At 45.2% G+C, this 57671-nt stretch carries 46 protein-coding genes; 39 read left to right on the plus strand and 7 right to left on the minus strand.

From position 1 onward, the window contains the following. Window positions 1–2 precede the first annotated feature (2 nt). Both MKY01_RS13360 and MKY01_RS13365 read right to left on the minus strand, forming a co-directional pair. The gene (locus tag MKY01_RS13360) at window positions 3–2039 is read right to left on the minus strand and encodes a serine hydrolase (protein ID WP_339286580.1); all 2037 of its coding nucleotides are present in this window, start codon (window positions 2037–2039) and stop codon (window positions 3–5) included. Window positions 2040–2349: 310 nt separating this feature from the next. Continuing rightward, entirely contained in the window at window positions 2350–2934 is a 585-nt protein-coding gene (locus tag MKY01_RS13365; RefSeq protein WP_339286582.1) for an AAA family ATPase, read from the minus strand. Between the two features lie 277 nt (window positions 2935–3211). On the opposite strand from MKY01_RS13365, the gene MKY01_RS13370 reads away from it, so the two are divergent. Continuing rightward, the gene (locus tag MKY01_RS13370; RefSeq protein WP_253507921.1) at window positions 3212–3547 is read left to right on the plus strand and encodes a helix-turn-helix transcriptional regulator; all 336 of its coding nucleotides are present in this window, start codon (window positions 3212–3214) and stop codon (window positions 3545–3547) included. Next, window positions 3544–4884, plus strand: a complete 1341-nt coding sequence (locus tag MKY01_RS13375) for an FtsW/RodA/SpoVE family cell cycle protein (protein WP_339286584.1) — start codon at window positions 3544–3546, stop codon at window positions 4882–4884. The genes MKY01_RS13370 and MKY01_RS13375 overlap by 4 nt, the downstream gene beginning before the upstream one ends. A 56-nt stretch (window positions 4885–4940) precedes the next feature. Here MKY01_RS13375 and MKY01_RS13380 read toward each other — a convergent pair whose 3' ends face one another. Beyond that, window positions 4941–6752, minus strand: a complete 1812-nt coding sequence (locus tag MKY01_RS13380; protein WP_339286586.1) for an ABC transporter substrate-binding protein — start codon at window positions 6750–6752, stop codon at window positions 4941–4943. Window positions 6753–6886: 134 nt separating this feature from the next. Between MKY01_RS13380 and MKY01_RS13385 the strand changes: the two genes are divergently transcribed. The 6 genes from MKY01_RS13385 to MKY01_RS13410 all read left to right on the plus strand — a co-directional run bounded on the left by MKY01_RS13385 (window position 6887) and on the right by MKY01_RS13410 (window position 14182). Beyond that, window positions 6887–8506, plus strand: a complete 1620-nt coding sequence (locus MKY01_RS13385) for a DUF4173 domain-containing protein (RefSeq protein ID WP_282321652.1) — start codon at window positions 6887–6889, stop codon at window positions 8504–8506. A 92-nt stretch (window positions 8507–8598) separates the two neighbouring features. Beyond that, on the plus strand, window positions 8599–8949 hold the full coding sequence (locus MKY01_RS13390) for a hypothetical protein (RefSeq protein WP_282321651.1): 351 nt from the start codon (window positions 8599–8601) through the stop codon (window positions 8947–8949). Beyond that, the gene (yidC, locus tag MKY01_RS13395; RefSeq protein WP_282321650.1) at window positions 8886–9773 is read left to right on the plus strand and encodes a membrane protein insertase YidC; all 888 of its coding nucleotides are present in this window, start codon (window positions 8886–8888) and stop codon (window positions 9771–9773) included. Before MKY01_RS13390 ends, yidC begins: the two co-directional genes overlap by 64 nt. 288 nt (window positions 9774–10061) lie before the next feature. Continuing rightward, the gene (locus tag MKY01_RS13400) at window positions 10062–12029 is read left to right on the plus strand and encodes an AraC family transcriptional regulator (protein ID WP_282321649.1); all 1968 of its coding nucleotides are present in this window, start codon (window positions 10062–10064) and stop codon (window positions 12027–12029) included. A gap of 117 nt (window positions 12030–12146) precedes the next feature. Continuing rightward, entirely contained in the window at window positions 12147–13172 is a 1026-nt protein-coding gene (locus MKY01_RS13405; protein ID WP_051447083.1) for an iron ABC transporter permease, read from the plus strand. Continuing rightward, window positions 13169–14182 (plus strand): iron ABC transporter permease, encoded by a 1014-nt coding sequence (locus MKY01_RS13410; protein WP_017688818.1) that lies wholly within the window; start codon window positions 13169–13171, stop codon window positions 14180–14182. Before MKY01_RS13405 ends, MKY01_RS13410 begins: the two co-directional genes overlap by 4 nt. A 238-nt stretch (window positions 14183–14420) precedes the next feature. Here the strand turns inward: MKY01_RS13410 and MKY01_RS13415 are convergent, their stop codons facing one another. Further along, the gene (locus MKY01_RS13415) at window positions 14421–15527 is read right to left on the minus strand and encodes a LuxR family transcriptional regulator (RefSeq protein WP_282321648.1); all 1107 of its coding nucleotides are present in this window, start codon (window positions 15525–15527) and stop codon (window positions 14421–14423) included. Between the two features lie 129 nt (window positions 15528–15656). On the opposite strand from MKY01_RS13415, the gene MKY01_RS13420 reads away from it, so the two are divergent. From MKY01_RS13420 to MKY01_RS13480, 13 genes are all read left to right on the plus strand, one after another. Next, window positions 15657–16364 (plus strand): class I SAM-dependent methyltransferase, encoded by a 708-nt coding sequence (locus tag MKY01_RS13420; RefSeq protein ID WP_036608640.1) that lies wholly within the window; start codon window positions 15657–15659, stop codon window positions 16362–16364. Next, complete coding sequence (locus tag MKY01_RS13425) at window positions 16348–17445, plus strand: saccharopine dehydrogenase NADP-binding domain-containing protein (protein ID WP_282321647.1); 1098 nt, start codon at window positions 16348–16350, stop codon at window positions 17443–17445. Before MKY01_RS13420 ends, MKY01_RS13425 begins: the two co-directional genes overlap by 17 nt. 74 nt (window positions 17446–17519) lie before the next feature. Then, a complete protein-coding gene (locus tag MKY01_RS13430; RefSeq protein WP_036608638.1) occupies window positions 17520–17813 on the plus strand; it encodes a hypothetical protein in 294 nt (97 codons plus the stop codon). Between the two features lie 132 nt (window positions 17814–17945). After that, window positions 17946–19238 (plus strand): amidohydrolase, encoded by a 1293-nt coding sequence (locus MKY01_RS13435; protein ID WP_282321645.1) that lies wholly within the window; start codon window positions 17946–17948, stop codon window positions 19236–19238. A 193-nt stretch (window positions 19239–19431) separates the two neighbouring features. Then, on the plus strand, window positions 19432–20823 hold the full coding sequence (locus tag MKY01_RS13440) for a dockerin type I domain-containing protein (protein ID WP_282321643.1): 1392 nt from the start codon (window positions 19432–19434) through the stop codon (window positions 20821–20823). Window positions 20824–20901: 78 nt separating this feature from the next. After that, on the plus strand, window positions 20902–22836 hold the full coding sequence (locus MKY01_RS13445; RefSeq protein WP_339286592.1) for an S-layer homology domain-containing protein: 1935 nt from the start codon (window positions 20902–20904) through the stop codon (window positions 22834–22836). A 196-nt stretch (window positions 22837–23032) separates the two neighbouring features. Further along, window positions 23033–24997 carry an ATP-binding cassette domain-containing protein gene (locus MKY01_RS13450; RefSeq protein WP_339286594.1) on the plus strand — a complete coding sequence of 655 codons (1965 nt, stop codon included), beginning with the start codon at window positions 23033–23035 and terminating at the stop codon, window positions 24995–24997. Window positions 24998–25026: 29 nt separating this feature from the next. Beyond that, window positions 25027–25695, plus strand: coding sequence for a response regulator transcription factor (locus MKY01_RS13455; protein WP_339286597.1), 669 nt, complete (start codon window positions 25027–25029; stop codon window positions 25693–25695). 2 nt (window positions 25696–25697) lie between these two features. Further along, window positions 25698–27035 carry a HAMP domain-containing sensor histidine kinase gene (locus MKY01_RS13460; RefSeq protein ID WP_339286599.1) on the plus strand — a complete coding sequence of 446 codons (1338 nt, stop codon included), beginning with the start codon at window positions 25698–25700 and terminating at the stop codon, window positions 27033–27035. A 212-nt stretch (window positions 27036–27247) separates the two neighbouring features. Continuing rightward, window positions 27248–29083 (plus strand): UbiD family decarboxylase, encoded by a 1836-nt coding sequence (locus tag MKY01_RS13465; protein ID WP_339286601.1) that lies wholly within the window; start codon window positions 27248–27250, stop codon window positions 29081–29083. Window positions 29084–29366: 283 nt separating this feature from the next. Then, complete coding sequence (locus MKY01_RS13470) at window positions 29367–30452, plus strand: HD domain-containing protein (RefSeq protein ID WP_339286603.1); 1086 nt, start codon at window positions 29367–29369, stop codon at window positions 30450–30452. Window positions 30453–30613: 161 nt separating this feature from the next. Next, window positions 30614–31069, plus strand: coding sequence for an SRPBCC family protein (locus tag MKY01_RS13475; RefSeq protein WP_047842714.1), 456 nt, complete (start codon window positions 30614–30616; stop codon window positions 31067–31069). Between the two features lie 32 nt (window positions 31070–31101). After that, window positions 31102–31263 carry a hypothetical protein gene (locus MKY01_RS13480; protein ID WP_155985038.1) on the plus strand — a complete coding sequence of 54 codons (162 nt, stop codon included), beginning with the start codon at window positions 31102–31104 and terminating at the stop codon, window positions 31261–31263. Window position 31264: 1 nt separating this feature from the next. Here the strand turns inward: MKY01_RS13480 and MKY01_RS13485 are convergent, their stop codons facing one another. Continuing rightward, a complete protein-coding gene (locus MKY01_RS13485) occupies window positions 31265–32485 on the minus strand; it encodes an MFS transporter (RefSeq protein ID WP_339286606.1) in 1221 nt (406 codons plus the stop codon). 284 nt (window positions 32486–32769) lie between these two features. Between MKY01_RS13485 and MKY01_RS13490 the strand changes: the two genes are divergently transcribed. Further along, window positions 32770–33351: a TetR/AcrR family transcriptional regulator gene (locus MKY01_RS13490; RefSeq protein WP_339286608.1), complete on the plus strand. Its 582-nt coding sequence runs from the start codon at window positions 32770–32772 to the stop codon at window positions 33349–33351. A gap of 80 nt (window positions 33352–33431) precedes the next feature. After that, complete coding sequence (locus MKY01_RS13495; RefSeq protein WP_339286610.1) at window positions 33432–34400, plus strand: D-2-hydroxyacid dehydrogenase family protein; 969 nt, start codon at window positions 33432–33434, stop codon at window positions 34398–34400. A gap of 177 nt (window positions 34401–34577) precedes the next feature. Here MKY01_RS13495 and MKY01_RS13500 read toward each other — a convergent pair whose 3' ends face one another. Beyond that, window positions 34578–35615 carry a LacI family DNA-binding transcriptional regulator gene (locus tag MKY01_RS13500; RefSeq protein WP_339286612.1) on the minus strand — a complete coding sequence of 346 codons (1038 nt, stop codon included), beginning with the start codon at window positions 35613–35615 and terminating at the stop codon, window positions 34578–34580. Window positions 35616–36001: 386 nt separating this feature from the next. On the opposite strand from MKY01_RS13500, the gene MKY01_RS13505 reads away from it, so the two are divergent. The 13 genes from MKY01_RS13505 (at window position 36002) to MKY01_RS13565 (ending at window position 52002) form a co-directional block, all read left to right on the plus strand. After that, window positions 36002–37051 (plus strand): 2,3-butanediol dehydrogenase, encoded by a 1050-nt coding sequence (locus MKY01_RS13505; RefSeq protein ID WP_017688800.1) that lies wholly within the window; start codon window positions 36002–36004, stop codon window positions 37049–37051. Window positions 37052–37232: 181 nt separating this feature from the next. Continuing rightward, window positions 37233–38546, plus strand: a complete 1314-nt coding sequence (locus MKY01_RS13510) for a hypothetical protein (protein ID WP_339286614.1) — start codon at window positions 37233–37235, stop codon at window positions 38544–38546. Between the two features lie 332 nt (window positions 38547–38878). Then, window positions 38879–39982, plus strand: coding sequence for an NADH:flavin oxidoreductase (locus tag MKY01_RS13515; protein ID WP_339286616.1), 1104 nt, complete (start codon window positions 38879–38881; stop codon window positions 39980–39982). Between the two features lie 398 nt (window positions 39983–40380). Beyond that, window positions 40381–41721 carry a beta-N-acetylhexosaminidase gene (nagZ, locus tag MKY01_RS13520; RefSeq protein WP_339286617.1) on the plus strand — a complete coding sequence of 447 codons (1341 nt, stop codon included), beginning with the start codon at window positions 40381–40383 and terminating at the stop codon, window positions 41719–41721. A gap of 41 nt (window positions 41722–41762) precedes the next feature. Further along, window positions 41763–42467, plus strand: coding sequence for a response regulator transcription factor (locus tag MKY01_RS13525; RefSeq protein ID WP_047842720.1), 705 nt, complete (start codon window positions 41763–41765; stop codon window positions 42465–42467). Continuing rightward, window positions 42464–43447, plus strand: coding sequence for a sensor histidine kinase (locus MKY01_RS13530; RefSeq protein WP_339286618.1), 984 nt, complete (start codon window positions 42464–42466; stop codon window positions 43445–43447). The genes MKY01_RS13525 and MKY01_RS13530 overlap by 4 nt, the downstream gene beginning before the upstream one ends. Before the next feature lie 313 nt (window positions 43448–43760). After that, on the plus strand, window positions 43761–44531 hold the full coding sequence (locus MKY01_RS13535) for an ABC transporter ATP-binding protein (protein WP_076318070.1): 771 nt from the start codon (window positions 43761–43763) through the stop codon (window positions 44529–44531). Further along, window positions 44506–46464 carry an ABC transporter permease gene (locus tag MKY01_RS13540; protein WP_339286619.1) on the plus strand — a complete coding sequence of 653 codons (1959 nt, stop codon included), beginning with the start codon at window positions 44506–44508 and terminating at the stop codon, window positions 46462–46464. The genes MKY01_RS13535 and MKY01_RS13540 overlap by 26 nt, the downstream gene beginning before the upstream one ends. Window positions 46465–46637: 173 nt before the next feature. Continuing rightward, window positions 46638–48083 (plus strand): 4-hydroxyphenylacetate 3-hydroxylase N-terminal domain-containing protein, encoded by a 1446-nt coding sequence (locus MKY01_RS13545; RefSeq protein WP_339187818.1) that lies wholly within the window; start codon window positions 46638–46640, stop codon window positions 48081–48083. Window positions 48084–48317: 234 nt separating this feature from the next. Further along, a complete protein-coding gene (locus tag MKY01_RS13550; protein WP_047842723.1) occupies window positions 48318–49025 on the plus strand; it encodes a response regulator transcription factor in 708 nt (235 codons plus the stop codon). Further along, window positions 48991–50460: a HAMP domain-containing sensor histidine kinase gene (locus MKY01_RS13555; RefSeq protein ID WP_339286621.1), complete on the plus strand. Its 1470-nt coding sequence runs from the start codon at window positions 48991–48993 to the stop codon at window positions 50458–50460. Before MKY01_RS13550 ends, MKY01_RS13555 begins: the two co-directional genes overlap by 35 nt. 35 nt (window positions 50461–50495) lie before the next feature. After that, complete coding sequence (locus tag MKY01_RS13560) at window positions 50496–51575, plus strand: AI-2E family transporter (RefSeq protein WP_047842724.1); 1080 nt, start codon at window positions 50496–50498, stop codon at window positions 51573–51575. Window positions 51576–51603: 28 nt separating this feature from the next. Beyond that, window positions 51604–52002 carry an Asp23/Gls24 family envelope stress response protein gene (locus tag MKY01_RS13565; RefSeq protein WP_047842725.1) on the plus strand — a complete coding sequence of 133 codons (399 nt, stop codon included), beginning with the start codon at window positions 51604–51606 and terminating at the stop codon, window positions 52000–52002. 69 nt (window positions 52003–52071) lie between these two features. On the opposite strand, the gene MKY01_RS13570 is transcribed toward MKY01_RS13565, so the two are convergent. Continuing rightward, the gene (locus MKY01_RS13570) at window positions 52072–52917 is read right to left on the minus strand and encodes an AraC family transcriptional regulator (protein WP_076318066.1); all 846 of its coding nucleotides are present in this window, start codon (window positions 52915–52917) and stop codon (window positions 52072–52074) included. A 201-nt stretch (window positions 52918–53118) separates the two neighbouring features. Between MKY01_RS13570 and MKY01_RS13575 the strand changes: the two genes are divergently transcribed. From MKY01_RS13575 to MKY01_RS13585, 3 genes are all read left to right on the plus strand, one after another. After that, window positions 53119–54123 (plus strand): aldo/keto reductase, encoded by a 1005-nt coding sequence (locus tag MKY01_RS13575; RefSeq protein WP_091016774.1) that lies wholly within the window; start codon window positions 53119–53121, stop codon window positions 54121–54123. A 318-nt stretch (window positions 54124–54441) separates the two neighbouring features. Next, entirely contained in the window at window positions 54442–55983 is a 1542-nt protein-coding gene (locus MKY01_RS13580) for an acyl--CoA ligase (RefSeq protein ID WP_339287158.1), read from the plus strand. A 241-nt stretch (window positions 55984–56224) separates the two neighbouring features. Next, a complete protein-coding gene (locus tag MKY01_RS13585) occupies window positions 56225–57469 on the plus strand; it encodes an aminopeptidase (RefSeq protein ID WP_036608587.1) in 1245 nt (414 codons plus the stop codon). Window positions 57470–57671: the final 202 nt, after the last annotated feature.

A 57671-nucleotide genomic window follows, 5' to 3' on the forward strand; every position in this document is an offset into this window, starting at 1 on the left:
TGTTAATGTAGCAGAGTGCCTAACATTTTGTACATCAAAACTGATGATTCCTGCCTGAGCATAGGCTGCTTCGATCTATAATCCACAGCACCGGTGCTGGATACAGATACTTCAGGACCGTAGAGACCTAGAGCAACTACAAACTGGACACCTTCTTCAGCCCAGCGATCCTGTGAACCGATGAGATCGGCAGTTACGGCAGGTGCGCCAAGGAGTTGTTGTGCCGTTCTCGATATGATCACCGCGGCCTCTTGCCTTGTTATGGCTTGGTCAGGATGGAACAATCCACGGGTATTACCTTGCACAATGCCCAGTTCAAGAGCGGTTTGAATGTAGGCGGCATAGGGACTTGATTGGGTATCTTTAAATGTTGGTGATTGAGCTGAAATAGACATTCCACTTATCCCCACAACCTGTGTTACAAACTCCCCACGACTTACTGGCTTCTCTGGTTCAAATAGGGATTGATCCTGTGGATACAGGCCAATTTGTGTTAAACGATAGATGTACGGAGCATAGGGATGGTTTTCTGGCACATCTTCATAAGGTCTGGCTTCTGGCAATTTCTCGGACCAGCTATCTGACTTGTTGTAATAGAAATATGTGATTTCACCGGACTGATTTTTTTTGAAACCAGCAAGCTTGCCGTCCTCATCCATGAACAACATGTCCTTAACGGGTGTTAAAGTGTGAGTGCCATAAGCATCTATAACCTGAAGCCCTGTCTCTGTTGCTGAAATATCATATAACCATGCGGGCAAACGGATATCCCGATATAGTCCCTCATAGGTACGGAGTGAAGACTTGGGTACGCTATAATCACTATAATGCGTCTCGTTGTTTGGATAAAAATGATCCATAAATGCTTGAAAAAGCGCTTCTCGCACATCTGGTCCATCACTGTTGGAGACGATAAATAGTCCAGTCTTCTCGTTAGGCAACAGCCACAGATTGGAATGGAATCCGTCCAGATCGCCTGCTTTACTCACGACTTTCCGTCCATGATTATACTGCGAATAGGTGGATTCGAATCCGTAACCTGTGCCAGGTATATCCGGGTGTATGGACACATCCAACGTTTGCATCGCTTGGACGGATGACGGTTCGAGTATACGTGCACCCTGGTACGAACCTTGATTGAGCTGCGCAAGCATAAAGTGAGCCATATCCCGTCCAGTCGTAATTAATCCGCCCTCAGGGGAGCTGTTCGGTACATTGGGATATTGCGGAAGTTCCTGTCCTTCAGCGCCATAAGGAGTTGCGAGTTTACTCAGTGTGTCTTTGCTTAGTGTAAAATGGCTATCCGACATATGAAGAGAGTTGAATATATGCTGTTGTACATAAGTCTCAAACGGAAGTTTGGACTGTTTCTGAACGATGTAGCCCAAGAGTGCATAACCGTAGTTGTCGTAACGGAAAACTTCTCCTGGATTGCGAACAACGGACGGTTTGTTGTCCTGGATGAATTGCTCAAGCGGATAAGAATGATTCAACTCCCTGGGTATAGCTGCTGCATCTGTAAAATCAAACCCGCTGGTGTGGGTCATCAGATGTTCCAATGTTAACGCTGTTCCGGTGTGGTTGGTCAGATGCAAAGCGTCTGTGTATGCGCTGATATCCTGATTAAGTTTTACTTTACCTTGCTCTGCCAATTGCATAATAGCGGTTGCTGTCAGCGTTTTGGAGATGGAGGCTACACGGAATAGAGTAGAGTCGGCGTCGACTGGGATTTGTTTTTCCACATTGGCATAACCATATCCTTTATTCAAAACGATCTGTTGATCGTGAACAACGGTAACTACGGCACCTTTCAGAGCAGACTTCACTTCAGGTTGGGCGAAGAATTGATTGATGAACGATTCAGTTTCCTGAGGGCTTACCTGAGGAAGAGGGAGGCTGCTCTCTGCCGATACACTGGTTATTGTGGTGAAACTCAGAGATGCAACCAGGAGGATGTTGGCTACGGCACGTTTCCAATTAGGATTTGATTTGTAGCTCTGTTGTTGTTGAGTTGGACATGTTGCTACGTGAGATTTCATGAAATTCTCCTTTGAGTTGAGATATGTTCGTTCTCTTACATTTAAGTACATCTATAATCTATCAGTTTGAATGTAATGGCGATTCCGTAGTACGCACTTATTATGGCAGGACTTCCGCAAACCTTTTTGCGTGATCCCGCAATTGTTGAGGATGAAGAGTAAGTTTTGAATGATCTTAAATATATGAAAAGAGGTATTTGTCATGATGGACCCAATGGGGGTCTCGACAAATACCTCTTTTTGTTTCGTCTTTTTATTTTCCATGCAAAGCGACATCGTGCAAAGGAATTGGGAAGTAGATTTTATAAAACTACTCGTACATCCGTCGTTCAAGTTCAGCATAGGCAATCGCAGGATCATCACTTGAATTATCAATATAAGCGACGGATGAAGCAGGGAGGGGCCAAGCTACTTCTTTACGGACGAGAGAAGCTGTGAAGGCATCCCAGTTGGCTAACTTCCATTCATCTAGTGGGGATTGTCTTGCTGAGATTCGTTTGTGATACAACGCTTCATTCTCAAGATAAATATAGGCCACACGCACATCCGTATCATCCAGGGTATGTCCAATTCGTGCAAGTTCCTGCTCGATCCAGTCAGGGGTACCGATTTCCTTGGTAAATGGCCCCACAACGATACTATCGATACCTAACTGAACGTTATCCAGAGCGGCGTCCATCGTAATGCGGTACCCAAGATCACGGCACAACCTTTTGTATTCAGGCGAATCTCGGTCGGAAGGATCAAGTCCCTGAAGGGTCATGATCGCCTCAGCCGCGGGACGAAGCAAAATATCCATATCAAAGAAAGCCGCTTTATGTTTACGGGAAAGGGCTTTGGCAAGGGTGGTCTTGCCACTTCCGGCCCCGCCGAGAAAGAAAATTAGTTTGCTCATGAATGTAATGCCTCCTTTAATTAGATTCAAAAAATAGGATATGTAAATGAAAAATACACAAATATATAGATTCATCATTAGAAAATGAAAGGACTTGTTTATTTTAACATAAATAAAGAAGCTTGTTGGCTAGACAGAAAAGGAAGGATAAGGTAATATCATACCTAGTTGTTCTATGCATAGGTTTCCGATGTATATGAAAAGAAGAGCTTTAAAAGTGTATTTTTCGAAATCTAAAACTCTTGCTAAATGAATTGAAAAGGAAGGAGTGAGCGCGTTGCAGGTTAACAAACAAATGATTAAAGGCAGTACCGAAACATTGATTCTGAACTTGCTTCAGGAACGACCGTTGTATGGTTATGAATTAATTAAGGAACTACATCGTCAATCCGAGGGTGTGTTTAATCTGAAAGAGGGCACGTTATATCCTATTTTGCATGCCATGGAGATTGAAGGATGGGTAGAGTCGTACTGGATGGAGGTTGAAGGCCGTAAACGGAAATATTATTCAATTCGTGACAAGGGCATGGAGGCCCTACAAAGTAAAAAAGCAGAGTGGAATTTGTTCCGTAGAGCTGTGGATCGGGTGCTTGGGGAAGGAGGCCTGACATGACGAATCGACATGAGCGAATTCAGCATTATCTTGATCACATGTGTGTTCAGGTTAAAGCTCGCGAAGTACATAACGACCTGCGTGATGAGTTGGGAAACCACATGGAAGAGATGATTTTGGATAAAGAACAAGAAGGTTATACAGAGGAAGAAGCAATTGTATATGCCATTGAACAGATGGGCGATCCTACTGTCGTAGGCAAGAGTATGCACCGGTTGCATCGCCACCGTATGCATTGGGCGCTGTTGACGGGACTTGCCAGTTTGCTAATCATAAGCCTGTTGCTGATGTGGATTTTTACGACAAATATCGCAGTTAAAACCTCTCAGTTCTTTTATATAAGTCATGTGATCTACACTATTTTTGGTTTAGTACTGATGGTGATTTTGATGTATTTTGATTATCGAAAATGGAAAAGGAATGCTTGGTGGATATATATTTTACTCACGGGCCTGTTGTGGATTAATCCACTAGTATCCCCGGTTAATTATGGCGTGCAACGGTTCTGGAGCATATTGGGGTTAACAATTGATCTTACGACGATATCCATGTGGGTATTGCCCCTCGCCATAGGTTCGATAATGCTGGATAAGCTGCGTACTAAGTTCGACGTACAATCCGTCTCAACGTATATTCTTCTTGTGGCTTTGCCATCATTCAGCTTATTTCAAGCTTCAGATTGGGTACGATTATTTCTATTCGGAACGGCAACTGTCATCATGTTTGCCTGGATTACACGAAAATGGATTTTTACTTTCATTGGAACTACTATAATGGGAAGTGTCATTTTATTTCAATTGTTTTTGACAGGTGAATATAGGCGGTTTGAGAGACTCTCAGTCGTTTTGAATCTCCAGAATGATCCGTTAGGAAACGGTTACAATAACCAAACAATTATGAATATTCTTCATTCCGCCGGATGGTGGGGAAACGGTTCTGACACTTCTTTTGACCATCACTTTAAAGGGTATTATTTGGACTATCCGGGTGTAATGCTTATTGATGTATTTGGTTGGTTAGCAGGCATACTGCTGTTGCTTGGAATCGTATGGTTTCTTGCTAGTATGCTGAGAATGCTACCTCGTGTACTCGATGAATTTGGTCGTATGATCGTGTTCAGCATTACGGTGATGTTTTCTTTGCAAATGCTTTACTCCCTTGCGATGACTACGGGAAAGGTTCCGATTGTCAGCGTTACTTTCCCTTTTATTGGATTTGGTTCTCATGTGATCTTAGAATACGCCATGATGGGTTTACTGCTTGGAGTATATCGACGTAAAGATACTATTTCATTGAGAAGCAAACAGGGAGAGCCGATCACGACAATGTCAAAATAAAATTAAAAGACGCGCGATCAGATGGTACCAGTATATAAAGTAATATAATACGATGTCTAATCAAACTGACGTGCTAGTGCGTCAGAAGGAAACCAGATATGACGCAGGTTAATCCAGCCCTGGCTGTTGAAAGATAGACCACGTACCGAAGGCAGATAAGCGGTTTCTACCGGTTTTTCGGATAAATGGAACAGTAAATTCTGATCAACCAAAAATTGCTCAATGCGGTCTAATTCACGAGTTCGATCCGCAGCGATGGGAGAGGCAACGATGGTTTGCAAGATCTCATGGATCGTTATACGAGTAGAATCTTCCAGATGCTCAGACAACGTGGAGTAAAGATCATACCTGCGCAGTTCTTCATCCCTGTCCCGAATGAGAGAGAAGAGAATCAAATCAGATTCCAGCCGCAGATTTCCTTTGAACTGTTCCATCGTAGCGGTTCGGACGGTACAAGAGAAACCGCACTGCTCCAGTATGGACGCCAGATTTTTAGCATCCCTGCGATATTGTGGAATGGTTGCAATGTGCAGGGAGATGGGACTAGCCGAAGTGAGTCGTTTAGTAATATCTCTAAACCCTTCCGGGTCAACCATCCCGGTATTCACCGCACTAAAATCAGTCTCCATGACTTCAGAGTCATCTGCATGTCCGTCATCTCTATACATTCCAGCAAGGCATGACTGAAGGTGTGCTCTTACTTCCGGATCGTTTAACGGTCCGGTTTTTTGCGTATTACATGTGAGTAATTTATGAACCATCACACCTGCACTAATCTGTGTCCAGTCTGCACCCTCAGACGAAGACGGATTATGAACAAGATGAAAGAACGGAGTTTCGATATCTTGGCTATCGTCCATTTTTGCCGAGGCACTCCACGGAATCTGCAGGATATCTACCCGGTCCATATGTGCTCTACCTTGAAAATATGATGAAAAGGCTTCAAGTCTGCACAAGTGATCATCCCAGGCGGTGACCTTGAAAGGTCCCGTCCCAACAGGTTTTTGCATCCCATGCACATCACCAGAATGCTTCATCTTATGTTCGTTTGTTCCTGGTGAGGGTACAATCGCCGCACGACTTGTTGTCAGGAAGGACAAAAACAATTCATGAGGATCTTTAAGCTGGAAACACACGGTTAAGGAATCGACCGCTTCAATAGATAGAATCTGTTTACTTACATCACGGTACAGTGTCCGGCGATCTGTAGATTGTAACCGTTCAAACGTATGAACAATATCATGGGCTGTCAACAACTGACCATCGTGAAATGTAATACCTTTTCGCAAATAAAAGATCCAGGTCTTTCGGTCTGCACTGACATCCCAAGTATGAGCGAGACATGGGAGGATCTCTCCCTGTTCACCCCGCTGAACCAACCCGTCAAAGACATGGCTGGTAACAAAGGATTCAGCTAATAGATTAATGTACAGCGGATCAAGCGCATGAAGCTGTTGGCGCAGGGGCAACCGAAGCGTATCAATCTGCTCATTATTGGTGCCGGCTTCCGTATGATGTCCTGAATACCCAAGCAACCACTGGTTTAGATGATCCTGCATGATTGTTGAACTGGAGAATGCGCTCACCTGCTCGGCAGCTTCCTGTAACTCCCGGCGATTCATGGCCTGCATCATATATTCTGCGGCGATTTGATCAGCCGGAACAAGCAAGGTCAGTGAAGAACGCCGACCCCGGCCACGCTGGGAAACCCAACGAATCCAATCATGGGCAACCATCTTTTTGACAATCGTTAACGTATTGCGGTGTGTACAATTTAGCAACTCAGCGAGATCGGCGAGTGTAAGTTCATGTTCTGTATGGTGACCGTAATGACGATGTAACAGCAGATATTGCTGATGTAATTTCAAGTGTTGATTCCCTCCTGGAGGTGAACTCTGACGTATTCCTCTAAAATAAGAAGTTTTGTCGATTTTAATTTCTATTTATATTCCTATTTTATCATCTAGAATATAGCATAGAAAGGTTAATGGAGGTTTTTCCCATGATTGATAAAATAATGGCTTCACCGCAACGCGCTCTAATCACGCTACTGTCTGCATGGATGTTGGCGATCATTCACCAGTATTTATTCTATGGTAATGAGATTGGCGTATCGTATCCTATCTTTGTAATTCTCTTTTATGTGTTCATGTATCTGTTTGCAAGGGATCGCATGAGGTCTTTCAAGTTCATTGATGCTTTTGTAGCGGCTGTAGTGCTATTGTTGTCGCTAACGTTTCTGTTATACGACAATGAACCGCTGTATGTTCTTAATTTTCTGGTCATACCTGGCGTAGTTATCTTACATATGACGTATCTGATGGGCAGAAAACAGAAGCAGTGGTGGGAGATTGGCTTGATTGGTACGGCTATTGACCACTTGCTACCTCAAGCCATACGTCATTGGGGGACTGTTGCTGCTATTGCTGTGAGAGCAGGCGGGCGTGGCATGGGCAAATCCCAGAAAACAGTTGTTTTCAAAGTACTCATTGGTCTTGTGGCGTCCTTGCCTATCCTCATTGTTGTCGTTGCATTACTGTCCTCTGCTGACGGGGTCTTTGATCAGTATTTAGCCGGTTTTCCGGAGTGGCTGAATCAATTGGCTTTTACTCCAGGGATACCGAGAATCATCTGGATTGTCATCGCAGGTGTATTGCTGTTTGGTTATGTATGGGGATTTGTACAGCCAATGCAATATGAGGCAGAGAAGAGAGTGAACGCACATTGGAAAAATGGAGCAGTATCCACGGTTGATAAGCGTGATCACACCTATATATTCTCTCCTGTGGACCCGGCCACTGAAGGTAAGGTTACAAATAAGATTACACCCGAGCCCGAACGCACTCCGGTTCAGCGGGAACCATTCAGATTGGACCCCATCATTGTGGGGACGATGCTGATTGTCATTAACTGTGTGTACGTTTTGTTTGTACTTGTGCAGTTTTCGTATCTCTTTGGTGCAGGAGAGGGGCATCTTCCGGTAGATCTGTCTTACGCAGATTATGCGAGAAGTGGATTCGCAGAGTTAATTCTCGTCACAGGTATTAACTTCTTTATTCTTATTGTTGCTTTGCAGTATACCCGTTCGAGTGGCAAAGCGGGTTCCATCGTACATCAGGTACTTCTCCTGATTCTGGTCAGTTGTTCAGCAATTATGTTGTATTCCGCGTTTATGCGCCTAAATCTGTATGAGCAGGCATATGGATATACGTACATCCGCTTCCTGGTACACGCATTCATGATCTTCCTCGCACTCCTGTTGCTGATTGCTGGCCTTCGTATACGGTACACATCAATACCTCTGATCCGCTGGTATATTGTGCTTGCGCTCACTGCATATGTTGCTGTCAATTATGTGGGCATGGATAAACGGATTGCCGAGCTGAACATAGAACGTTATCATCAGACTGGCAATATTGATGCAACCTATCTGGCAAGTCTGTCGGCAGATGCAGTTCCGTTGCTTCGAGAGTTTGCTCAGGAGGAGTATCCGGATCTCAAGAGGGAAATGCTGGAACGTCAAGCCTACCTGGACGATGATTCATCAGATCGTTCATGGCCTTCTTATAACGTGGCGAGACACCGAGCTGAGCTAGAAATGTCCAAATTGAGAACGGAATAGCTGAATAGTAGTTGTTTTCACGTACAGATTTATGCAAAAACAATATGTAAGTGTTATAATATAAAAACTAACCTATAAAGGGGGTGAATCCCTTGTTTGAACTGCAGGAGTTATTACCATATTTATTTTCGATTGGACTCATCTTCACCGTCAGTTATGCCTATATTGCCCATCTTCATTGTGGCATGACAGAGTACTGGATGGAAGGTGGCGCCGGTGGTGGACTTGAACCTGTACTTCCCGCCCTGTGTTTGGACAGACAGCATAGACAGGAAGACTGGAGTCGCATGATTAGACGAAGAGAAGCGCCCGATGAAGATGAACCAGATTGTCATTCCTCGTTGAACGATTGGTCAACAAATCAACGAGGAGGATATATATGGAACATAAGACTAACAATGGATTCACTTTTAGATCGGGCAAGGGACGGATCTATGGCCTGATTGTCATTTTGTTTGTAGTCATGCTGCTTGCCGGATGTAGCAACAACGTGTCGGAGATTACTTCATCGACACCGGGATTTTTTAATCACTACATTGTATTTCCACTGTCGTATCTGATTCAGCATATTGCTACCATATTTAACGGAAGCTACGGGGTCGCGATTATCGTGATTACGCTGGTCATTCGTTTAGCACTGTTGCCCTTGATGATGCGTCAAGCCAAGTCCCAGCAGGGAACACGAGTCATCATGAACGCCATGAAACCCGAGATGGATGCGCTCAAGAAAAAATATGAAGGCAAAAATGATCCTGCTGATAAGCAAAAGCTGTCTCAGGAAACGATGGAGCTATACAAGAAACATAAGTTCAATCCGCTGAACATTGGTTGCTTGCCGATGCTCATTCAGCTACCTATACTTTCAGGTATTTACACAGCCATCCGACTTACACCGGAGTTGTCCTCCCACTCGTTCCTGTGGTTCAAACTGGGAGCGCCGGACTACGTACTCGCTGTGGTGGTCGCGGTCATATATCTGATTCAAGCCAAGGTATCACAAGCCAATATGGCGCCTGAGCAGCGAAAACAGTTCGCCATTATGGGTTATCTCTCCCCATTGATGATGGCATTCTTTTCTCTTACAGCTCCGGCAGCGATGCCGCTCTACTGGACGGTTGGGGGTTCGTTCCTGGTACTACAGACATTATTGTTCCGTAAAATGTACCCGGTGGAACACCCACAGGAGCCTGTGGTTGTGGAAGTAAGTAAGAAAAAGAATAAAAAATCCAGCTCCGCCAAACCTTCTCGGAAACCTGCAAAGTCTTAATAAATTTGGTCGCAGGTGACAAGAGAAACATGGTGACTACGTAATCTTGTTAAATACAATAAACATAATGAAGAAGCCTGATCCATATGGATCAGGCTTCTTTTTTGTACTATCAGGTGTTCCTTTTTAGTTTTTTACGAAAGCGGATGGAAAGCATAACGTCCACTGCCTGTTCCCCAATATCACTTAATGATATATACTTACCTGATCAAATGTGATATTGATAATCAATATCAATTATTGAGTGATGTATACATTGGAAAAAAGTGAAACGAGGAGTGCGGGTAGATGCAAGAGGAAGAAGCAAGACAGGGATTTACACCGGAGATGATTGATATGATGGCCAGTATCTGGACACGTTCGATTATTACATTAATAGATGTACGCTTTCAGAATGTAGCGTCACAATACCCGTTGGAGCAATATAAAATGCCTAGTAGCATGTTTATCTATGCATATGGGGGTGAAGCGCAAATCCAACTGAATGAAACCACATTTGCACTGGAACGCTTCGGTTTAGTTCACGGCGGGAAGGGGAGCCTGCTCAGTATTACACCTAAAGAGGAGATGGTGAAGACCTTTATGGTGTTTTATAGAGCAGAATCACCTCTCTTTTTCAAGAAACATCTGCAACAATTACTGGAGCAAGTAAATCCATTTGTTCAACAGTTTGGTTATACGCCAAGTAATCCCATCTTGTTACGTGATTGGTTCCAACGAATGATGAATGGCTGGAAACGTGGCAAAGCGATGGATCAGCTACAGGCCAAAAGTTTTCTATATCAATTGATTCATGAGGTGTATAGGGATTTGGAGGGTGGTGAGATTCGGTATCTCCAGCCAGATCCAGCTTGTTCTGCCAAGATATATCTCGATAAACATTACAGGGAGCCGATCATGTTTCAGCAAATTGCTGATATGTTTGGGATCAGTGGTGGACAATTGACGCGGTTGTTCAAAAAAAGGGAAGGGATGAACTTACAGGAGTACCTCATTCAGAGAAGGATTGAAGCAGCCTGTCATGACTTAAAACATACAGAAGCGACAGTTAAAGAAATCGCAACAGGAGCTGGTTTCACAGATGAGAAAAACCTGTTCCGCATGTTTAAGAAGCATTACAAGATGACACCAAGTGATTATCGGAAAATAAACGCACTATCCATGCAGGTTGATGGTATTGATAATGATTCTCATCTCCCTTACGATGAGAGGGAACTAGCGAGTCTAGTCAAGTCTTATAGAGATGGGGAATCAACGATGTTTGGAACATTAAGAAGTAAAGAAATGATTTTGGCGGCGGCGATAAGCATGATGCTCTTATTGACGGCATGTACGTCGGGGACGCCAGCGAATAATGGGGGAACGGCAAATACAACACCTGCGCAGACACAGCAGGCGACACAACAAGAAGGGTCGGAGACAAAAGCTTCAGAAGCAGTCTCGCAGACCAGAACGATATCCACAGTTAAGGGTGATGTTGAGGTACCTAACAACCCTCAGCGAGTTGTAGTCGATTATTTGGTTGGTGATGTGGTAGCCCTAGGTGTAACTCCTTTAGGTGTGGCTAGAGCTGCACGGGGAGAGACAGAGCCTGTTTATGCTAACCAGATTACAGACTCCATAAAAGTAGCCATGGAGCCGGAAGATATCATGACGCTTGAGCCGGATCTTATCATTTTGGCATGGAGTGATGAGTCGTATGATGATTTATCCAAAATTGCCCCCACCATTTATGTTCCCTATGGTGATATGACTACAGAAGAGCGGATACAATTTATTAGCGATGTTTTGAACAAACAGGAAGAGGCTAAGGATGTTTTGAATGCTTATACCGGAAAAATTGAAGAAGCAAAGCTAGCTTTTCAGAATGCGGGCCTATCCGATGTAACCATTACGGTTGGAGAATTCAGTGATAAAAGTAACTACATAGCTGGAGCCAAGCATGCCGTTGGCGAGCTTGTTTACGATGAACTTCAATTGCAGGCACCTTCAAAAGTCCAAACGGATATTATCGATGCAGATAAATATTGGGGCGATGTCTCCATGGAAGTATTACCCGCTTACTCTGGGGATTATATGATCTTCTTAGGAGATGGAAACGTTGCTTCTGATAATGCAGTGTGGAATGCCATACCTGCTGTGCAACATGATCGGATCGTAAAGGTAGATTCTTCGCTATCTTGGTCCACCGACGTAATGACTTCCAGTGCATTGATTGATTATATTGTTAGTCAATTGCTAGCATTAGCTAAATAAGAGTTAGAACGAAATTTTAATTGAGCACTCCAAATTTTCAAACATGACCAGTCGAATTTATGGACGTTACTATCCATATTCGTTTGGATTGTAAATAGGTGATGAAAGGGAAACGAGATGAAAAGCAAGCCTGAACAAAAACGCCGTGGGGCGATGAACTTCACCATGTACATGGTAATAGGGCTTGGATTAACGGTTCTCATGTCGGCGGCATCCATTATGTTTGGTGCTGCTGATATGAGGTTAGCAACGGTATGGGAGGCTATTTTCCGATTTGATCCAATGCTCACTGAACATCAAATTATTCAAACCATGCGTCTCCCGCGTACCGTAGCTGATCTGATCGTTGGGTGCAGCCTTGCGGTATGTGGCGCTATCATGCAGGGGACAACGCGTAATCCGCTGGCCGACTCCGGGCTGATGGGGATTAGCTCTGGCGCAGCATTTGCAATTGCACTATGCCTGGCCTTTCTGCCGGGTTATTCGTATTGGCAGATGATGTTGTTCGCTTGTCTGGGAGCAGCGATCGCCACCGGTATGACTTACTTTACCGCGTCACTGGGCAATCGCGGAATGACGCCTCAGCGGCTTGTACTGGCAGGTCTGTCTATTTCAATGTTGTTTGGCGCACTCAGTCAGTACTTGGCAATCAATTATGATTTGGGGCGAGCATTGACATTCTGGACGGCGGGTAGCACAGCGGGGGTCAAATGGGGAGAATTGCTGATTATCTCACCGCTCTTTGTTGGTGGTATACTGCTGGCACTGGCGCTGTCCCCTTCCGTTACATTGCTCAGTTTGGGAGATGATGTGGCAAGTGGACTCGGCATTCGTAGCGGACTGGTCAAGATTTTGTCGACAATTATTGTACTTGTGCTGACTGGATTGGCTGTTGTTGTCGTTGGCCCTGTTGGTTTTGTGGGTCTGATCACCCCGCATATTGTGCGATATATGGTAGGTGTCGACTATCGATACATTATTCCGGCAGCGGCTTTATATGGTGCGTTGCTGACCGTATCGGCCGATTTGGCTGGACGTTTGATCAATAAACCGTTCGAAACGCCGATTGCCATTATATTTTCTATCATTGGTGTGCCGTATTTTCTCTTCTTGGCTCGAAGACAAAGGAGGGAATATGAATGATCAAGCGGCGTTATACGATGAAACGAGGCATTATCATCAATGTAGTGCTTATGGTGCTCATACTTGTGTTTGCGATCATTAGCATGAATTCTGGCAAAATGAATCTTTCACCGCTAGAAGTGCTGAACGTTCTCATAGGAAACGGTACCGATAAGCAAAATCTAATTGTGTTTGATTTTCGTTTGCCACGAATTGTACTTTCGATTTTGGTAGGTCTGGGAATGGGAGCGGCGGGGGTCGTGATGCAGAGTTTGCTGCGTAATGACATGGCTAGTCCGGGAACACTGGGAATTAGTTCCGGATCGGGTTTGTTTGTCCTGTTCTTCGTTGTATTCATTGCATCCACAGGCAAGAGTTCCTTTATTGCTCTGCCTCTGTTGGCTTTTGTTGGCGGACTATTGGCAGCGGGTTTGATCTTCTTATTATCGTATCGCCGCGGACGAGACATCTCGCCAATCGGTTTGATCTTGACCGGGGTCGCGTTAGGAAGCGGGTACGGGGCGCTGACGACCTTCTTGACACTCAAGCTGGATGATTCGCAGATGAACTTCATGCTGTATTGGCTGGCGGGAAGCCTATGGGGCGATGATTGGGGTTATATTTCCATACTGACACCATGGGTCTTGATCTTACTCGGCTATATTTTTTACAAGGCTCGCATACTGAATGCCCTCCATTTGGGCAATCAGACAGCACAGGGGCTTGGTGTTTCCGTGAAGCGACAGTTCTTGGGGTTGTCAATCGCTGCTGTTGCTTTATCCTCTGGCAGTGTAGCTGTGGGAGGCAGCTTCTTTTTCGTTGGATTGATCGCTCCGCATATGGCCAGAAAACTGGTCGGTCCCGATCACAAATTGCTCATTCCGGCTGCCAGCTTGGCTGGGGGACTAGTCGTGGTGTTGGCTGACACGATTACGCGCACGGTTAGCCTCGTAGGAGATGTGCCAACAGGAATCGTTATTACAGTTATTAGTGTTCCATATTTTCTTTATTTACTAGCAAAAGCCAAATAACACAATCAATAATATAGTCGGAATTTTTTGTGGAAAACGGCTTGGCAGGACTGTGCGCTGCATTTTAAAGCAGAATGCACGATATCAAAAGTTCAAACATCGAAGTTACCCTGTGTTACCGCTATGCTTCTTAATCAATAGCATATAGAAAAAGATGCCATTACGAGGATATCGTATTGGCATCTTTTTATTTTTTCTCATTTGATAGTTAATTTGATACTGGAGAATTATTCAAGATTTATATGGCAGGTTCATCCGACAGCTGAAAACGGGAAACGAAATACCAGACGAGCTCGCGACGTGAGGATACCTTGGTTTTGGCGAAAATGGATTTTAAATGATCCTGAACCGTGTAGACGGAAATATGCATCGCAGTAGCAATTTCCTTGGACGAATAGCTACGTAGCACATATCCGAGCAGTTCCCGCTCTCGACTGGATAATCCATGGCTTTCAGCGAGCAAGGGCAGTAAATCCTGTGGCATCGCCTGCTCCAAACGGATAGCAATCTGATCCGGCCCTGTAAGCTGTTGCATGAGACTAGCATGAAGTATGAGGTAACGCCCATCCGGAAGTTGGATGCAAACTTTGGAGGGTGATTCGGGAGCGATCTGAGTATCCACGACCAGTTCTGCCCGATTCTTGCGCTGCAGGTGGGAACTCACTGCACGTACCGGACGGGGCAGAACATCAGGCCCTACATGTTCCAGCATGCGCAATTGGGACAGCCAATATTGAGCGGAGGAGTTCAGGGATAAGAGCTGGAACGTGTCTGAGGTGATCAAAATTCCGGGTTCCTCGGGACTTTCACTCGTGATCTCATCGATCAGTGTCAAGCTCGTGGACCGCAGCATCGATGCAATAGAAGCGGTCCAGGACTGAATCATCCACCGCTCCTCCTCTGTAAAGACAGCACTTTCTGTCTTACGATATAGGGTCAGATATCCCCAGCAAGCGTCTCCACTAACCAATACAGCACGTAGTTCATCACTGAACCCCGCTGGCTGAAGAATGTTGATATATCGAGGGCTTTGTTCAAGCTGTAAGTTGGACGTATGAAGTGTAGCTGTATGCTCACCGCTGCGAATTAATTCAGCGTATTTATGTATATCTTCTTCCATGTATTCATTGATGAATAACCGATCATGAATGGCCTCAATGCCATCTTCTGTCACGGCTCCTGTGGAGAGAAGAGTCAGAGGATCAACGGTAGTGAAACAGTATGCATCGTAAGGTATAACCGTATGGATCTGCTTAAGAACAGCTTCCCGATAGGTATGTGAGGTCCAGGTTCCTTTTTCAAGAGAAATGATAAGTCTGTGGTTCCGATCAATACGTGATGTCAACAAGATTACTCCTCTCTCTGTGCGCATATCCCAATGTTCTGGGATTGTAGGCTCGCCGTATCCTTCTATAATGAAATTAGACGAACAACGAGTCAAGTCTAACTTCAATTCAAGAGGAGTGCGGTGTCCATGAATCACAATCTATCACCGATGAGCTGGGAAACAGCAGATGTTCATCGTTACGAACAATCGATAGCCCTGAAAATTCCGGGTTATTCTCATATGCATGATCTAATGGAACGGCTGCTTTCAGCATCTTTCGCGAATAACAACGATATTCATATCCTTGTTGCCGGTGCGGGAGGGGGAAAAGAGATTGCTCTGCTCGGATCACGTCATGCCGGTTGGACATTGACTGGAGTAGATCCATCACAGCCCATGCTACAACTTGCTGAGAAACGAGTCACGGAAGCAGGCATCGGTTCCAGAGTGAAACTGCAACCTGTCACGGTTGAAGAATTGCCAGAGGATATTGTATATGATGGGGCGACAAGCATGCTCATGTTACATTTCCTTCAGGGGATGGAGGCCAAGAGAACGTTTCTGACCAGCCTCGCAGCTAGACTTAAACCGGGTGCACCACTGATCATTGCGGCTGTAAATGCCGATCTTCGTTCACCTGCACATCCAATCATGATGCAAGCTTGGAAGGATCACATGTTGAGTGTGGGCGTCCTTCCTGAAGAGTGGGAGCGCTTTGCTGCTTCCCTGGGCCGTGAATCCGATCCAATATCCTCTGAAGAGATGACTCAGCTACTGACCGAATGCGGTTTCTCACATATTACACGTTACTTCGGGGCGTTCTGGGTGGAGGGGTATTATGCAATTCGAAACTAGCGTGAAGCCTATTAAAGATCAGATCTGGGTGGTTGGTGGTTATGGTCAAGTGGGGCAGATGATATGTACTCAACTGGGGAAATTGTTCCCGGGTAAAGTATGGGCTGCGGGTACACGCATGAACCGTGCGGAAGAGTTCAGCAGGTCTACAGGTGGTGCTGTGCTACCGCTTCAACTGGATGTAACAAAACCTGTGGAGCCATCCATGTTACGGCCTGTGAAGCTGGTCATCATGTGTGTGGATCAGAGCGATACCCGTTTTGTTGAAGCCTGCGCACAAGCCGGAACCGACTATATTGATATTTCTGCAAAATATGATTTTCTCGCTCAGGTTGAACAGCTCCACACCAAAATGCAACGTTCCAAATCGACCGCGATCCTCAGCGTTGGATTATCACCTGGAGTGACTAATTTGCTTGTGCGCGAAGCGACCATGCATATGGATCAGGTGGAGGAAGCAGACATTACCGTAATGCTGGGACTTGGAGAGAAGCACGGAAAAGCTGCCGTGGAGTGGACCGTTGATCAGATGAATGCCACTTACCAAGTGATGCAAAAGGGCAAACCTGCTGAGGTACAAAGTTTCGGAGATGGCAAACGTATTGATTTTGGAGCAAAACTTGGGCAGCGGAAGGCCTATCGATTTAACTTTTCGGATCAGCATGTGGTTGCTCGGACGTTACGTATTCCAACCGTATCTACCAGACTCTGTCTGGACTCCCGCTGGATCACAAGATCCATGGCAATCTCCAAACGTGCAGGGTTGTTTTCGTTGTTGCGTATCCCGTCTATTCGGAATGGAACGGTTAAGGCATTTGGCCTTATTCCTGGGGGAGAACCGATGTATGCGGTCAAGGTCGATGCCGTAGGATGGGAAAATGGTGAGCAAATCCGCGTCGAACAACTACTGGTCGGTGCAAAGGAAGCAGATGCAACAGCAGCGGTAACTGCAGCCGTGGCAGAACGTGTGTATAAAACAGAGTTGCCACATGGTGTGTTTCATATTGAACAGTGTCTCTCTCTGCAAGACATTCAGGATGCACTTCATACGCCACTAAAGGTGACGACCAAGATCACCTAGTTTCATGTTCTTTTGCTGAGAACCTCCGATCTGCTATGATGGAACAATAATCATGGCATGAATGGAGGGAGATCATGAACTGCGTTGCTGTATTACCTTATTACAAAGTACAGAGAGAAGTGACGGGTCTCGCCCAAGAGATTGAGATGAATGCCCGCTCCATGATTCTGTATTCAGATAAAATCGTGACCAAATACCGCGAGTTCAACATCACGGAAGTGTTTGATATGTCATTTCGCCGTATGGGTGATGAAGGTGGATTTTTCTATTTGCACACAAGCACAGGAGTATATCCATATATGGTCGAAATCGACCCCAAACCGTTTATACAACATTTCAGAAAGATGACGATCCAAAAATTAAAATGACTTGACCTTGACCTTGACCTTGACCTTGACCTTGACCTTGACCTTGACCTTGACCTTGACCTTGCCGTTACGTGAAGGCTTACCCTCGGATATGGAAGGAACCACAACCAATTCAGAGGAGCCGTGAATGTAATGAGTATACTGATTCAGCAAGCTACGATCCTAACGATGAAAGATGCCGATGCCCCCTTTACGGGGGATATTCGTGTTGAGGGTGATCGCATTACGCATATTGCTGAACACATTGTGCCTCACCCCCAAGATGAGATTATCGATGGACGCAATAAGGTTGCCATGCCAGGACTGATTAATGCCCACCAACATACACCGATGAGTCTGCTCCGGGGATTCTCGGATGATCTGAAGCTGATGGACTGGCTCGAACGCAAAATGTTGCCTGCCGAAGCACGGATGAACCCGGAAGACATCTATTGGGGTGCCAAGTTATCCATCGCCGAGATGATCCGTACGGGTACCACTGCTTTTGCGGATATGTATATCCATATGAACGAAATTGCAGAAGCGGTTAAACAAACGGGTATGCGGGCATCGCTTACACGTGGGATGGTATTCATGGAGGAGGATGGGGGACGCAGGTTGCAGGAAGCGATTGATCTTGTGCAACGCTGGTCTGGAGCGGCCGAGGGACGGATAACAACCATGTATGGGCCCCACTCACCCTACACTTGTCCCATGGAGCCGCTTCGTGAAGTCATTGCCATGGCTGTCACAGAGGATATCCCGCTACATATTCATCTGGCTGAGACGAAGGAAGAAGTCGTGAAGATTCGTGAGCACTATGGCATGACACCGACAGAGTATCTGGAAGAGGCGGGGATGTTCGAACAGGCACATGTGTTGCTTGCACATGGTGTGCACCTCAATCGCAGGGACATCGGCAGATTGAAGGGCATGCGCGGCGGTGTAGCACACAATCCAGTCAGCAATCTGAAGCTGGGCTGTGGAATTGCTCCAATTACCGAGATGTTGGCTCAGGGAATTAACGTTGGAATCGGAACGGATGGAGCGGGAAGTGCCACAACCGTGGATATGTTCGAGGAGATCAAAGCCGCGACCTGGCTGCAAAAGCTGGATTATGGCGACCCAACCCGCTTGCCAGCCAAGGACGTACTAAGCATGGCTACACGCGGAAGTGCTAGTCTGCTTGGTCTACAGGATGAAGTGGGTATGCTTGAGGTGGGGCACAAAGCTGATCTGATCCTGATCGATCTGGCGAAACCACATCTTCAACCGGTACATGAGGTAGAATCGTTACTGGCTTACAGCGTAAATGGGGCGGACGTGGACACCACGATTGTGAATGGTCAGATCCTCATGAGAGGCAGAAAGCTGCTCACGATTGATGAGGATGAACTTTACCGTGAGGTGAAGGTTAGAGCCAAAAGGATTGTTGAGGGAATTTAATTTTAGGTGAATATGATCCGAACTGGAAAATGATTTGTAATCAAAACGCTATGGAAGACTTACTCCATAGCGTTTTTTGTCGAATTACAACTGGAAATAGTTCCATAGTCCTGTTCAGAATCGGTTCAGAATGACTCGTTATACTGAGCATGTAGTTGTTTAAATTTGAAATGTACACGAGGAGGAACATGAATTGAAGGGGAAACAAAACAAAAAACGGCTTAAGCCGATATTGAAAAAAAGCATGTTGACTGCGCTCGGATTGGGCATTGCATTGCCTATAGGTGGAACGCTCCCGCAGGCTAACGCAGGAGAGATTGGTCAGGAGATTAAGATTTCGCAACCTGTGCTTAGCGAGTATATTCATTGGTTGAGTCGTTCATCGCAAGATTCAAATCAGCATTCTCTGGTGTCGTATACGCCAATTGAGGTACTGGATCAGACCGTTATCATTGATTTAAATACCCATTTTCCACTCAACGCATACGATTCGGTCGACGCCAGTTCAAATGATAATACTGTGGCTCGCGTATATGTAAACAATGAAAATAAATTGGTGGTTATTCCCTATACAAGGGGCAAAATCAATATTGAATTGAAAGCCAATTATACTTTATCTGGAGAACCTGTTAAGGATAACTTCGAACTTTATATTAGTAAACAAGGCGATGTGAATAATGATGGCAAAGTGAATTCTGCGGATGCAGCAGCGCTATTGAAACATCTTCGTAACGAATTGAACCGTCGCTCCTATTCTGCTGTTGAGATGAATCGGATGGATGTCGATCGAGACGGTGGAGTTTTTTGGTCTGATCCTCAGGCTTTGCTGAAAGGTTATGCTGGTGCAAAGCTTGGTGCCAAGGATAACCGTTATGTATTGACTTTTAAGCAAGTGGACGATACACCTTATGCATTGAATGCTCAACTAATCGGTGAGATGAAGACCGGAGTCAAGATAACCAGTACAGTCGAATACTTTGACGCAGATGGTGATTACCCTAATACGACGCTGTATCAATGGTACCAGGGTTCGGATGCAACAGGAGCAAATAAGACAGAGATCGCGGAAGCGACAAGTTCTGAGTACACTATTACTGCGAGTGATGTGGGTAAATATATTTTCCTTGAAGTCACACCTCGATCTATTTCGGATGAGCAACCCCAAGGAAGAACAGTGATGATTGGTAGTAAAGAAGCAGTAGTGACAAAGCAAGGATTTATCCAAAGCTTATCACCATCGAATCTTTCTACAGGAGTTGACGTGAATGCGCCCTTGATTGTTACGTATAACCAACCCATTAAAGCAAATACGAACGGTTACGCCAGAATTGTCATTAAAAATCTGACAACCAACCAAGAAGAAGCTTCCTACATGATTATGATGGGAAGTGGTTATGCGATAGATGGAAATACGGTAACAATAAGCAATCCAACTTTGAAGTACAGTTCAGATTATTCAATTGAAATCATCAATGGTGCTTTCATGGCAACTGCGGATAATGCCTCTATGCCAGGGACAGTGGTGGAACAAGAAGGAGTTCCATGGACGTTTACTACCAAAGAAGGGCCTCCACCTCCTCCTTAATTAAAGTCTTGAATAAGCAATAACAACCTTGCACAACCCGAACAATCTACCAATGAATATAGACGCGGAGGTTATCAAATGTTTCAACCGAAAAAGAAACGTCCAAGAATCAGAAAAACAATGTCAGGTCTGATCGCACTGACATTACTCTCGTCACTCGTATTGCCGTGTGTAGCTGAGGCAGAACCTATGGACCCATCTCAAGTGAAGTTTGCGGATGTCAGTGTACAAGCTGGTCAAAGTGTTCATGTTCCAGTAACGTTAAAACAACCCGATTACAGCGCAGTTACCGCGTATAATATGCAGATTGATTATGACTCATCTGTATTGGAGATCGTGCGTATCACTCCTAAATATGTCGGCGGCAATTATCCATCCATAGTAGAAAACAATGAATCAAATTTTCATTATAAGATTGATGATGAAGCTGGCTGGGTACGGATCATCTGGGCTGATTTGACTGCAGGTGAACATCCAGTACCTGTGGAACAGCAACTGTTTGATATTGAGGTCAAAGCCAAAAGTAATGCGGCTCCGGGAACGAAAAAACTCACGGTTAATCGGGAAGATGCAGAGAACTGGAGTTTCACAAACGTAGATTATGAAAATTACACGGTATTATCCGGTGGAACGATCACAATTACAGCAGCAAACTCAGGCGGTGGTAATTCGGGTTCTCCAGGTTCCTCTTCAGGAGGAGGAAGTGTATCACCAACTTCACCAGTCGTTACCCCAGTTCCATCGACTCCGGCGGTAACCAAAGGCGTAGACATCTATGTGAACGGTCAGAAACAGGAACAGTCTGCTACGGCTAGCACATCAACGGTAAACAATCAGGTTACCACCACGGTTCATGTGGATAATGACAAAGTCATCAATCAGATTGGAAGTGGACTAAAAACGCTTCTGCTGCCTATTACAGGTACTGGCAAGGGTGCAGTCGTTGGTGAACTGAACGGCAAGTTGGTCAAAACAATGGAAGGAAGTAATGCCGAAGTTGTCATTCAGACTGATAGCGGTACGTACACACTTCCAGCTAACCAGATTCAGGTGGATCAGATTCTGAACCAATTCGGAAGCACGGTTCCATTGGAAGATATCACAATCCAAATCGCTATTGTGCCTAGTGCCACATCTAAACAAACAGCAATTCAGGCTGCAGCGGGTAAGCTGGAGAACACAACGGTGATCGCAGCTCCGATTGATTTTGAAGTAAAAGCGATCTGGAATGGACAGCAAGTTAATGTAGATCGTTTCAACTCTTATGTAGAGCGCTCCATTACTTTGCCAGAAGGTGTCGATGGTTCAAAGATCACGACAGGAGTTGTGCTTCAGCCAGATGGCAGCCTTCTGCATGTACCGACAAAGGTTATCAAAGGTAACGTGCAAGATTCTGCTATTATTAACAGCTTGACGAACAGCACTTACGCTCTGATCTTTCATCCGGCAACTTTCAGCGATGTATCAAGTCACTGGAGTCGGGATGACGTACAGGATCTGGCATCTCGTCTGATCGTACAAGGTACCGGTGAGAACGTGTTTGCGCCAGACCGGAGTATTACACGGGCAGAGTTTACGGCTGTTCTGTTAAGAGGTTTGGGGCTGCACTCCCCGCGCAGTACAGAAGCGGCGTCGTTCACAGATGTGAAGACTGGTAGCTGGTATGAGGATGAGGTTCAGACGGCTGTGTCCTACGGCCTAATCTCAGGTTATGCTGACGACAGCTTCCGTCCGAATAGCGAAATTTCTCGTGCTGAAGCGCTGACTATTGTGTCACGTGCGATGAAACTGGTCGGTCTGGCACAGGCCGACGCGTCAGAGACAACAAGTCTGCTTAGCACATATAGCGATAGCGCTAAAGTACAGGCTTGGGCAGCAGAGCCAGTTGCATCCGCGATTAAACAAGAGCTGGTACAAGGTGCTGATGGCAAACTGATGTCCGATGCAGACATTAGTCGTGCGCAGTCGGCAGCGATTGTGAAAAGGCTGCTGGCAAAAGCGGGATTAATCTAATCAAATTTCTGGACACCTACACTTACTTGAAATGATTTGTTTCAAGCAAGCTGTAGGTGTTTTTTTGCATATAGTTCTTTTGAACAACCTCTTATAGGTGCAATGGTCCAGTTCATTATCAGTTCATACTGATTTGTTACGATATAAACATCAAATAGATAGATATCGTGCATGATCAGGAGAGGAAGAGATCCATATGAAAATACTAGAGGTTAAAAATGTGAAGAAATCATACACCTTATATGGAAAAGAAAGAGTTCCGGTACTCCACGGTTTGAACTTAAGTTTTGAGACAGGGGAATTTGTCTCCATCCTCGGCGAATCTGGCTGTGGTAAGTCGACACTGATGAATATCATTGGTGGCATGGACTCCGATTATGAAGGGGACGTCGTTGTTCGTGGCAAGAACTTAAGTGCCATGACAGAGAAGGAAATGGATGATTATCGGAAGAATAATATCGGCTTTGTCTTTCAAAATTTCAATCTGATCCCGCATCTGTCTGTCCTCGAAAATGTAACGATTGCGATGCAAATGACGGATACCAATGAGAAGGATCGCAACCAACGTGCTGTTGATATATTGACAGAGGTGGGACTGAAGGATCATCTGAACAAACGTCCCAACCAGTTATCTGGCGGTCAGAAGCAACGCGTTTCCATCGCACGGGCGTTATCCAACAATCCGGATATTATTCTTGCAGATGAACCGACGGGTGCTCTGGATAGGGAAAACGGAGATCAAATCCTCGCTTTGCTCGACAGTATAGCCAAAAAGGGAATGCTGGTGATTGCCGTAACTCACTCGCAGAAAGTCGCTGACTCCGGTACACGGATTGTGAAGGTTGAAGAGGGGCGTATTAGTGACGATATTCACCTGAAAGATCCTTCTACGGCTGTTTACGAGAGTGGTCAGGATTCTTCCCGAAGCCTGAGCTTGCTTGCTTCATTCAAGATGGCACTTAAAAATATGAAACTCAACGGCAAGCGTAATGTACTGGTCGCTTTGGGTGGATCTATAGGTATATTAAGTGTACTGCTGATGCTCTCCTTGGGGAATGGTATAACGACGTATATGAATGACGAAATCAATTCAAGTATGGACCCTTTGCTTGTGGATATAACAAAGCCGAGTGAAGAAGCCAAGGATATGCAAGGTCCCGAGGCCTTGATGGCACCAGGTGAACCGTTCACCGAAGCTGATGTTGAGACGATTCGCAATTTTCCTAATGTGGATCATGTAGAGACAATTACGACCATTACAGGCCAATCGACTATGGTGAATGAAAAACAAAGTGTAGGACTCACACAGTTAACAACGTTAACGGATGCTTTTGATCCAGCACTGATGACAACTGGTGTTCTGCCGGTAGAAAATCAGATGCTGTTACCTCTCGATACAGCGAAACAATTAAGCGGAGATGATCAAGCTGAAACCATGATCGGCAAGTCCGTGTTTTTATATATCAATGAGATGGATAGTAATAATAAACCAGTGACTTTGGAGAAAGAAGTAACAATCTCAGGGATCTACGAAGCGGCAGATCCGCAATCTCCAATGCAACAATCCCCGGGGTACATTTCATCAGAGACGCTGGAGCAAATGTATGCGGACGAAGGAATAACGATTGGGCCAATTCAAGTTAACGCCTATGCAACCGATATGAAATATGTAAATGATATCAATGAAGCTGCTGTAGACGCTGGTTTCGCAGGCTCCCAAATGGCCAAGGTCATGGAGAATATCACCACATATGTAAGTATGGCTTCCATTGTACTTGCGGGTATTGCAGGTATTTCGTTGATCGTATCCGGTATTATGATACTGGTAGTACTCTATATCAGTGTCGTGGAACGGACAAAGGAGATCGGAATTCTTCGGGCGATTGGAGCAAGAAAGAAAGATATCAAGCGAATATTCTTCTCCGAATCTGCCTTATTAGGCGTATTTAGTGGTATTATTGCGGTAATCTTTGCAGTGATCATTAGTTATGTATTAAACATTCTTTTGGACAATGCGTTTGGAGCTAAACTCATTAATCTCTCGGGATATTATATCTTGTTTGGGATCGTGGTAAGTACAACGATTAGTATCGTTGCCGGTTTGATGCCATCATCAAAAGCAGCGAAGCTGGACCCGATGGAATCCTTACGATACGAATAAATATCAATTTTGGAAAGGATAATGGCTACATGAACACAATTCTGGTGGTGGACGATGATTCCCATATCCGCAAATTGATCCGAATCTATCTTGAAAAGAATCAATTTTCCGTGCTGGAAGCACCAGACGGTCAAGAAGCGTTAGATATCCTCTCGCATACGAAAGTTGATCTGGCGATTGTGGATGTGATGATGCCGCGAATAGACGGCATTGAACTGACGGAAGATATTCGGTCTTATCTGGATATTCCCATCCTGATGGTGACTGCCAAGGGAGAATCCAAGGACAAAGTCAGAGGATTTAATGCAGGATCAGACGATTACCTGGTTAAACCATTTGATCCTGTGGAGTTAATCTTGCGTGTAAAATCGTTACTGAAACGATATAACAAAAGTGCATCAAACATGATTCAGATCAGCGGTGTTACGATTGATTTGGGCAACCTGATGGTCATCGCGGATGGACAATCTATCGAATTGAAAAAGAAGGAATGTGAATTGTTATTTTCTCTGGCGAGTTCGCCAGGGAAAATATTCACACGCACACAGCTTATAGATGACATATGGGGCATCGATTACGAAGGAGATGAGCGTACAGTTGATGTACATATCAAACGGTTAAGAGAACGTCTTGAACATGTTCCTGAGTTAGTGATCTCAACGATAAGAGGACTCGGTTATCGGCTGGAGCGGGCATGAAAATGTTTAGGAAAAGCCTGCGACTTCGCATCGTAGCTACGTTTATCGGGATTGTTCTGGTGAGTTTAATTCTCTCCTTTATGATAAATAACGGGTCCCAGGAAAAGACACCGAATCGTTTTATGGTTACTTTTGCTCAAGATCTCGCTACACTGATTAACCTGATTGATGATCCAGAAAAAGTGAAATCAAGCTTGGATATTTTTGCTCGCTACGGCTTAAATATCACTCCCGTGAATGAACAAAGTGAAGTGTTATCTTCCTTGCCAGAGGACAAAGTGCATTCGTTATTCGAGGCGGGTACAACGGATGCCATTTTTCTGTCCAGTAAAGATGGAATCGCGACCATAGGTGTTCCCGGAACAAACGAGGGGATCGGCACATTTCTGATTCAAAGTGATTTCTCCTCTCTTTTTCATACACTGCGAAACACACTCTTAACCTCACTGTTAACGGTTCTGGTCATTGGCAGCTTATTAATCCTGTTCATGTCCGGGTACATTGTGAAACCGATTAAGAGATTAACGGTTGCAGCGAAGGAGATGTCATCAGGTGACCTGTCGGTCCGCTTGAAACATAATAATCAGGATGAGTTTGGCGAACTGATGGAGAGCTTTAATCATATGGCCAGTGAGTTGCAGAAAATTGATTCGGTTCGTGATGACTTTGTCAGCAACGTCTCTCATGAAATGCAATCTCCGCTCACATCAATTAGAGGATTCACCAGAGCACTACAAGATGGTGTTATTCCATTAGAAGAGCAGAAAGAGCATTTGGATATTATATATGAAGAAACGCTGCGCTTATCGAGGCTCAGTGATAATCTGCTTCGGCTAGCCTCGCTGGATTCAGAGCATCATCCGGTTCATTTCACCACGTTCCAGGTAGATGAACAATTAAGAAGGGCGATTTTACTGGCAGAGCCGCAGTGGGCTCAGAAGGACATACAGATCGAACTGGACTTGTTGCCCTGCGAGATCACAGTGGACAAAGATTTGTTTGATCAGGTCTGGCAAAATTTAATAAACAATGCGATCAAATACACCGGTCCACAATGTGCCATTCATGTCGAAATTGAGACGTCATCTTCATTTGTGAAGGTATTGATTAGAGATTCTGGACAAGGAATACCTGAGGAAGCACTCCCGTATATCTTTGATCGATTCTACATGGTGGACAAAGCGCGAAGCAGCTCGCTTCGAGGGAATGGATTGGGTTTGTCCATTGTGATTAAAATACTGAAATTGCATCAATGTACAATTGATGTAGAGAGCGAAGTAGGAAAAGGTACACAGTTTATTGTCACGATCCCCAGATCGACCATTACACCTACATCTTAAGGCAAGCCAGAACAGAGAGAGCAATATGGAAACAATCGGTCCCTGTGCGTTCAGGATTCAGATTGCTGCCAGATTGCTTTTTTGATATCTGTATTCGCGACAAAATTTCACATATAGTTTTGTTTAGCAGTGGATCATTTGATAAAATAGAAGAGACGTTATGTGAATCTATGAACTTAATTAATTTATCATACACAGAATGGAGCCATCCAATGAAATATCGCAATATGGAAGATTGTATTAACGATCTGGAACAGCATGGTCATTTGATTCGGGTCAAAGAAGAGGTTGATCCTCATCTTGAGATGGCAGCGATCCACATGAAAGTGCACGAGGCTAAAGGCCCGGCGTTGTTATTTGAAAATGTAAAAGGTTCAAAGTTCCAGGCCGTATCCAATCTGTTCGGCACGGTGGAACGAAGCAAGTTCATGTTCCGCGGTACGCTGGAAGGCGTACAACGGGTCATGGCAGTTCGTGACGATCCCATGAAGGCGCTTAAGACACCATTTCAGCATGTCCAAACAGGTCTTGCTGCGTGGCAGGCGCTGCCAAAACAGAAGTCTATTAGTCTACCCGTGTCCGCGCAAGAGATTCAAATCTCGGACTTGCCTCTCATCAAGCACTGGCCTATGGACGGTGGGGCATTTGTGACTCTACCGCAGGTGTATTCCGAAGATCCAGATAAGCCAGGCATCATGAATTCCAATCTGGGGATGTACCGGGTTCAACTGGATGGCAATGATTTTGAAATGAACAAGGAAATTGGATTACATTATCAGATTCATCGCGGAATTGGTATACATCAAGCCAAAGCTGTCAAAAAGGGAGAACCACTGAAAGTTAGTATTTTCATTGGGGGTCCACCTGCACATACACTTTCAGCAGTTATGCCTTTGCCTGAAGGACTTAGTGAGATGACATTTGCCGGTTTGCTCGCTGGACGTCGCTTCCGGTACAGTTACAAGGACGGATATTGCATCAGTAATGATGCTGATTTTGTCATCACGGGTGATATCTACCCAGGTGAGACAAAACCCGAAGGGCCGTTCGGTGATCATCTGGGTTATTACAGTCTGACACATGAATTCCCGCTAATGCGTGTGCATAAAGTCTATGCCAAACCTAATGCCATCTGGCCGTTTACAGTTGTTGGTCGTCCACCGCAAGAGGATACGGCGTTTGGTGATTTGATTCATGAGATTACTGGAGACGCGATCAAACAGGAGATTCCAGGTGTCAAAGAAGTGCATGCGGTCGATGCGGCAGGGGTCCATCCATTGCTGTTTGCCATCGGCAGTGAACGTTACACGCCGTATCAGGCGGTGAAGCAGCCGACAGAGTTGCTTACGATTGCCAATCGTATTTTGGGTACGGGTCAGCTTAGTCTTGCGAAGTACCTGTTTATTACTGCTGAGGATCAGCAACCTCTGGATACCCACAAGGAAGTTGAATTCCTGACCTATATCTTGGAGCGTATGGATATTCAGCGGGATATTCATTTCCATACCCATACAACGATTGATACACTCGATTATTCGGGTACAGGACTGAACAGCGGAAGCAAAGTTGTTTTTGCAGCCTATGGCGACAAGGTTCGAGAGTTGTGCACGGAAGTGCCAGAGTCTTTGAAAAACATTCGTGGTTATGAGAATCCACAGCTCATCATGCCGGGTATCGTTTCGATCCAGACATCGTCCTTTACGAGTTATGCGGATACAGCACAGGAGATGCAAGCATTCACTTCTCTATTGAAAGAACAGGGAGGTCTGGACTCGTGTCCGATGATCATTCTATGTGACGACAGTTCGTTCCTGAGTGCTAACCTCAGCAACTTCTTATGGGCAACCTTTACTCGCAGCAACCCTTCACATGACATGTACGGGGTTAATAGCGGATATGACCACAAGCATTGGGGCTGTGATCAGGTGATTATTGATGCACGTACCAAACCCCATCAGGCACCGCCGCTGATTCCCGATGCTTCGGTCGAGAAGAGCATTGAACGATTTTTTGTTAAAGGGGCTAGCCTGGGTTCGATCAAAATCTAATTGGAGATGTCTTGGAGAAGTTCAAACGGAGCGTTTGAACTTCTTTGGCTTACTCTGATACGGCAATGAGGCACAAAAGTGTGTAAAAGTTTAAAACCGGGACTAATTTGGATGTTGGAGTGAGGATAAAGTCTTAGGCGTTCGTATTTACCATTGTGATTAAGGTCGTTTGAACTATGTATGAAATGAAGAATTATAACGATATAAAGAAGTATAGGTATTTTTGTGGCCCCGTTCCGTTGGGTGCTGTTACTATAATGAATTGTTCAGGGGGAATACCGATTTGAGAATCCATATTATGAACCTGCAAGACGGAGACCGTCTAACTGCGGATACATTCAGCGATGCAGGATTACACGTTCTCGGGAAGGGAACTGTGATCAAAGGTGAGGATATCACCTTGCTTATGCAGCACCGTGTAGATTATGTAGATATTGAATCACGCGAAGAAGAAATCACTGAAGCAGAATTTTTTGCAGCAGCCGCAAAGCATGCTTCGGGGATAACTACGAAGGAAGAACCGCCTGAAGAAGAGCTGAAGTCCCAATTTATTCAGACTGTACATAATTATCAAAATGCTTTTCTCGAAGCTCTGACCGTTGGCAAGTTCAACGCCACCATGGTGGATGATGCACTTCAACCGATGGTTGAAGGACTGGATGAGCAGAAAGATGTCGTTCATCTCCTGATGATGCTGGAGCGGGATGACGTCAATAACTATACACATTCAATCCAGGTAGGATTGTTGTCATTCTACCTCGCGAATTGGCTTGGATATTCTCAGAAGGAGAGTTATCAGATTAGTCGCGGTGGTTATCTGCATGACATTGGAAAGTGCAAAGTTTCCCACCGGATTCGGAACAAAACAGAACCGTTGACGGCTGATGAGCAGCTTGAAATGCGGCGTCACACTATATATGGCCATGAAATTATCAAAAATTCGATGACGGATGAAGCGACAGCACTGGTTGCTCTGCAACATCACGAGCGGGAAGATGGGTCGGGTTATCCGATGCAACTTGAGAAAAGTGAAATTCATCCATATACACAGATTGTATCTGTAGCGGATATCTATATAGGCATGAGATCCGGGAACCTCGGAGGAAGCAATCCAAACCTGATCAACAACCTTAGAGATATCTATGGAATGGGATTTGGTAAATTGAATGAAAAACCGGTTCAGGCATTGATGCAACATTTGCTTCCTAATTTCATCGGGAAACAGGTACTGCTCAGCAATGGAGAAAAAGGTGTTATTGTCATGAACAATACGTCCGATATTTTCAAACCACTCATCAAAGTGGAGTCTGAAGAATATCGCGATCTCTCCAAAGAGCGTACGCTTGCCATTGATGAATTGCTTATTTAATCTAAATATGATCTGTATACCTTACTTATATTGAGGACGGGCCTCCTGTACGAAGACAGGGGACCCGTTTTTTGTTATATCATCCTAGATGTGTTGTTCGACCAAGGAAGCAAGCGTATACTTTGCAAAGACCTTATTTTTCCTGCCAAGGAGCGATCGCTATGATTGAAGTGACAACCGAGATTACAATACATGCCTCGATTGAACGATGCTTTGACTATGCCCGGGATATTGATGTACATACTCAGACCGTCTGGCAACATACAAGAGAGCGAGCAGTTGCAGGAGTAACCACAGGAAGAATTGGAGCAGGGGATACCGTTACATTTCAGGCTACTCATTTTGGGGTCAGACAGAAGTTGAAGTCCCGAATTGTGCAGTTTGAACGACCTTTCCTCTTTGTGGATCAGATGGAGAAAGGGGCTTTCAAGAGCATGCGACATGAACATCATTTCAGTGTAATTGGGGATCAGATGACTTGCATGAGAGACACACTTCGATTCGAAGCACCACTTGGATTGCTGGGATGGGCAACGGAGCGACTTGTGCTGAAGAGATACATGCAGGCATTTCTAGAGGATCGTAATCGTAAGCTCAAAGATATGCTTGAGCAGTAGCCAGAATTGAATGGATAGAGGAGAGAAGACATTTGATGGATAATGAATATTTTGTAGGTTGGGGCACACTTGCCTTGATTAATGCCGGACTGGCTCAGGGAAAAAACAGAAGTGGTCGGAACTGGTTTCTGATTTCCCTGTTATTTGGTCCGTTGGCAACTCTTTTTATTGTGGTGTGGAATAAACTGGACTAATTCAACGATCGATATTCCGATGCATATAACGATCGATCATCCAGAATACAAGGGCTGCTGCACTAACGCCAGCACCTAACCAGCAAACGGCTGTCCAGCCCGCCCATGCATACACTTGGGTAGAAACGATGGAGCCGGTTGCACTGCCGATGGAATAAAAGATCATATAAGCTGCCGTCAGGCGGCTCTGCGCTTCGGGACGAACTTCGTAGATCAGGCTCTGGTTGGTAACATGTACGGCCTGCACGGCGAGATCGAGCAGGATAACACCCAGGATCAGAAACCAGAGAGAATGATGGACATAACCGATGGGTAGCCAGGACAAGAGCAGAATGACAAGAGCGACACCGGTTGTTTTCTGCCCAAGGCCCCGGTCGGCAAGTTTACCTGCACGGGCAGCAGCCAATGCTCCCGCCGCTCCTGCGAGACCGAATGCACCTATGACTGTATGAGACAGGGACAGTGGAGGGCTACTTAGTGGCAGAACCATGGAAGTCCATAAGATGCTGAAGGCTGTAAAAATCAGCATGGCCAGCACACCTCGTACTCGTAACACACGCAACTCACGGTACAGTTGCAAGACGGAACCGAGTAATTGGAAGTAGCTTTGTTTTACTTGTGGGGATTGTTGCCTTGGGAGAACAAAAAATAAGGCGACAATTCCGAGTAATGTAAGGCTGGCGGAGAAGAGATATACCGATCTCCACCCGAACCAATCGTTCAGCGTACCTGCAACCGTTCGTGCAAGCAAAATGCCAATGACGATTCCGCTGGTTACCAACCCGACAATGCGACCACGTTCGGAAGGGGCTGCCAAGTGTGCAGCAAAGGCAACGAGCGTTTGCGTAATGACCGCGAGTAGACCTACGACAGCCATGCCCGCGAATAAAAGTGAGCTGGACTGTGAGGTGCCTACCAGAATTAGTGCAAGTACGGATAAGAGCATTTGAATGATGATCAGCTTGCGGCGATTTAAGAGGTCACCAAGCGGAACAAGAAGAAACAGCCCCAAGGCATAACATATTTGAGTCACTGTGATGACTATCCCTATGGATGATGGAGAGAGGCTGAATTCTTGAGCGATGGAGTCCAGCAAAGGCTGAGCATAATAGATATTGGCGACCGCAAGTCCGCTGCACACGGCAAAAAGAAGAGCAACTAACCGTGACATGGCAGGACGATCCTTATTGGATAATTGTGCATCTGGAGAAGAAGTTTGCATAAATGGATGTCACCTTTCTATTCTGTACTGATTGGTATGTTATGTTTCGGGATAAACATACTTTATTTGCGTGAATTTTGTCAACAGAGAAATGGGTGAGGGTTAAATTGAAGATTATTTACCAGAGAATACGACGATAAATAACGATGCGATCGCTTCTATTCCAGATTTTTCGATTCATTTATAGCTAAAAACTCCTTTCCGGTTATTTGGTTTTGACTTTGTAATAAGAGTGAGGTTAAAATATATAAACATACTGATCGATACATAAAGAGGTGAATTGTATGGTTAGACAACGGGAATTTGATACGGATAAAGCACTTGATGCAGCGATGCATACGTTTTGGGACAAAGGGTTCGAAGCGGCATCTTTAAATGACTTGACGACCGCAATGGGCATACAACGTCCCAGTCTGTACGCGGCTTTTGGCGATAAAAAGGAATTATTCGAAACAGCACTTCGCAGGTATACCACTCAGCACGCGGCTCAAGTCAGAGCCAGACTTCAACAGGGCTCCTCCGTGCGGGAAGCCTTTCGTGGATTGTTTGAACATATTGGAGCACAGGGGAGTGTGACCGAGCCTAGTCACGGCTGTTTTTGCATTAATACGATGGTTGAGCTGGCTCCACATGATCCCAAATTCGCTATCCTTACACGCGAGCATCAGATGTACCTGGGTGTTCTTTTCAAAGAAACGATAGAACGAGGGCAACAGAGCGGGGAGTTGTCTACTGACATGAACGCGAGTGCGGTCGCACAGTCCCTGGTAGTATCCATGATTGGACTGACTGTACTGATGAAATCAGGACCAGACCGCTTATTTGTAGAGCAGAGCATCCAAGTTACGCTGTCTTTGTTACATTAATAGGGAATTATTCTGTTTAAAGTGATGCGGAGTTGCTACAATATATTTAAGAATTGAGCAGATATAGGAGGAGATCAGAAATGAATACGAAGTTGCGCTGTGCCGTTTTGGATGATTATCAGAACGTTGCGCTGACGTCGGCGGACTGGGGTCCGTTGATGGATCAGGTGGAGATTCAGACATTCAACAACTATATGGGCTCGGAAGAAAAAGTCATTCAGGAATTGCAGGATTTTGATATTGTGGTTCTGATGCGGGAACGTACACCGTTCCCGGAGAAGGTCATTTCGCAGCTCCCTAAGCTAAAACTTCTGATTACAAGTGGTATGCGCAACGCATCGATAGATCTCAAGGCTGCAGAGAAGAACGGCATCATTGTGTGTGGAACTGACGGAAGCTCTAATCCGCCGACTGAGCTTACATGGGCACTGATTCTGGGGCTGTCCAGACAACTGGTTACAGAAAATAATGCACTTCGCTCCAATCGAAACTGGCAGAGCACGGTCGGGTTGGATCTGCATGGGAGAACACTTGGATTGCTTGGTTTGGGCAAGATAGGTACTCGCATGGCTGAAATTGCACAAGCATTTGGCATGAATGTGATGGCCTGGAGCGAGAATCTAACACAAGAGAAAGCGGAAAAACATGGTGTCATCTGGTCCGAGACCAAGGAGCAATTGCTTGCAGAGAGCGACATCGTATCCATTCATCTGGTGTTAAGTGACCGTACGCGGAATCTGATCGGACAAGCCGAATTTCAACTAATGAAATCGAGTGCGCTACTCATCAATACGTCGCGAGCGGGCATTGTCGATCAGGAAGCTATGGTGGAGGCATTGCAGCGTGGTGTGATTGCTGGTGCTGGTCTGGATGTATATGAGCAGGAACCGCTACCCGTTAACCATGTGATGCGAACATTGCCCAACGTTCTGGCCACACCGCATCTGGGTTATGTGACTCGTGGGAATTATGAGATCTATTATAATCATACCGTAGAGAATATAGCGATGTTCCTGAAGGGAACACCGATCAGACAACTGCTTTCTTAGAATGAACGTATGCGGAGTATGACTCTGCTATAGTTATATAGAATCAACGACAAATAAGGTGCTGCCAGGAAAGAGTTAGACCTGAGCAACACCTTTTTAGTATATCTGTGTAGCAGGACAAATAAAGGGATAGCCGTAAAATATATTCTATCCTAATGCCCATACCCCTCACCAAATTTAACTGTGTTGTCCTCGCTGGGAGGAATGAATCATGGCGACGCTTGATTCACGAACGATTAAGCGCGGTTCAAATTGGATGTGTTCGTAATCGGTCGTATTCATCTCCCGAATTCGTTTTAACAACAGCTCGGTAGCAAGTCTGGCGACTTCTTCGCCCATAATGGACACGGAACTAATCTGAGGAGACGTGACGGTTGTCCATTGATTGTTATCCACACCCACAACAGCCACATCTTCAGGTACACGAACCCCTAACTCCTTGAACCGATTAACCAATCCGATGGCAACCATATCATTAATGGCATAGACGGCATCTGGCATATGCGTAAGTCCATAGAAATAATCTGCAGCATTGGCACCTGTATTTAATGAAAAGTCCTCACCAAAGTAGACGAGAGAAATGTCCACATGACCTACGGCTTGCTCATACGCACGAAAGCGTTCTTCAATAATGTCCTTCGGTGCTCCCGCATATGCAATTCGAGTTCGACCGATCTTGAACAGATGCTCCATCACCAGTTTGCCTTCAGGTTGAGACAAAGAGACGATATCTGCCTTCATGCCAGGTTCCAGTTTTTTGCCGTAATTAATCATGGAAATAGGGAGCGGCGCTTTATCAATCAGTCCGGGTAACGTTTTGGGGTACGCCAGAGGCATGAAGATTAGTCCGTCCACATGCAATTTTTTGACATTACGAATGGTTTCAAGCTCCGTTCTGGCATTGCCTGCCGTATTGATCTGAACGACATGGTACCCATGTTGCTTCGCCGTTTGCTCTACAGACCAGGAGATTTCCGGAATGATGGCGTTTCGTATGTCGGGTACAACAAGAGCGATCTGGTGCGTTTGCCGGATTTTCAGACTCTGTGCCGAGGTGTTGGGTACAAACCCCAGTTCTTCAATGGCCTGCATCACCTTATCCCGTGTTTTACTGCTGATGCCTTCTGAATTGTTGATGGCCCGGGATACGGTAGCGATGCCCACGCCGGCACGCTCTGCAACGTCCTTGATCGTAAGTTTCTGTTCTTTCCTCAATGTACGGTTACCTCACTTTAACGGAAACGATTCCGAATTATTAGGAATATGTATGAACTTCACGATAGTTATATAACTTGATTATAACATTTGAACAATGAAGTATCCCGTGAAAGGGCCAGATTTATGGCAACGCCTGATTAAATTTCAATGGGACTACAATAATATTTGCCATAATATATGTTAATAACAAGGATTACATCGTTTGTAATACCGCTAAGATCACTTGAATTAAAGTGCGAGCATTCTTAAGTGAACTCGATATGATCATGAAATAGCCATATTAGTGGAGAAATATGTTTGACAGCGTATCTAAAATGTGACATATTTAATTTACGGAAACGTTTCCGATTATATCACAAATTATGATCTGGGAGATGAAATGAATGAAAGCATTACGTTGGCATGGAGTCAAAGATTTACGTCTCGAAAATATTAATGAACCTCAGCCTGAAGAAGGAAAGGTCAAAATAAAAGTGGAATGGTGCGGTATCTGCGGCAGTGATTTGCACGAGTACACAGCAGGTCCAATCTTCATTCCCGCTCAAGCACCGCATCCGCTAACAGGGGAACAAGCGCCTATAGTTATGGGGCATGAATTCTCAGGACAGGTGGTTGAAGTAGGGGAAGGTGTTACGCGTTTCAAGGCGGGCGATCGTGTTGTGGTAGAACCCATCTATGCATGTGGACACTGCGAAGCTTGTAAACAGGGCAGATACAATCTGTGCGATCAGATGGGTTTCCTTGGACTCGCTGGAGGCGGAGGAGGATTCTCCGAGTATGTAACTGCTGCAGAAAATATGGTACATGCCATTCCGGATTCAATCTCGTATGAGCAAGGTGCGTTGGTTGAACCTTCAGCTGTAGCACTTCACGCTGTGCGCCAAAGCAAGCTGAAAGTGGGAGATACGGCAGCCGTGTTTGGCGCAGGCCCAATCGGGTTACTGGTCATCGAAGCGCTTAAAGCTTCGGGAGCGTCGGATATTTATGTGGTGGAGTTATCGGATGAACGGAAAGCAAAAGCCGAAGAGCTCGGTGCCATTGTGATTGATCCAATGCAGTTTAATGTCGTGGAAGAGATCCATCAACGTACACAAGGCGGCGTTAACGTAGCCTATGAAGTAACTGGTGTTCCACGTGTTCTGCAACAAGCCATCGATTCAACACGTATTGGTGGAGAGTTGATGATCGTCAGCATTTTTGAACAGGAAGCACCGATTCACCCGAACTCAATTGTCATGAAAGAGCGTACGGTCAATGGCATTATCGGTTATCGCGATGTGTTCCCGGCGGTGATCAGTCTGATGGATAAAGGTTTCTTCCCGGCTGACAAGCTGGTGACCAAACGAATTTCGTTGGATGAAGTGGTAGAGCATGGATTTGAAGCACTGTTGAAAGAGAAAAATCAGGTTAAGATTTTGGTAAAAGCTGAATAGAAATCACAGACAGTAAGAACAAGTAGACAGCACATCAACAGATGTGATTGTCTACTTTTTTTGTATAAATAGGGCGGAATTTGTTGCATGTGCGGGTGGTTTTACATAGTATAAAAAGATACAAATTGTATCATCTTGGTGTGAAGGTAATGATGATGAAAAAATGAAGGAGGAAGCGGACATGCAGAGACATACAAAATGGACAGCCGTAATTTTGACCATTGTCGCAGGAATGAGCTGGATGCTTATGGGGAACTCCAAGCCAAAAAACACCACGTCAACGAGTCAACCCCCTGCGACGGAACGTGGGCTTGCCAAGGTGTCGAATGCACCAATCAGTTCAGCGGATGTAACATCGAAGATCGAACTGCTAGGCAGACCTTTTACCAAAACACCATATGCTAATAACGTCTGGGACATGCAACTGTACAACGGCAAAATATATTTGGGCCACGGAAATAGTAGCAATCTGGGCGTAGCTCCTAATTCAGGCCCTATTCCAGTCATTTATTATGATACAGCGAATGCAAAATTCAAGACCCAGTCAGTGACTAATAGCAACCCGAGCATCTTGCCATCAACGAAGATGTATGTGGATGAGGAACAGATTGATATCTACAGAGTACTAAACGACAAGTTATATATTCCTGGCAATGATTCCGATAGTGAACAGTGGGAACTGGGTAACTTCTATCGTCTGGATGGAGAGGTGTGGACCAAATATCGCAATCTGCCGCTGGGTGTACACGTATACGATTTGGCATCTTATCAGGGTAAAATGTTTGCCGCGCTGGGTACAGAGTCCAAACCAACCATTCTAATCTCTCATAATGAAGGTGAAACTTGGCAAAAATATGCGACCATTAATACGTTTGGTTTCCGGGCTTATACCATGTTCCATCTTAATGGCAAGTTATATGCATCTGGCATGATGTATCCTGCCAATAAAATATGGAATGACAAAACTAATATTTTGGAGATTAATGAAAAGCTTGAGAAACGGGATGTTGTCATCTATGGTAACAAAATGCTGCCTGGACTAACCTATCAAACGGGCACGATTCCTTATAATAAAATAGGCAAAAATGTTAACTTCAATAACAAGTTGCTCTATATAGCGGGAGGCGTGTTCAATGATGGGCAGTTGCTGCCCAAATCTTTGAATGTCATGACCGACATCAATCAGGCAAGGCGAGTTAATCTCCCGGATGCCAAGGCGCTCCCAACCGATGTGCTGTTGCGTGATGGCAAGGTGTATGTGCTTACGTACACTCGCCAAAGTGCCAATCTGTATATCAATCGGGTCTACCAATCCACTGATCTGACCACATGGAATGAGATTTTACGTTTTAACCAGGACACCTATGCCAAGTCTTTCGAAGAGAACGAGGGTGACTTCTACTTTGGTCTGGGTACCGATCCGGATGTGTTATCAACTTCATCAGGGAAATTGCTTCGAGTGAATCGCAGTGATATCCCCGTGAATGCTAATTAAATTGGAAGGAAGATTATGGATTATATACTATGCTACATCCACATTATTGGTGACCGGGAAAATACTTTAAGATGTAGTAGAGTGCATGTCAGACTGCTTCGGTAGTGTGATCCAACAGAGGCTGCCGTAAGGTAGCTTTCTTTTTTTTCTATAAGAGTAGTTTGAACGCCCAACTTCGAAAATTTGAAAATAAAATTAAGAAACTATAAAATGGATAGAGAAATAATCCTAAACCAGTCAACTGGATTACACGTGTTACAATATACAAAAGCATGTCGCATTTCATGTGGATGCGGAGTTCCACACTTCCAATTGCAAAGGAGCAATGTACTATGAACGTACCTTCAGCATTATTCAAACCTTTCACCTCGGACAAGCTAACATTGTCTAATCGAATCGTTATGGCACCCATGACTCGCGGATTCTCACCAGAGGGTGTACCTGGACCAGAAGTTGCTGAATACTATCGTCGCAGAGCAGCAGGTGGAGTGGGGCTCATCATAACGGAAGGCACAGGCATTAATCATCCATCTTCGGTTAGTGGAGCGAGTATTCCATTATTCCATGGTGAAGATTCGTTGCAAGGATGGGCTAATGTAGTGAAAGCAGTACATGAAGCGGGTGGCAAAATCATGCCACAATTGTGGCATGTGGGTACAGCACGTCGTTCCGGTGACTTGCCTAACGCAGAAGCTGAGCCTGTAAGTCCGTCAGGGGTTAGCATGGCAGGTGAACCATCACGTGAACCATTAACGGAAGAGGAGATTCAAGGTCTTGTACAGGCATTTGCCCAAGCGGCAGCGGATGCACAGCGAATCGGGTTTGACGGCATTGAACTGCACGGAGCCCATGGATACCTGATTGACCAATTCTTCTGGGAGCAGACGAATCGACGGACCGACAATTATGGTGGTGATTTGGTACGGCGAACCCAATTTGCGGTTGAAGTGATTGAAGCTTGTCGTGCGGCGGTTGGTCCTAATTTCCCAATTGTGCTCCGGTTCTCCCAATGGAAGATGGGGAATTATGAGGCACGTCTGGTGGAGACGCCAGAACAATTGGAGCAATTCTTGGCCCCACTTAGTACTGCTGGCGTGGATATATTCCATTGCTCTACACGCCGGTTCTGGTTACCGGAATTCGAAGGATCTGAGCTGAATCTTGCGGGTTGGACGCAAAAAATAACGGGTAAACCAGCTATTTCAGTTGGATCGGTAGGTCTTGAAGCTGAATTCGTAGACAGAGCAACCGAGAACCAGGGAACAGGTGATGCCCATTTGGATCAATTAAATGAGAAGTTGGAGAACAATGAATTTGACTTGATCGCCTTGGGTCGTGTTCTGCTTAGTGATCCCGAATGGCCTGCCAAAGTTCGTGAAGATCGCATATCCGAAATCATTCCATTTACAACGGAAGTGTTGCAAACACTCCATTAATAGAAGCCTAATAACGTTTGGTGAAAGGTGAACTAACACTGAACGGCAACGATTTACAACAAAAAGTAAAACAAAAACGAACAAATAGGCCGCCTTTGGGCGGCTTTTTGATCTTCCTATACTAATAATTTCAACATATGAAAAATTCACAATATAAAATCGTTTTCTGCACCGTTACTCCTTTTTATTCTCCACATACATCGCACACGCGCCTAGTCACAACACCATTAAGTTCCACATCTCAGGTTCCAGTGCAACCACTTTTTTTACCGCTTAAGTGTCTGAACAACTTTTCAATCTTCAGTACGACTTATTTTGAAAATCTACCACCTTATGATAAGGTTAGGCCTGAACCCAAGGGTTGCCAAGATGACATTACATAAGGAGGATGAATATCCTTGCACAACTATAGGTACAACTCGAATAATAAATGGAGAAAACCATTGCATATGATGTGTCTTCTGCTGGGGATCGTTTTGCTTTTATCGGCATGTGGCCAAGCACAGAAACCTTCCTCCGCAACGGACTCGAACACCGGCTCAAACGCTGGCTCCAACTCAGGGCAATCTTCTTCATCGCCGGAGCAGAATACCGCTCCACCGCAGGAAGAAGTACCAGAGGAACCGCAAGAAGAAGTCGATCCGGTGCAGGAGCAGCTCAATTCATTAACGTTAGAAGAGAAGATTGGACAGATGATACTGGCCGGTGTTCAAGGGACAACGTTGGATGATCAAGCCAAACAGATGATTACGAATCAAAAGGTAGGGGGCATTATTTTCTATGCCAACAATGTATCAACACTCGAGGGAACAGCCAAGTTTGTACAATCCATCAAGGAAGCGAATCAGTCCAACCCGGTACCGATCTTCATGAGTGTGGATCAGGAGGGCGGCAAAGTGAGCCGTATGCCGGAGACGGTGGAATCCATTCCTTCCAGTAGAAAAGTAGGGGAGACGAAAGATAGCGCGCTTGCTGAAACGATGGGCGAATTACTGGCCAGACAAGTTCAGCTTGCGGGTTTTAATGTGGACTTTGCTCCTGTGTTGGATGTGAATAGTAACCCGAAGAACCCGGTGATTGGAGATCGTTCATTCGGCAGCTCGGCAGAACTGGTGTCACGTATGGGGATTGCAGAGATGAAGGGACTACGTAATGAAGGCATTATTCCGGTAGTGAAACATTTTCCGGGTCATGGTGATACGTCCGTGGACTCCCATCTCGATCTCCCTGTCGTGAATAAAACGGAAAAACAACTGGCCGAGCTTGAATGGATTCCGTTCCAGGCCGCAGTGAAGGAGCAGGTAGAGGCGGTCATGGTTGCACACATTTTGTTCCCGAAGCTGGACCCGGATCATCCGGCTTCCTTATCGGATGTCATTATAGGTGAACATTTGCGCGGGAAGTTCAATTATGATGGTGTCGTCATCACAGATGACCTGAGTATGGGTGCAATCGCGAAGAACTACAAGTTGGACCAGGCAGCCCTAGCAACTGTTAAAGCAGGAAGTGACATTCTGTTGGTAGCTCACAGTTATGAGAGTGCCAAGACGATTTTTGATACGCTAATAAGTGCAGTAAAGTCAGGCAAAATCACCGAGTCCCGAATTGATGAAAGTGTATATCGTATCCTGGCATTGAAGCAACAATACAAGTTATCCGATGATCAGAAAGCTTCCGGAGACCTGAAGCAATTGAATGCAGATATTGTGGATTGGCGTAAGCAAATCGATGCTAGATAATAAATCCTGTGTTATGATTTTGCCAGAGGTGAGATCCAATAATGTATACCATTATGATAATAGAGGACGATCCCAAGATTGCGGGATTATTGAAATCACATATTGAACGCTACGGGGACCGGGCCGTACTGGTCGAGGATTTTGAGATGATTGTGCAACAGTTTGAGCAGGTACAGCCACATGTGGTACTTCTGGATATCAACTTGCCCAGTTACGATGGTTTCTATTGGTGCCGCCAGATTCGTACGCTGTCTACATGCCCCATTTTGTTTATCTCCGCACGGAGTGGGAAGATGGATCAGGTCATGGCACTGGAGAACGGGGCGGATGATTATATTACGAAGCCATTTGAGCATGAGATTGTTATAGCAAAAATTCGAAGTCAGCTGCGCCGGGTATATGGGGACTATGCTGCTCGTGATGAAGAACGCAAGGTGGAACTGGACGGTTTGGTCGTGTACTTGGAAAGACTGGAGATTCAGCTTGGTGATCGCAAAGTACAGCTGACGAAGAAGGAAACGATTCTGCTGGAAACGTTACTCCGCCGCAGTCCCAAGCTGGTGAGCAGAGAGACAATCTTGGAGAAGCTGTGGGATGACTCTTTTGTGGATGACAATACACTCAGCGTAAACGTTACTCGGGTGCGTAAACGATTAGCCGAACTTGGTATTACGGACGCACTGGAAACGGTCAGAGGTTCGGGTTACCGATTGAACAATACCTGGAAGGCCTCATCACCATCATGAGATTGTTTATACGAGAACATCTCGCTTTAACGTGCTGGGTTGTTGCCATCTTGTTCACCGTTGTTGCAGTGTTCTGGTATGACGGTTACAACGATTGGGTCACGGCTGCTTATGCCGTAGCGTTGGGATTATTTTTATACATCGGATATTTGGTGTATCGTTATTATTCACATCGCTCCTTTTATACCCGGATGTCACGGTCGATGGATTCGCTGAAGGAATTTGTACCATTGAACGAAACAAGTCCTTTATCACTGGCGCTGGAAAAGCTGCTGGATTCACAATACGGACAGTACCATGCTCATCTCCATCGGCTGGAACAACGGCAGCAAGAATATCTGACATTCATGAACCAGTGGGTCCATCAGATGAAGACACCGTTATCCGTTATTGAGTTGACCGTGGAAGGTCAGGAAGATGATGATCCTCGGCTCGTAAGCATTCGGGAGGAAGCGGACCAGATGAGGCGAGGCTTGGAGACTGTGCTGTATGTGGCCCGGTTGGATACCTTCGAACAGGATTTCAGTGTGGAACCTGTGATACTGAGGACCGCTGGGGGAGAGGCGATCCATGAGCTGAAACGGTTCTTCATCCGCAATCACGTCTATCCAGAGATACATATCGATTCTGCGCTGGTTGTGCAATCCGATGCCAAGTGGATTCGTTTTGTCTTGGTACAGTTACTGTCCAATGCAATCAAATATTCCGCGGGCAGCGGGCAAAAGATCTATGTGCGTGCGTATGAAGCCGAACGCTCCATCATACTGGAAGTGCAGGATCAGGGCATCGGAATTCCGAAGTCTGATCTAAACCGGGTATTCCAGCCTTTCTTCACCGGGGAGAACGGGCGTCATTTCAAAGAGTCCACAGGCATGGGGCTGTATATTGCCAAAGAAGTGTTAACACGGATGAATCATAGGATTGATCTTGAATCTGTGTACGGCGAAGGAACGACTGTCCGAATTACATTCAACTCTTGAAGTGACAGGTTGAAGATAAGATTGGGACGTGAGGTCTGTATTTTTGTTGAAAAAGTGTGAGTGGAGTATATATTACAGTGTAAGTGTAAGTATAGACGTCTATTGCCTGATCGGGGCGAAGGCGTCTTTTTGATTTTTATGATGCAACCTTACAACATTGTCATGTTGATGAAAGGTTAAACCATAGGAGAATGGCCGAAACTTCGATAGACTATAGTCATAAGAGTACAGGAAAGGCCACGCACAATACGCATGCACACAGCATGAAAAGTAACTTGATTTTGAATTAATATATCACTAAGGAGTTGTAACCATGGAGATTTGTTCTGTGAAACAGATCAGTAAAATCTACAAAGGCATCGTATCTTATGAAGCGTTATCAGGTATTGACCTCAGTATTCAGGAAGGTGAGTTTGTTGGCATCATGGGACCATCCGGTAGTGGCAAAACAACACTGCTGAACATGATCTCAACCATTGATCATCCAACATCAGGCGAACTTCGGATTGCAGGGAAGAATCCGTTTGAATTGAATCAGGACGAACTTGCGCTGTTCCGGCGCAAAGAGCTTGGATTTGTTTTTCAATCGTTCAATCTGTTAAATACCCTGACAGTCAAGGAAAACATTGTGCTGCCACTGACTCTTGACGGTGTTTCGCTAGCAGAGATGAACACTCGTGTTGAACATCTGGCAAGCAAGCTGGGGATCGAGGGTATTCTGAACAAACGGACATATGAGATATCAGGAGGACAGGCACAGCGTACGGCCATTGCCAGAGCGCTTATCCATTCCCCGAAGCTGATTCTGGCCGATGAGCCAACAGGCAACCTGGATTCGAAGGCGGCAAGAGATGTCATGGAGATTCTCGAAACTCGCAATCAGGAGGATCAGGCTACGATGCTGCTGGTCACTCATGATGCAGTAGCTGCAAGTTATTGCAGTCGGGTTGTCTTTATCAAGGATGGCAAACTGTATAATGAAATTCACTACGGCGATAATCGCGCAGCCTTTTACCAGAAGATTATTAATGTATTATCCCTAATGGGAGGTTCAGGACATGAATTTTCGCCAGTTCGCCATTAATAACGTTGTTCGCAACAAACGAATTTATCTGGCTCATTTTCTGAGCAGTACATTTTCCGTTATGATCTTTTTTACTTACGCATTGCTCCTGTTCCATCCTGATTTGAAAGCGGGGTTAAAGGGATCAAGTGGAACGGTTACGTTGCTTGCAAATCAGGGGTTTGTGATTGCAGAGATCATTATATTCATCTTTTCATTCCTGTTCCTGCTCTACTCCGTTGGTTCATTTCTGAAGACGCGCAAGAAGGAATTTGGTATTTTCCTGATCATAGGCATGACACGTAAGCAGATGAACAGACTTCTGTTTATGGAGAACATGTGTATCGGATTAGCTTCCATCATTACCGGGATTGGACTCGGAATTATTTTCGGCAAATTGATTCTGCTGATCTGTGGCTCCATGCTGGCTGTTGAGAACAGTCTTCGATTCTATTTTCCGCTAAAAAGCATTGCCCTGACGGCAGGTGCATTTCTGCTGCTGTTTGTTGTGATCGCGATGTCCTCATCCTTGCTCATTCGCAAAGGAACTCTCATTGACCTTGTGAAATCAGAGGAAAAACCGAAACCGGAACCCAAAGCCTCACGTCTACTCGCCTTGTTATCCGTATTGTTGATTGGTGGGGGTTATGCAGGAGTATTCACTTTTGTATGGATAAGCTTCTCCTTTCCGTTATTACTCGCAAGTGTCGTGGTTGTTATTGCAGGTACGTACTTTCTGTTCACGCAGCTCAGTGTATACATCATTCGGGCACTGAAAAGAAATCCAAGGTTGTTTTTCCGTAAAACCAATCTGCTCTTCCTATCTGAACTTACCTATAGAATGAAAGATAACGCCATCATGTTTTTCATGGTAAGTATCATCTCGGCTTCTTCATTTACGGGAATTGGCACCATGCTTGCTATTGCTGACCCGGGGTTGTCGTCCATGTCGAATCCGTACGCATTCAGTTATATGAATAACTGGTATACTCCAAACTCCGTGCGACATATTCGGCAGATTGAAGAAACGTTGATTGATAATCAAGTTCCCTACGTGAAGGGCAGTTATGCTCCTATAGGTGAAAATAATAATGGGAATATTATCAAACTGAGTGATTATAACCGTCTTGCGAAGGCACTGGGGTATGAAGAACGTACGTTGAAACAAATCGATGAGTCATTTATGACACCAAGCAATTTGGCGATGCGCAAGGAGTACCGTGAACAGGTTGAAAAAGGAGCCTCGGGAGGAAAGATCAATCTGGAGGTTGATAATCAGCACATACCTGTCCAGCTATCGACACCTGGTACCGATATTGTGATTCCTTTTCAATATGAAATTTATCTCTACGTCGTAACCGACGAATTGTTTAATAAGATGAGACCTGCGTACAACGAGGAAGTTGGCATGCCTGAAGGTTTCTATTCGAGTCGAACGATACAATTTATCGTGAAAGATTGGATGGGTACACGCAGCTTTGCTCCTGAATTGATCAAATCCATTCAAGATGATCATTCCGAAAAAGGTTATTACGAGGTCAGCGCGCTTGTGGTGGATTGGCTTAATTCCAAGCAGACCAATGGCATCATTCTAATTTTGAGCGGCCTGATCGGCATTGTTTTCTTCACCTTTGCAGCAAGTTTCACGTATTTCAGACTTTACGCAGATCTAGAACGGGATGAAGCGCAGTATCGCATGATTGGCAAAATGGGACTGAGTCGTCCCGAACTCCGTAAGATCGTAACAAGGCAGCTATTGCTTATGTTCTTCCTGCCGATTCTGGTGGCGGTCATCCACAGTTCGGTTGCCTTTGTAGCGTTGCAGCAACTGGTTGATTTCTCGGTCTTTGGATACAGCCTGCGCATCTTCTTGGTGTTTGCTTCCATGCAGATTTTGTATTTTGCACTCGTGCGCTGGCGGTATCTGCGTCACATGTATTCCAAATTAGTCTAAAATAGCATGGCCCAACAGACACCGGACTCATCGCTCGGTGTCTGTTGACTTTTCTAGCTGAGGCACAGTACTATTTCATTAGATACAGAATGTATCATTACATAGTTTTTCAAGCAGTTAGAAGGATGGAGTTACAGAAATGTCAGGCCGGTGCCTGAGAGGGAGGACATATCATGAGTATCACGATGTCTCGTGGACAAGCTTACATTCAGCGTTTGAATGATGAGCGGAATGTATGGCTGGACGGAGAGCGTATCCAGGTAACTGGGCATCAGGCCTTTCAGGGAACACTTCAAACCATAGAAGGATTGTTCAATCTGGTGGATGACCCGAAGACAAGGGAAACCGTGGCCTATTGGGACGAACAGACGGGAAGTTACGTGCATCGCTCTTTTCTAGTGCCTCGTTCACTTCCTGACGTAAACAGCAGGGCGGATGCTTTTCGGCTGTGGGCCGATCGGACGTACGGGGTGATGAGCCGATTGTCTGATTATGCCCGATCCCGGCTGACCGGTTGGTATGCAACACGACAAGAGATGACAGCACATGATCCGGCATTTGCAGACAAAATATCGGATTATTTTGCACAAGCCAAACGAAACGATGCATTCCTGACAATTGTCCAGCGTGACCCGCAGATTAATCGGTCCTTGCCTGTTGGTGAAGATGAGGATGCCATGCTGCGAATTGTCAAAAGGAATATGGAGGGCGTTGTGATACGCGGGGCCAAAATGGTGGCAACAGCAGCGCCTTATGCGGATGATATCATTGCTTATCCCGTTCAACGAATTCCAGGCCACCTGCCAGAGCTGGCCCATATGGTAATTGTAGCCGCGGACAGTCCGGGCTTACACATGATGTGTCGTGAATCTTTTGCCACAAAAGATACAGATAAATCACATCCACTCAGTGCGCAGTATGATGAGATGGATGCTGTATTATTTTTTGATGATGTATTTGTACCCTGGGAACGTGTATTACTGCACAATAACCCTGAAGCCGTATGGCAGATTCGCTGCAATACAGCTTCGGCCAGTCTGGCCTACCATCAGAGTGTCATTCGATTACACTCGAAACTGGAGTTTATTACAGCCGTGACCTCATCCATTGCCAAGGAGATTGGGGTGGACTCTTTCCTGAATGTGCAGGAACAACTTGGAGAGCTGATCAGTCAGATGCAGACTATCGAGGGACTGATTATTGCTGCTGAAGCACAGTCCAAGCCGGACGCATTTGGCAACTGGCTGCCGGAATTCAAATATATTGAAACCGCACGTAATCTGGGCAATCGCTATTATCCCCGCGCGGTGGAGATTTTGAAGACCATTGCTGCGGGTGGTCTGATTCAGATTCCTTCTGGTACGTTTGAGATGAATGAAATGATGGGTTCCATGATAGGCAAATATCTTGGTGGAGTAACGATGCAAGCCCCGGAGAAGATTCGACTCTTTCAACTCGCATGGGAGCTGACCGGAAGTCCACTCGGAGCAAGGCATGATCTATATGAACGTTTCTACGCGGGTGATCCCGTGCGCAATCGGGCGAACCAATATGTGCAGTATGACAAGGAAAGCTTATTGGGGAAAGTTGAGCCGTGGCTTCGTTCGCTTAAGGACTGATCTGATGATCTAATACAAATGCTCCGAATGAAGATTGAAAAGCCTGAATGAAGAACGAAAAGCTTGAATGTAGGCTGAAAACAGCCCTTTTTTAGTTAATGCCTTGGCATGAGCCAGGGCTCTATTACTATTTATTTAGATTATCTTTAGAAATGATTTAGGTTGAATTAAGAGACGTAGTATATAGTAATAATGTAGAGATAGGCATAGAGTATAGGAAATGAGAGGAATATCATGAGATACACCGTATTAATTGCAGATGACGAACCAGAGATTGTTGAACTGCTTCAACTATATCTGGAGAAGGACTATACCATTAAAACTGCGGTGAATGGAGCCGAGGCATTACAATGCATACGTTCAACACAGATCGATTTGGTCATACTGGACATCATGATGCCTGTAATGGATGGATTGCAGTTGATCAAACAGATCAGAGCCACATATCACATGCCTGTACTGTTCCTATCCGCCAAAAGTCAGGATCACGATAAAATCCTTGGACTGGGACTTGGGGCAGACGATTATATAGCGAAGCCATTCAACCCGCTTGAGATTGTCGCCAGAGTAGAGGCGTTGCTCAGAAGAGTTAATCAATTTGATGCAGCGGAGATCCCCGAAGCGAAAGAACAGAATCTGGTATTAGGTGATCTGACGCTGGATCGATCCCAATGTATCCTTTTTCGTTCAGGAAGTCCTGTAACATTGACCTCTACAGAGTATAAAATTATGGAATTGTTGCTTGATCAACCTGGCCGAGTGTTCACCCGTAAAAAAATATACGAAGCGGTCTGGGGCGACTATTATGCGCACGAGGACAGCACGATTATGGTACATATCAGCAACATTCGGGAGAAGATCGAGCGTGACTCCAGACAACCGGAATATCTCAAAACGATAAGGGGACTTGGATACAAAATTGAAGCGCCCATGGAAAGCTAGAGAAAAGCGACTGTTGCAGACATCCCTGACTTTGGACTTCTTGCTGTTCAACTTCTTTTTGCTGTTACTGGTATTGATTGTGTACCTTATGGTTTCACTGGATGTCGTGGATTTTCGCATTTCGGATCAGGTGGTAGACCCGAATCTGAATGTTGAAGCCCACGTGTATGTAGCAGAGCTGGAGAACGAATTTTACTCCGGTGGAGGTTCGGTGTCGAAAGGCAAAGACACAGAGATTCAACGTCTCAAGGATAGCGGCGGCTGGATTGAAATATTGGATGCGAATCGCAATGTCATTCGTCATGTGGGAGACAAGCAAGATGCGTTCACACAATACAGTGAAGCCGATCTGTATGATGGATTGGAAAATCGGAGTGACCAGGAATACTATTATTCGATCACTCCTCTCTCGACAGAAGGAGCGGTAGCGTATGTATTGCTCAAAATCCCGCGTGATCTGGTCAGCGTGCGGATTAATGATAATCAGTTGATTACTAATCTGAAACATCCATTATCCTTTTACATTATGATTGGCATCGGTTTGGTTTTATTGTTGATCTTTGTCTACAGCTATTGGGTCGCACGGAGAATCAAAAAACCACTCAGTATTCTCTCCTCGGGTCTTACGCAGATGATACAAGGAAATTATAGTACACGTATGTCGATCTCAGCCGAGAGGGAATTTGTCCAGATAGGTGAGACCTTCAACTACATGGCGGACGTCATTGAGAACACTTCTGCGGAGAAACGTTACGCCGAAGAGAGCAAACAGCGACTGATTGTAGACTTATCACATGATCTGAAGACACCGATAACATCCATACAGGGATATGCGCAGGCATTGGTGGAAGGACGTGGGGAGGACAAGGACAGGCAGCAAAGATATCTGGGATACATCTATAACAAGTCCGTTCAAGTTGCACGTATGATACAGAATATGCTGGAGTTGCTCAAGGTGGATTCGCCCGATTTTCGCATGCATATTCAGAGAAGAGAGATTGGAGAATTCCTGCGCGAGATTATGGCAGATACCTATGGGGAGATTGAACAGAAACAGTTTGTCCTTCATGTACTTGTTCCTGATGAGGTGATCTACGCGAGATACGATCCGGAGCTGTTATCCAGAGTCATTCAGAATCTGATTACCAATGCTCTGTCTTATAATCCAATCGGGACCGAACTGCGCGTCGAACTCATTCCGCTTCATACCCATGTGGTGATAGAGGTGGCAGATAACGGAGTGGGCATACCTCAAGAACTATGGTCAACGATCTTTGACCCGTTTGTACGAGGGGATGAGGCGCGGACAGCGACCGGAGGCACCGGACTTGGTTTGTCCATCGCACGACGTAATACGGAGAAAATGGGCGGACGGCTGATCCTTTCCCGGCGTGGGCGAGAGACCACCGTGTTTACCATTGAGATTCCAAATTAAATAAGAGAAGAAATGTCCATGTGGGGGGAAATATTTTGTTCAAAGTAAATACGTTTGTCCGGTTCAGTATTGCACTGGCGCTGATATTGGTTAATATCTATTTATTATCACGTGTAAGCTTCATCTTTCAGCCGCTCGTCACCATGATCACGGTCATTACCGTGCCGATGATGTTGTCGGTGTTCTTTTATTATCTGCTAAGGCCGCTTGTGAATTATATGGAGAAAAAGAAAATAAATCGCACGCTAAGTATTTTGCTAATCTATCTGGTTATTGCTATTCTGGGAGTGTTCTTCATCATTGGTTTATGGCCATCGTTACGTGAGCAACTGATCAACCTGGTTGATAACGCACCAAGTTTAATTAATTCATTAAGTGAACAGCTGAGAGAGCTGGAGCAAAATGGTGCCATTCAGGCCTTGTTCCCTGAGGGCTCGACACCTTTCTCCCAGATCACGGAGTATATCAACAAAGGATTTAACTTTGTAACCAACTATGTAAGTGGATTTTTCTCACTTGTTTCCAGTTTTGCGATCATCTTGTTTACACTACCGATCCTTTTGTTCTATATGCTGTTACAAGGCGAGAAATTTGGTCGTAAATTGGCACATATCGCTCCAAAACGTTTCCAAAATGACAGCCGTGATGTTGTAATTGAGATTGATCAGGCGTTGAGTGGTTTTATCGTGGGAAGAGTTTTGGTCAATCTGGCGCTGGGTGTATTGATGTATATCGGTTTCCTCATCATTGGACTGCCGTACGCATTACTGCTCACGGTAATTGCGGTCATCATGAACTTTGTTCCGTTTATCGGAGCGATTGTGTCGTCCGTACCTATTGTGATCATGGGTCTCGTGGTATCACCATCGGTTGCCATCTGGTCTCTGATTATTATTCTTGTCGCTCAGCAGATTCAGGACAACCTGGTTGCACCGTACGTATTCGGCAAAAAGCTGGATATTCACCCGCTCACGACCATCATTCTGGTGTTGGGTGCAGGCGACCTGGGTGGAATTATTGCCATCCTGATTATTATCCCGGTTTATATGATCGTTAAAATTCTTTTGGTTCGAATCTATAACATGTTCTTTAAGGACAAATGGCAGAATGCATAGAATTTAATTATTCGAAGGAGTGGAGCACATGTCTGAAATTATCGAAAAACAATACAATGAACCTGAATATATCGCACCTCAATCTGTTCAAATGGGTACCATTCATATCTCGAATGATGTGCTGTCCAAGATCGTAGGGATGGCCGCTCAATCAACGGCTGGTGTATCCTCCATGTCCGTTGGACTGACTGAAGGGATTGCCAAGAGCATCAGCGGCAAGAGTCTGCAAAAAGGGATTGACGTACACGTCAAAGACGATCAGGCAACCATCCAGCTGCGCATCAACATTCAATATGGTAACAAGATGCATGAGGTTTGCCGTGAACTTCAACATAATGTTCAACAGGCTGTAGAACAATTAGCCGGCGTCATGGTCGATGAAATCAAAGTGCAAGTTGTTGGCATATCCATGCCGGAGACGGTATAAACCAATGAAAAGAATGTAAGGAATAACGATTGTAAGGATAAACGATTGGCAAAAACAGCACCTTCCCAATTAACAACTTAACTGGGAGGGTGCTGTTTTATGTTTGCGATAATAGGTGGGCGCTTCGCCCATCACTTTTTTGAACATTTTGGAGAAAAGCAATTGATCGGTATAGCCCACAGAACGGGCAATATCACCAATGGTCAGACCCGGATCAAGGGTCAATTCGGCAGCCCTGCGCATCCGGTAATGAACCAGATACGACTGAATACTGCTTCCCATCTGGTCCTTGAAGAGAGAGCACAGATAACTGCGCTGCAAACCGACATGGGCTGCGATGGATTGCACGGTAATGGCATTGGCGTAGTTCATTTCGATAAAGTCCATCACTTGCGTAACGTACGTTTCCTTCGAATAATCCGGCATGGGTTGAAGATGCTCGGAGTTGGCCTGATCAATCAAAATAGAGAAGAATTGATACAACAAACCAGTCATGCTAATCTCCCAGCCTTTGTGGGTATTGCGGGAATTGATCATTCGGTGCAGGCAGGATCGCATCTCGTCATCCTCATTACCCAACTCAAAAATCGGGTGATGCTCGGACAGACAGGCCTGCTGTAAAAAGGATGGACTATTGCTGCCTTGAAAAGCAACCCAGCTGTATTCCCATGGGTCATCCTGATCTGCTTCGTAATGCACGACGGAATGTGGAACGATCAGAAATCCTTGACCTTTGTGCAGGGTGTACGTTTTGCCACCAACTTCGAAGGTGCCTTTGCCATTCAGAATATAATGAATTTTGTAATAGTCTCGCATGGCAGGGCCAAAGTGGTGGCCTGGTGTACAGGCTTCGGTTCCATAATGAAGGAGCTGAAGCTCCTGAAAATGATTGTTTTTGAACATATACGTAATCAAGGGTATTCACTCCTGTACGATTTCGTCTCATATTGCATTTTAACATACTAAATATCTGAAAAGATTAATTATTTAACATTAGTATATATAGATAACAATCATTATTCCATATGTTCAAAGTGAAATTCCATATCGTTTATCCAGGAAAATGTCTAAGATGAAAAGGAATTCAACAAACCTTACAGGAAAGTGAGAATAACGATGCCCTATACTGCGAGTGAACAACGATATGATGAGATGAAATATGTACGTTCCGGCAAATCCGGAATCAGACTGCCGCAAATTGCGCTGGGTTTATGGCAGAACTTTGGTGGCAACCGTACATTGGATATTCAGGAAGAAATGATTTTGCGTGCCTTTGACCTCGGAATTAACCATTTTGATCTGGCGAATAACTATGGTCCACCTCCAGGATCAGCGGAAGAGAACTTTGGTGTGATCTACAAAAAACATCTGCGTCCTTACCGGGATGAACTACTCATCTCCTCGAAGGCAGGCTACCATATGTGGAGTGGACCTTACGGCGAGTGGGGTTCCCGCAAAAACCTGATTGCCAGTCTTGATCAAAGTCTTGGTCGGATGGGGCTGGACTATGTGGACATATTCTATCATCACCGTCCAGATCCGGACACGCCATTGGAAGAAACGATGACGGCGCTGGATCATATCGTGCGGCAAGGTAAAGCACTGTATGTAGGCTTGTCCAATTATAATGCAGAACAGACACAAGAAGCGGTAACCATTCTGCGTCGTCTGGGTACGCCATGTCTGGTCCATCAGCCAAACTACTCGATGTTAAATCGCTGGATTGAAGACGGTTTGCAGGACGTACTGGATGAGCAGGGCGTAGGTTCCATTGCATTCTGTCCACTTGGCCGCGGTCAGTTGACGAATAAATATGTCGACAAGATCAAGGAAGAACGAGCCAATCCAACAGGCAATTTGAAAAAAGAAGCATACACGGACGAACGGATTGCCAAGTTCGATGCGCTTCAGGCGGTTGCCGAGCGAAGAGGGCAGACTATCTCTCAACTGGCTCTGAACTGGATTTTGCGTGGTAACCGTGTAACCTCTGCATTAATTGGTGCAAGCCGTGTGTCCCAGATTGAAGAAAATGTAGCTGCCCTTCAGGCACCGGATCTGACAACGGAAGAGTTGAATGAGATCGAAAGCATTTTGGACGGAATGGGTAATTATCCGTGGTAATATACACAGTATAGCTGTGTGAAAATTATAGTTAGGTAAAACTAATGTAATATAAATGAAGAATGAAAATGGCGCCTACCTGATCAATCAGGAAGGCGCCATTTTGTATATGTCATTTTCTTTATAGGATAAGATCTATTATAATAGTTCATTAATTGACCTATGTTTATTTTTTTCAGAATGAACCTAGTTCATAGCACCTGGTCCTAGGATTTAGGGTATAATATATAGAAGCTTTACAATTGAACTACGAAGGAGAGGCTCCATTTGAACTTTGAACAGTGGATTTCGCCTGAAAGCTATAACCTGACATCCGAGATGGAGAATCATCCATCAGACCGGATTGCACTTAGATGGCTCAGCGATCAACGAGAATTGGAAGAGATCACGTATGGTGATTTATTCAAGCAGGCGAATCGTCTTGCTGGAGGTCTGCGTGAACTTGGACTAGAGAAGGGTGATCGGGTGTTGGTCATGGTACCACGCCGTATTATTGCCTATGTCATTTATATTGCTTGTCTGAAATTGGGGATTGCCGTTATTCCTTCCTCCGAGATGTTACGGGCAAAAGATCTGGAATATCGTCTGCGTCACTCTGAGGCGCGGGCTGTTATTGTATGGTTCGAGACGACCTCAGAAGTAGAAAAGATGGACGCGGATCTGCCGTCACTGGCACATCGAATCGTGGCATCACCGAATGGAGAAGTTAGCGTACCTGCTGAAGGTTGGGTCAATGTGCATCAGTTAATGCAGAATCAACCCGAAGAGATGGCTGCGGTGGAGACTCATCGTGATCATACGGCTATTCTTGCTTACACTTCGGGCACAACTGGTAATCCCAAAGGAGTTGTACATAGCCACGGTTGGGGATATGCCCACCTGCGGATCGCTTCTTCATTATGGCTGGATATCCAACCTTCAGATACCGTATGGGCAACGGCTGCACCTGGCTGGCAAAAATGGATCTGGAGCCCGTTCCTGTCGGTACTCGGAAGAGGCGCGACTGGACTGGTCTACAATGGATCATTCCAGCCCAAGCGTTATCTGGAACTGATGCAGGAACATCAAATTAATGTCCTTTGCTGTACACCAACGGAATATCGGTTGATGGCCAAAGCCGATGATCTTGGACATTATGACCTGTCCCATCTGCGCAGTGCAGTTTCAGCGGGTGAACCGCTCAACCAGGAAGTTATTGAAATCTTCCAGCGTCACTTTGATCTGACTATTCGAGACGGATATGGACAGACCGAGAGCACGTTGTTAATCGGCAGTCTCAAAGATGCGCCTGTACGTATTGGCTCGATGGGTCAGTCGATTACACCTGGGTTGATTGAAATTATTGATGAAGAGGGACAACCTGTGCCTGCGGGTGAAGTGGGAGATATCGCGGTACACAAAGAGATGCCAGCTTTGTTCCGGTCCTATTATCAGGATGAGGGACGGAAGGAAGCGAGTCAGCGTGGCGATTATTTTGTAACAGGGGACCGTGCACGCAAAGACGAAGAAGGATACTTCTGGTTTGAAGGTCGCAGTGACGATATCATCATCAGTTCGGGTTACACGATTGGACCATTCGAGGTGGAAGAAGCACTCATGAAACACGCTAGCGTGAAGGAATGTGCGGTGGTTGCGAGTCCGGATGAGATCCGTGGCAATATTGTTAAAGCCTTTGTCGTGCTGAGGGACGATTCACTGGCTTCACCGGAACTGATGCGTGAATTGCAACACCACGTCAAAGAAATTACAGCACCTTATAAATATCCACGCAAGATCGAATTTGTTACGGATCTGCCAAAGACCAACTCTGGTAAAATCCGCCGGATCGAGTTACGTGAACAAGAAAAACGTAATGGTTAGATCATTTTGTATAGATGAAATTTTAGATATTAAGCCTGCGTAGTGAAAGAGAAGGAATCGATTTTGCAGAAGCGATAGCGGTCGTATTTGTCTCCGAATATTAACCTTTGAAAAATACGATGAAGAAAATTTGGAGACAACGACGATCTAAAGAACGATCCTTCGCTGTAACGGCCACTCAGCAGATTCCAAGTCACTTGCAAACCATGTCATAATATATGAAACAGGAGTGAACACAACCATGAGTCAATTTGAACAGACCTTTGAAAAGTCATTGGAACAATACGCAGAACTAGTTGTTAAAGTTGGCGTGAATATTCAAAAAGGACAGGATCTGCTCGTTACTGCACCGATCGAAACGCTTGAATTCACACGTCTGATTGTGCAAAAAGCCTATGCGGCTGGTGCAAACTATGTACAAGTGGACTTCGATGATGACAACATTACCCGCAGTCGTTTTGAGCATGGTTCCAATGACAGCTTTGACTATTATCCAGCGTGGAAAGCGGATATGATGGAGAAGTTTGCGGAAGCAGGTGGCGCTACCCTGACGATTAAAGTTCCAGATCCTGAACTTTATAACGGAATTGACTCCGACAGCGTTTCCCGTGCTACTAAGGCAGCTGCACACGCACGTCGCGGATATGCCAAATACACACGCAACCATGAAATTAGCTGGTGTCTGATCAAGGCCCCGACCAAGGCTTGGGCGAACAAAGTATTTGCCGACATCCCGGAAGAAGACCGAATCAACGTGATGTGGGAAACCATCTTCAAAATGAACCGTGTAGATGGCGGAGACGCCGTACAAAATTGGAGAGAACATCTGGATACCCTGAATACCATGAGTGATCTCCTGAATAAAAAGAACTATAAGAGCCTGCATTACCGTGCGCCAGGTACAGACTTGAAAATTGAATTGGTCCACAACCACATCTGGGGTGGCGGTGGTAGCGAAAATAAACAAGGCGTATACACGGTTGCCAACATGCCGACAGAAGAAGTATTCACCATGCCTAAGCGCAGTGGAGTGAATGGGTATGTCAGCAGCACAATGCCTTTGAACCTGAACGGGCAACTGGTAGACCAGATGAGAATCACATTCAAGGATGGACAGGTTGTAGCGTTTACGGCAGCATCCGGTGAAGAGCATTTGAAGAACCTGTTTGCCACCGATGAAGGTGCACGTTATCTGGGAGAGGTCGCACTCGTACCACATGACTCCCCAATCTCCAACCTGAATCGTATTTTCTACAACACGGGTATTGATGAAAATGCATCTTGCCACTTGGCTGTGGGAAGTGCGTATCCATTCAACATGAAAGATGGCACAACCATGTCGAATGAAGAGTTACTGAAGCATGAGTGTAATGTGAGCTTGACTCACGTTGATTTCATGATCGGTTCCGCTGAGCTGGATATCGATGGTGAGTTACAGGATGGTACAATCGAGCCGGTATTCCGTAAAGGCAACTGGGCATTTTAATATCTAATTTAGTTATATAAGTTGAACTAAAGATTATTTACACTAACACTACGATGACAGAATAACCTTCCAATCGCTGTTATCCCCAGAATTTTTTTGATTCCCTTTTCCGAAGGGGAAAATCCGGGGATAGCGTATGCTTCCGATGCAGCTTTCTTTCAGAAAGCTTTTAGGCGAACGCTTCGCTTTTTCAGGTTTTTTC

This window comes from Paenibacillus sp. FSL R5-0486, assembly GCF_037975155.1.
Taxonomy (GTDB): Bacteria; Bacillota; Bacilli; order Paenibacillales; family Paenibacillaceae; genus Paenibacillus; species Paenibacillus amylolyticus.

Bases quoted from the DNA above. Each gene is read 5' to 3' on its own strand.
- MKY01_RS13550 (WP_047842723.1), top strand. From the start codon at position 48,318: ATGAGATACACCGTATTAATTGCAGATGACGAACCAGAGATTGTTGAA.
- MKY01_RS13450 (WP_339286594.1), top strand. From the start codon at position 23,033: ATGAAAATACTAGAGGTTAAAAATGTGAAGAAATCATACACCTTATAT.
- yidC (WP_282321650.1), top strand. From the start codon at position 8,886: ATGGAACATAAGACTAACAATGGATTCACTTTTAGATCGGGCAAGGGA.
- MKY01_RS13365 (WP_339286582.1), bottom strand. From the start codon at position 2,934: ATGAGCAAACTAATTTTCTTTCTCGGCGGGGCCGGAAGTGGCAAGACC.
- MKY01_RS13530 (WP_339286618.1), top strand. From the start codon at position 42,464: ATGAGATTGTTTATACGAGAACATCTCGCTTTAACGTGCTGGGTTGTT.
- MKY01_RS13540 (WP_339286619.1), top strand. From the start codon at position 44,506: ATGAATTTTCGCCAGTTCGCCATTAATAACGTTGTTCGCAACAAACGA.
- MKY01_RS13525 (WP_047842720.1), top strand. From the start codon at position 41,763: ATGTATACCATTATGATAATAGAGGACGATCCCAAGATTGCGGGATTA.
- MKY01_RS13475 (WP_047842714.1), top strand. From the start codon at position 30,614: ATGATTGAAGTGACAACCGAGATTACAATACATGCCTCGATTGAACGA.
- MKY01_RS13405 (WP_051447083.1), top strand. From the start codon at position 12,147: ATGAAAAGCAAGCCTGAACAAAAACGCCGTGGGGCGATGAACTTCACC.
- MKY01_RS13505 (WP_017688800.1), top strand. From the start codon at position 36,002: ATGAAAGCATTACGTTGGCATGGAGTCAAAGATTTACGTCTCGAAAAT.
- MKY01_RS13420 (WP_036608640.1), top strand. From the start codon at position 15,657: ATGAATCACAATCTATCACCGATGAGCTGGGAAACAGCAGATGTTCAT.
- MKY01_RS13430 (WP_036608638.1), top strand. From the start codon at position 17,520: ATGAACTGCGTTGCTGTATTACCTTATTACAAAGTACAGAGAGAAGTG.
- MKY01_RS13435 (WP_282321645.1), top strand. From the start codon at position 17,946: ATGAGTATACTGATTCAGCAAGCTACGATCCTAACGATGAAAGATGCC.
- MKY01_RS13545 (WP_339187818.1), top strand. From the start codon at position 46,638: ATGAGTATCACGATGTCTCGTGGACAAGCTTACATTCAGCGTTTGAAT.
- MKY01_RS13360 (WP_339286580.1), bottom strand. From the start codon at position 2,039: ATGAAATCTCACGTAGCAACATGTCCAACTCAACAACAACAGAGCTAC.
- MKY01_RS13565 (WP_047842725.1), top strand. From the start codon at position 51,604: ATGTCTGAAATTATCGAAAAACAATACAATGAACCTGAATATATCGCA.
- MKY01_RS13425 (WP_282321647.1), top strand. From the start codon at position 16,348: ATGCAATTCGAAACTAGCGTGAAGCCTATTAAAGATCAGATCTGGGTG.
- MKY01_RS13585 (WP_036608587.1), top strand. From the start codon at position 56,225: ATGAGTCAATTTGAACAGACCTTTGAAAAGTCATTGGAACAATACGCA.
- MKY01_RS13575 (WP_091016774.1), top strand. From the start codon at position 53,119: ATGCCCTATACTGCGAGTGAACAACGATATGATGAGATGAAATATGTA.
- MKY01_RS13580 (WP_339287158.1), top strand. From the start codon at position 54,442: ATGGAGAATCATCCATCAGACCGGATTGCACTTAGATGGCTCAGCGAT.
- MKY01_RS13490 (WP_339286608.1), top strand. From the start codon at position 32,770: ATGGTTAGACAACGGGAATTTGATACGGATAAAGCACTTGATGCAGCG.
- MKY01_RS13485 (WP_339286606.1), bottom strand. From the start codon at position 32,485: ATGCAAACTTCTTCTCCAGATGCACAATTATCCAATAAGGATCGTCCT.
- MKY01_RS13465 (WP_339286601.1), top strand. From the start codon at position 27,248: ATGAAATATCGCAATATGGAAGATTGTATTAACGATCTGGAACAGCAT.
- MKY01_RS13495 (WP_339286610.1), top strand. From the start codon at position 33,432: ATGAATACGAAGTTGCGCTGTGCCGTTTTGGATGATTATCAGAACGTT.
- MKY01_RS13445 (WP_339286592.1), top strand. From the start codon at position 20,902: ATGTTTCAACCGAAAAAGAAACGTCCAAGAATCAGAAAAACAATGTCA.
- MKY01_RS13460 (WP_339286599.1), top strand. From the start codon at position 25,698: ATGTTTAGGAAAAGCCTGCGACTTCGCATCGTAGCTACGTTTATCGGG.
- MKY01_RS13455 (WP_339286597.1), top strand. From the start codon at position 25,027: ATGAACACAATTCTGGTGGTGGACGATGATTCCCATATCCGCAAATTG.
- MKY01_RS13510 (WP_339286614.1), top strand. From the start codon at position 37,233: ATGCAGAGACATACAAAATGGACAGCCGTAATTTTGACCATTGTCGCA.
- MKY01_RS13410 (WP_017688818.1), top strand. From the start codon at position 13,169: ATGATCAAGCGGCGTTATACGATGAAACGAGGCATTATCATCAATGTA.
- MKY01_RS13515 (WP_339286616.1), top strand. From the start codon at position 38,879: ATGAACGTACCTTCAGCATTATTCAAACCTTTCACCTCGGACAAGCTA.
- MKY01_RS13385 (WP_282321652.1), top strand. From the start codon at position 6,887: ATGATTGATAAAATAATGGCTTCACCGCAACGCGCTCTAATCACGCTA.
- MKY01_RS13375 (WP_339286584.1), top strand. From the start codon at position 3,544: ATGACGAATCGACATGAGCGAATTCAGCATTATCTTGATCACATGTGT.
- MKY01_RS13400 (WP_282321649.1), top strand. From the start codon at position 10,062: ATGCAAGAGGAAGAAGCAAGACAGGGATTTACACCGGAGATGATTGAT.
- MKY01_RS13535 (WP_076318070.1), top strand. From the start codon at position 43,761: ATGGAGATTTGTTCTGTGAAACAGATCAGTAAAATCTACAAAGGCATC.